The sequence below is a fragment of the Streptomyces endocoffeicus genome, assembly GCF_016741935.1.
GTDB lineage: Bacteria > Actinomycetota > Actinomycetes > Streptomycetales > Streptomycetaceae > Streptomyces > Streptomyces endocoffeicus.
The window spans coordinates 1-57,671 of sequence record NZ_JAERRG010000032.1 but is presented as its reverse complement, the minus strand read 5'-3'; the positions used below and the strand labels follow the sequence as shown (position 1 = coordinate 57,671).

At 69.3% G+C, this 57,671-nt stretch carries 51 protein-coding genes and 4 pseudogenes (1 of these 55 running past the window's edge); 41 read left to right on the top strand and 14 right to left on the bottom strand.

Annotation, left to right across the window (positions count from 1 at the left end):
* The 4 genes from JK364_RS45250 to JK364_RS45235 all read left to right on the top strand — a co-directional run.
* Positions 1–103, top strand: partial view of an ABC transporter substrate-binding protein gene (locus tag JK364_RS45250; protein WP_201857277.1) — the final stretch only. Its footprint begins 1,514 nt before the window's first position; the window shows 103 of its 1,617 coding nt (coding positions 1,515–1,617); its start codon lies beyond the left edge, outside the window; it ends in the stop codon at positions 101–103.
* Positions 100–1,053: an ABC transporter permease gene (locus tag JK364_RS45245; protein ID WP_201857276.1), complete on the top strand. Its 954-nt coding sequence runs from the start codon at positions 100–102 to the stop codon at positions 1,051–1,053. The genes JK364_RS45250 and JK364_RS45245 overlap by 4 nt, the downstream gene beginning before the upstream one ends.
* A gap of 65 nt (positions 1,054–1,118) precedes the next feature.
* Positions 1,119–1,994: an ABC transporter permease gene (locus JK364_RS45240; protein WP_201857275.1), complete on the top strand. Its 876-nt coding sequence runs from the start codon at positions 1,119–1,121 to the stop codon at positions 1,992–1,994.
* Between the two features lie 125 nt (positions 1,995–2,119).
* Positions 2,120–3,706, top strand: a complete 1,587-nt coding sequence (locus JK364_RS45235) for an ABC transporter ATP-binding protein (protein WP_201857302.1) — start codon at positions 2,120–2,122, stop codon at positions 3,704–3,706.
* Positions 3,707–4,238: 532 nt separating this feature from the next.
* Here the strand turns inward: JK364_RS45235 and JK364_RS45230 are convergent.
* A complete protein-coding gene (locus JK364_RS45230) occupies positions 4,239–5,141 on the bottom strand; it encodes a LysR family transcriptional regulator (RefSeq protein WP_201857274.1) in 903 nt (300 codons plus the stop codon).
* A gap of 107 nt (positions 5,142–5,248) precedes the next feature.
* Here JK364_RS45230 and kdgD point away from each other — a divergent pair, with 107 nt between their 5' ends.
* The 11 genes and pseudogenes from kdgD (at position 5,249) to JK364_RS45180 (ending at position 16,391) form a co-directional block, all read left to right on the top strand.
* The gene (kdgD, locus tag JK364_RS45225) at positions 5,249–6,175 is read left to right on the top strand and encodes a 5-dehydro-4-deoxyglucarate dehydratase (RefSeq protein WP_201857273.1); all 927 of its coding nucleotides are present in this window, start codon (positions 5,249–5,251) and stop codon (positions 6,173–6,175) included.
* A gap of 13 nt (positions 6,176–6,188) precedes the next feature.
* Positions 6,189–7,832 (top strand): aldehyde dehydrogenase (NADP(+)), encoded by a 1,644-nt coding sequence (locus JK364_RS45220; protein ID WP_230993489.1) that lies wholly within the window; start codon positions 6,189–6,191, stop codon positions 7,830–7,832.
* Positions 7,833–8,088: 256 nt separating this feature from the next.
* The gene (locus JK364_RS45215) at positions 8,089–8,949 is read left to right on the top strand and encodes an ABC transporter permease (protein ID WP_230993488.1); all 861 of its coding nucleotides are present in this window, start codon (positions 8,089–8,091) and stop codon (positions 8,947–8,949) included.
* Between the two features lie 21 nt (positions 8,950–8,970).
* On the top strand, positions 8,971–9,996 hold the full coding sequence (locus tag JK364_RS45210; protein WP_230993487.1) for an ABC transporter substrate-binding protein: 1,026 nt from the start codon (positions 8,971–8,973) through the stop codon (positions 9,994–9,996).
* Positions 9,997–10,015: 19 nt separating this feature from the next.
* Positions 10,016–10,795 (top strand): ABC transporter ATP-binding protein, encoded by a 780-nt coding sequence (locus JK364_RS45205; protein ID WP_201857272.1) that lies wholly within the window; start codon positions 10,016–10,018, stop codon positions 10,793–10,795.
* Positions 10,796–10,850: 55 nt separating this feature from the next.
* Entirely contained in the window at positions 10,851–12,500 is a 1,650-nt protein-coding gene (locus JK364_RS45200; protein WP_201857271.1) for a M24 family metallopeptidase, read from the top strand.
* 106 nt (positions 12,501–12,606) lie between these two features.
* Positions 12,607–13,068, top strand: coding sequence for a RidA family protein (locus JK364_RS45195; RefSeq protein WP_201857270.1), 462 nt, complete (start codon positions 12,607–12,609; stop codon positions 13,066–13,068).
* A 63-nt stretch (positions 13,069–13,131) separates the two neighbouring features.
* Positions 13,132–13,305, top strand: a pseudogene (locus JK364_RS45190) (transposase); the annotation flags it as partial.
* An 18-nt stretch (positions 13,306–13,323) separates the two neighbouring features.
* On the top strand, positions 13,324–14,052 hold the full coding sequence (locus JK364_RS57780; protein WP_307841593.1) for a helix-turn-helix domain-containing protein: 729 nt from the start codon (positions 13,324–13,326) through the stop codon (positions 14,050–14,052).
* Positions 13,952–14,230 (top strand): integrase core domain-containing protein, encoded by a 279-nt coding sequence (locus tag JK364_RS45185; protein WP_307841597.1) that lies wholly within the window; start codon positions 13,952–13,954, stop codon positions 14,228–14,230. The genes JK364_RS57780 and JK364_RS45185 overlap by 101 nt, the downstream gene beginning before the upstream one ends.
* A 10-nt stretch (positions 14,231–14,240) precedes the next feature.
* Positions 14,241–16,391 (top strand): MMPL family transporter, encoded by a 2,151-nt coding sequence (locus JK364_RS45180; RefSeq protein WP_201857268.1) that lies wholly within the window; start codon positions 14,241–14,243, stop codon positions 16,389–16,391.
* Between the two features lie 206 nt (positions 16,392–16,597).
* Here the strand turns inward: JK364_RS45180 and JK364_RS45175 are convergent, their stop codons facing one another.
* The 3 genes from JK364_RS45175 to JK364_RS56115 form a co-directional block, all read right to left on the bottom strand.
* Positions 16,598–18,001 (bottom strand): HAMP domain-containing sensor histidine kinase, encoded by a 1,404-nt coding sequence (locus tag JK364_RS45175; RefSeq protein ID WP_201857267.1) that lies wholly within the window; start codon positions 17,999–18,001, stop codon positions 16,598–16,600.
* Positions 17,998–18,690, bottom strand: coding sequence for a response regulator transcription factor (locus tag JK364_RS45170; protein WP_307841592.1), 693 nt, complete (start codon positions 18,688–18,690; stop codon positions 17,998–18,000). The genes JK364_RS45175 and JK364_RS45170 overlap by 4 nt, the downstream gene beginning before the upstream one ends.
* 259 nt (positions 18,691–18,949) lie before the next feature.
* Complete coding sequence (locus tag JK364_RS56115) at positions 18,950–19,252, bottom strand: hypothetical protein (RefSeq protein WP_230993485.1); 303 nt, start codon at positions 19,250–19,252, stop codon at positions 18,950–18,952.
* A gap of 182 nt (positions 19,253–19,434) precedes the next feature.
* On the opposite strand from JK364_RS56115, the gene JK364_RS45160 reads away from it, so the two are divergent.
* Positions 19,435–19,668 (top strand): hypothetical protein, encoded by a 234-nt coding sequence (locus tag JK364_RS45160; RefSeq protein WP_201857265.1) that lies wholly within the window; start codon positions 19,435–19,437, stop codon positions 19,666–19,668.
* Between the two features lie 50 nt (positions 19,669–19,718).
* Positions 19,719–19,910: pseudogene (locus JK364_RS45155) on the top strand (transposase); the annotation flags it as partial.
* A 144-nt stretch (positions 19,911–20,054) separates the two neighbouring features.
* Here JK364_RS45155 and JK364_RS45150 read toward each other — a convergent pair.
* Genes JK364_RS45150 through mhpA form a run of 3 tightly spaced genes read right to left on the bottom strand, consistent with a single transcriptional unit; the run spans position 20,055 to position 23,781 of the window.
* Positions 20,055–21,029, bottom strand: coding sequence for a helix-turn-helix transcriptional regulator (locus tag JK364_RS45150; protein ID WP_307841591.1), 975 nt, complete (start codon positions 21,027–21,029; stop codon positions 20,055–20,057).
* A 32-nt stretch (positions 21,030–21,061) separates the two neighbouring features.
* Positions 21,062–22,171, bottom strand: coding sequence for an alpha/beta hydrolase family protein (locus JK364_RS45145; protein WP_201857264.1), 1,110 nt, complete (start codon positions 22,169–22,171; stop codon positions 21,062–21,064).
* On the bottom strand, positions 22,168–23,781 hold the full coding sequence (gene mhpA, locus JK364_RS45140; protein WP_201857263.1) for a bifunctional 3-(3-hydroxy-phenyl)propionate/3-hydroxycinnamic acid hydroxylase MhpA: 1,614 nt from the start codon (positions 23,779–23,781) through the stop codon (positions 22,168–22,170). Before mhpA ends, JK364_RS45145 begins: the two co-directional genes overlap by 4 nt.
* A gap of 186 nt (positions 23,782–23,967) precedes the next feature.
* Here mhpA and JK364_RS45135 point away from each other — a divergent pair, with 186 nt between their 5' ends.
* From JK364_RS45135 to JK364_RS45095, 8 genes and pseudogenes are all read left to right on the top strand, one after another.
* Positions 23,968–25,092 carry an FAD-dependent monooxygenase gene (locus JK364_RS45135; protein WP_230993484.1) on the top strand — a complete coding sequence of 375 codons (1,125 nt, stop codon included), beginning with the start codon at positions 23,968–23,970 and terminating at the stop codon, positions 25,090–25,092.
* 29 nt (positions 25,093–25,121) lie between these two features.
* The gene (locus JK364_RS45130; protein ID WP_201857262.1) at positions 25,122–26,312 is read left to right on the top strand and encodes an alpha/beta hydrolase family protein; all 1,191 of its coding nucleotides are present in this window, start codon (positions 25,122–25,124) and stop codon (positions 26,310–26,312) included.
* A 1-nt stretch (position 26,313) separates the two neighbouring features.
* Positions 26,314–27,261 (top strand): VOC family protein, encoded by a 948-nt coding sequence (locus JK364_RS45125; RefSeq protein WP_201857261.1) that lies wholly within the window; start codon positions 26,314–26,316, stop codon positions 27,259–27,261.
* A 14-nt stretch (positions 27,262–27,275) separates the two neighbouring features.
* A complete protein-coding gene (locus JK364_RS45120; protein ID WP_201857260.1) occupies positions 27,276–27,740 on the top strand; it encodes a lipocalin-like domain-containing protein in 465 nt (154 codons plus the stop codon).
* Complete coding sequence (locus JK364_RS45115) at positions 27,740–28,204, top strand: cupin domain-containing protein (protein WP_201857259.1); 465 nt, start codon at positions 27,740–27,742, stop codon at positions 28,202–28,204. The genes JK364_RS45120 and JK364_RS45115 overlap by 1 nt, the downstream gene beginning before the upstream one ends.
* 90 nt (positions 28,205–28,294) lie before the next feature.
* Positions 28,295–29,137 (top strand): fumarylacetoacetate hydrolase family protein, encoded by an 843-nt coding sequence (locus JK364_RS45110; RefSeq protein ID WP_201857258.1) that lies wholly within the window; start codon positions 28,295–28,297, stop codon positions 29,135–29,137.
* A 33-nt stretch (positions 29,138–29,170) separates the two neighbouring features.
* A complete protein-coding gene (locus JK364_RS45105) occupies positions 29,171–30,097 on the top strand; it encodes a VOC family protein (protein WP_201857257.1) in 927 nt (308 codons plus the stop codon).
* A gap of 183 nt (positions 30,098–30,280) precedes the next feature.
* Positions 30,281–31,388, top strand: a pseudogene (locus JK364_RS45095) (integrase core domain-containing protein).
* 755 nt (positions 31,389–32,143) lie between these two features.
* On the opposite strand, the gene JK364_RS45090 reads toward JK364_RS45095, so the two are convergent.
* Positions 32,144–32,533: a hypothetical protein gene (locus JK364_RS45090; protein WP_201857311.1), complete on the bottom strand. Its 390-nt coding sequence runs from the start codon at positions 32,531–32,533 to the stop codon at positions 32,144–32,146.
* A 69-nt stretch (positions 32,534–32,602) separates the two neighbouring features.
* Positions 32,603–33,468: pseudogene (locus JK364_RS45085) on the bottom strand (helix-turn-helix domain-containing protein); the annotation flags it as partial.
* 343 nt (positions 33,469–33,811) lie between these two features.
* Between JK364_RS45085 and JK364_RS45080 the strand changes: the two are divergent.
* Positions 33,812–34,447: a helix-turn-helix domain-containing protein gene (locus JK364_RS45080; protein WP_230993483.1), complete on the top strand. Its 636-nt coding sequence runs from the start codon at positions 33,812–33,814 to the stop codon at positions 34,445–34,447.
* 95 nt (positions 34,448–34,542) lie between these two features.
* Positions 34,543–35,097 carry a dihydrofolate reductase family protein gene (locus tag JK364_RS45075; protein WP_201857255.1) on the top strand — a complete coding sequence of 185 codons (555 nt, stop codon included), beginning with the start codon at positions 34,543–34,545 and terminating at the stop codon, positions 35,095–35,097.
* 442 nt (positions 35,098–35,539) lie between these two features.
* On the opposite strand, the gene JK364_RS45070 is transcribed toward JK364_RS45075, so the two are convergent.
* Complete coding sequence (locus tag JK364_RS45070) at positions 35,540–37,516, bottom strand: helix-turn-helix domain-containing protein (protein WP_201857254.1); 1,977 nt, start codon at positions 37,514–37,516, stop codon at positions 35,540–35,542.
* 162 nt (positions 37,517–37,678) lie between these two features.
* Here JK364_RS45070 and JK364_RS45065 point away from each other — a divergent pair, with 162 nt between their 5' ends.
* The 7 genes from JK364_RS45065 (at position 37,679) to JK364_RS45035 (ending at position 47,100) form a co-directional block, all read left to right on the top strand.
* Positions 37,679–38,251, top strand: coding sequence for an ATP-binding protein (locus JK364_RS45065; RefSeq protein WP_201857253.1), 573 nt, complete (start codon positions 37,679–37,681; stop codon positions 38,249–38,251).
* A 119-nt stretch (positions 38,252–38,370) separates the two neighbouring features.
* Positions 38,371–39,645, top strand: coding sequence for a hydroxymethylglutaryl-CoA reductase, degradative (locus JK364_RS45060; RefSeq protein WP_201857252.1), 1,275 nt, complete (start codon positions 38,371–38,373; stop codon positions 39,643–39,645).
* Positions 39,646–39,695: 50 nt separating this feature from the next.
* Complete coding sequence (locus tag JK364_RS45055; RefSeq protein WP_201857251.1) at positions 39,696–41,756, top strand: hydantoinase/oxoprolinase family protein; 2,061 nt, start codon at positions 39,696–39,698, stop codon at positions 41,754–41,756.
* A 28-nt stretch (positions 41,757–41,784) separates the two neighbouring features.
* Entirely contained in the window at positions 41,785–43,941 is a 2,157-nt protein-coding gene (locus JK364_RS45050) for a hydantoinase B/oxoprolinase family protein (protein ID WP_201857250.1), read from the top strand.
* Between the two features lie 36 nt (positions 43,942–43,977).
* Positions 43,978–45,240, top strand: coding sequence for a CaiB/BaiF CoA transferase family protein (locus JK364_RS45045; protein ID WP_201857249.1), 1,263 nt, complete (start codon positions 43,978–43,980; stop codon positions 45,238–45,240).
* 1 nt (position 45,241) lies between these two features.
* Positions 45,242–46,039 carry an enoyl-CoA hydratase/isomerase family protein gene (locus tag JK364_RS45040; RefSeq protein WP_201857248.1) on the top strand — a complete coding sequence of 266 codons (798 nt, stop codon included), beginning with the start codon at positions 45,242–45,244 and terminating at the stop codon, positions 46,037–46,039.
* A 110-nt stretch (positions 46,040–46,149) separates the two neighbouring features.
* On the top strand, positions 46,150–47,100 hold the full coding sequence (locus JK364_RS45035; RefSeq protein WP_201857247.1) for a hydroxymethylglutaryl-CoA lyase: 951 nt from the start codon (positions 46,150–46,152) through the stop codon (positions 47,098–47,100).
* 243 nt (positions 47,101–47,343) lie between these two features.
* Here JK364_RS45035 and JK364_RS45030 read toward each other — a convergent pair whose 3' ends face one another.
* Positions 47,344–47,778, bottom strand: a complete 435-nt coding sequence (locus tag JK364_RS45030; protein ID WP_201857246.1) for an integrase core domain-containing protein — start codon at positions 47,776–47,778, stop codon at positions 47,344–47,346.
* A 386-nt stretch (positions 47,779–48,164) separates the two neighbouring features.
* A complete protein-coding gene (locus tag JK364_RS45025) occupies positions 48,165–48,719 on the bottom strand; it encodes an NAD(P)-binding protein (RefSeq protein ID WP_230993482.1) in 555 nt (184 codons plus the stop codon).
* Between the two features lie 48 nt (positions 48,720–48,767).
* Here JK364_RS45025 and JK364_RS45020 point away from each other — a divergent pair, with 48 nt between their 5' ends.
* From JK364_RS45020 to JK364_RS45000, 5 genes are all read left to right on the top strand, one after another.
* Positions 48,768–49,850, top strand: a complete 1,083-nt coding sequence (locus JK364_RS45020; protein WP_307841590.1) for an integrase core domain-containing protein — start codon at positions 48,768–48,770, stop codon at positions 49,848–49,850.
* A gap of 845 nt (positions 49,851–50,695) precedes the next feature.
* On the top strand, positions 50,696–50,896 hold the full coding sequence (locus JK364_RS45015; RefSeq protein ID WP_230993481.1) for a hypothetical protein: 201 nt from the start codon (positions 50,696–50,698) through the stop codon (positions 50,894–50,896).
* A complete protein-coding gene (locus tag JK364_RS45010) occupies positions 50,893–51,315 on the top strand; it encodes a PIN domain nuclease (protein ID WP_078640465.1) in 423 nt (140 codons plus the stop codon). Before JK364_RS45015 ends, JK364_RS45010 begins: the two co-directional genes overlap by 4 nt.
* 17 nt (positions 51,316–51,332) lie before the next feature.
* Positions 51,333–51,641 (top strand): helix-turn-helix domain-containing protein, encoded by a 309-nt coding sequence (locus JK364_RS45005; RefSeq protein ID WP_201857244.1) that lies wholly within the window; start codon positions 51,333–51,335, stop codon positions 51,639–51,641.
* Between the two features lie 287 nt (positions 51,642–51,928).
* A complete protein-coding gene (locus JK364_RS45000) occupies positions 51,929–52,900 on the top strand; it encodes an integrase core domain-containing protein (protein ID WP_307841589.1) in 972 nt (323 codons plus the stop codon).
* An 84-nt stretch (positions 52,901–52,984) separates the two neighbouring features.
* Here JK364_RS45000 and JK364_RS44995 read toward each other — a convergent pair whose 3' ends face one another.
* Positions 52,985–54,322, bottom strand: a complete 1,338-nt coding sequence (locus tag JK364_RS44995) for an NADH-quinone oxidoreductase subunit D (protein WP_201857243.1) — start codon at positions 54,320–54,322, stop codon at positions 52,985–52,987.
* A gap of 286 nt (positions 54,323–54,608) precedes the next feature.
* Between JK364_RS44995 and JK364_RS44990 the strand changes: the two genes are divergently transcribed.
* Both JK364_RS44990 and JK364_RS44985 read left to right on the top strand, forming a co-directional pair.
* Complete coding sequence (locus JK364_RS44990) at positions 54,609–54,932, top strand: hypothetical protein (protein ID WP_201857242.1); 324 nt, start codon at positions 54,609–54,611, stop codon at positions 54,930–54,932.
* A gap of 81 nt (positions 54,933–55,013) precedes the next feature.
* Positions 55,014–56,249 (top strand): integrase core domain-containing protein, encoded by a 1,236-nt coding sequence (locus tag JK364_RS44985; protein WP_307841588.1) that lies wholly within the window; start codon positions 55,014–55,016, stop codon positions 56,247–56,249.
* Positions 56,250–56,311: 62 nt separating this feature from the next.
* On the opposite strand, the gene JK364_RS44980 is transcribed toward JK364_RS44985, so the two are convergent.
* Positions 56,312–57,307, bottom strand: a complete 996-nt coding sequence (locus JK364_RS44980; protein WP_201857241.1) for a hypothetical protein — start codon at positions 57,305–57,307, stop codon at positions 56,312–56,314.
* Between the last annotated feature and the right edge of the window lie 364 nt (positions 57,308–57,671).

Below are 57,671 nucleotides of genomic sequence, written 5' to 3'. Positions count from 1 at the left end.
CGACTGGATCCTCGCAACCGCGCGCAAGGTCAGGGGAGTTGAGTCCAAGGCACCCGCCAACACCCTCGACTGGGCACGCTTCGACAAGGTGTGGCTCGCGTGAGCGGACTGCGCTCCTTCGTCGCCCGGCGGCTGCTGCTCGGCGTCGCGCAGACCGTGGCCGTGGTGCTGCTGGTCTTCGCGCTCACCGAGGCGCTGCCGGGCGATGCCGCGGTCGCCCTGGCCGGCGACCAGCCCGACCCCGCGCGCATCGCGGCCATCCGGGAGGCCCTCCACCTGGACCGGCCCGCCCACGAGCGGCTGGCCGACTGGGCCGTGGGCCTGCTCCACGGCGACCTCGGGACCTCGCTCACCTCCGGCCGCCCGGTCAGTACGTACCTCGCCGACGGCTTCGGGCCGACCCTGCTGCTGGCCGCGCTCACCATGGCACTGCTCGTCCCGGCCGGCTTCGGCCTCGGGGTGCTGGCCGCACGGTACGAAGGCCGCCTGGTCGACCGCCTGGTCAGCTCCGTGACGCTCGCCGTGTACGCGGTACCCGAGTTCGCCCTCGGAATGCTGCTGGTGACCGTCCTCGCGCTCCGTCTTGACTGGCTGCCGCCGACCGCCGTCGGCTACGGCACCGACCTGCTCGGCCACCCGGCCGCGCTCGTGCTGCCCGTGCTCGTCCTGCTGTCCCGGCCTGTGTGCTCGCTGTCCCGGCTGGTGCGCGCCGGCATGGTCGACGCGCTCGCCTCCCCGTACGTGGCGCAGGCCCGGCGCTACGGCGTCTCCGGGGCCAAGGTCCGTTACACCCACGCGCTGCCGGCCGCTCTCGCCCCCGCCGCCCAGCAGTTGGCCCGCACGATCGACTGGCTGCTGTGCGGCGTTGTCGTCGTGGAGGCCCTGTATGTGATCCCGGGCCTCGGGACCGTCCTGCTCAACGCCGTCGCCGAGCGGGACGTCCCCGTCGTCCAGGGCCTCGCCGTCGTCTTCGGCGTCCTGACCGTCGTCCTCAACCTGGGCGCGGACCTGGTGACCCACCGGCTGGCGCCCCGGGCGGGGGTGGTCGCATGAACGTCCCTCCCGTCGCGGGTCCCCCGCAGGGGCCGTCGCGTACCCCGGGCGCAAGTGTCCGCCCGATGCCGCTGCCCACTCATGCGACGAAAGGGCGCACGCGCCGCTTCGCGCTCGGCGCCGCCGTCATCTCCGTACCCCTCGTGCTCGCCCTTCTCGGGCCGGTGTTCGCGGGCGCCCCGGGCCCGCGGACCGCGTCCTTCACCCTCGGAGGCGGCCACTGGCTCGGCACCGACTTCGTGGGGCGGGACGTGTGGCGGCAGGTGCTGCACGGCGGGCGTCCGGTCGTGCTGACCGCGCTCGCCGCCACCGCGCTGTCCTATCTCGTCGCCCTCCCGCTGGGGCTGGTCTGCGCGCTCACCCACCGCCGCTGGCTGGAGGAGCTGCTGATCAGGCCCCTGGACGTCCTGCTCGCGGTGCCCTCGCTGCTGCTGATCCTGCTCGTCGCCTCGGTGTTCTCCCCCGGCGCCGTCGGCCTCGCCCTGCTGGTCGCACTGGTCAACGTGCCCGACGCGGTCCGCATCGTGCGGGCCACCGCCGCCGAGGCCGCCGCCCGCCCGGCGGTCGAGGCGCTGCGCATGCAGGGCGAGACCTGGTGGCGCATGGCCGTCGGCTACGTCGGGCGCTCCATCCTGCGCACCCTGGCCGCCGACGCCGGAACCCGGCTGACCGGCGTGCTGTACCTGGTCGCCACGGCCGCGTTCCTCGGCGTCGGGGTCGCGCCGGACGCCGCCGACTGGGCGGTCATGGTCGACCGCAACCGCACCGGTCTGTTCGTCCAGCCATGGGCCGTGGTCGTCCCCGCCGTCCTGATCGTCGCCCTGACGATGGGCACCAACCTCCTCTTCGACGCCGCGCTCGCGGGCAGCCGACGGCACACACGGGGCCGGGGCACGAGGAGCGGGATCAACCGGAACCGGGCAGGAGAGCCACGTCCGTGAACCACGAGAAGCACACCACAGACCCTGCCGGGCCCCTCGGTCTCGAAGGCCCTGCCGCGGATCTCGGCTCCGGCGCCGCGTCCCTCGGCCCCGACAGTGGGACACTCGACCTCGACGCCGGGGCCGTGGGCCCCGGCACCGGGGCCGTAAGCCACGACGCCGCGCCCGTCGCCGAGATCCGCGACCTTCGCGTGGAGATCGACGGCAGGGCGATCGTCGACGGCGTGAACCTCAAGGCCCTGCCGGGCAAGGTCACCGCCCTGGTGGGCGCTTCCGGCAGCGGCAAGACCACCACCGGCCTCGCCCTGCTCGGTGAGTACCCGCCCGGCGCGCGGATCGGCGGTGACGTCCGCCTGGCCTCCGAGGGTCTGGTCGGCTATATCCCCCAGCACCCGGCGGCCGTCCTCAACCCCGCCCGCCGCGTCTCCGCCCTCCTGACCGACATCGCCCGCTCGCAGGTACGCCACCTTCCCCGCGGCCGGCGCCGGGCAGCGGCCCGCGAACGCGTCCTCCGCGCCCTGTCGGAAGCCCAGCTCCCGGACGGCGAGGCCCTGCTGCGGCGTTACCCGCACCAGCTCTCCGGTGGCCAGCAGCAGCGCGTCGTCCTCGCCCAGGCGCTCCTGCTCGGCGCCCGCGTCATCGTCGCCGACGAGCCCACCACCGGCCAGGACGCCCTGACCAAGAGCCGCATCGTCGACCAACTGGCAGCCGTCGCCGCACGGGGCATCGCCGTCGTGCTGCTCAGCCACGACCTCGACGTGGTCCGCGCCCTCGCCGACGACGTCCTGGTCATGCGCGCCGGAAGAATCGTGGAATCGGGCCCCGCCGAACGCCTACGCCACACACCCCGCCATCCGTGGACCCGCGAACTGCTGTCCACCCAGCGGGAGTTCACACCTCTCGGGGTCTCAGCCGGAACCGGGGAGCCGGTCCTGCGGATACACGACCTCACCGCCCGCCACCGCGACGGAGGCGCCCACGGCCGCCCGACCACGGTGCTGCGCGTCCCCGAACTCGCCCTGTACCCCGGCACATGCCTGGCCGTCATCGGCCGCTCGGGCAGCGGCAAGACCACGCTCGCCCGCTGCCTGGCCGGACTCCACCGGGACCACGAAGGGGAGATCCTCCTCGACGGCACCGCTCTGCCCCGCACGCTGCGCACCCGCGACCGCGCCCAACTGGCGGCCGTGCAGTACGTCTTCCAGGACTCGCGCGCAGCCTTCGACGAGCACCGTCCCGTCCTGCACCAGGTCGCCCGCACCGCGGTACGCCTGCGCGGCACCGACAAGGACACGGCACGGCAGGAGGCCCTCACCACCCTGACCCGCCTCGGCCTACCCGGGGAACTGGCCGCCAGGCGCCCCGATCAACTCTCCGGCGGCGAACTCCAGCGCGCCGCACTCGCCCGCGCCCTCCTCGCCCGACCGCGCGTCCTCATCTGCGACGAGATCACCTCCGGCCTCGACACCATCAACCGCCGTAGCCTCCTGGGACTTCTCGCCCAGCTGCTCCGTGACCGCGACGACCTTTCGCTGGTCCTCATCACCCATGATCTGGACATCGCGGCCCTCGCCCGCCACATCGCGGTCCTCGACGCCGGAGAACTCGTCGAGCAGGGGACGACCCCCCGCGTACTGACCACACCGGAGCACCCCTTCACCGTCTCCCTCATGGAGACCACGGCACGCCTGGGAGCGGGAACGAAGCCGTGACCGGTTCCCGAAGGGCGTTCGGGACGGGAGAGACGACCAGGGATACCGCCGCCCCGGCAGCGGTCAAGAAGCTCGTCCTGCGGTTGGCCAGGGAGAATCCGCGATGGGGACACCGGCGGATCCAAGAGGAGCCGACCCAGCTCGGGCATCGGATCGCAGCCTCGACGGTCCGGGAGATCCTCAACGTGGCCGGCATCGACCCCGCACCACGTCGCTCAGGCCCCACCTGGCGCGAGTTCCTGACCACGCAAGCCGAGGGCATCACAGACCCTGCGCTTCCTGCTGCGCGACCGCGATGGCAAGTACGGCGAGGCGTTCGATGCCGACCCCCAACCCGTCCCCACAGGTTGACGAAACCCATAGGGGCACCCCCCCCGGGACCGATAGCCCGCCGCGACCGACGCCTACCTCCGCGTCCTCCAGGTCGGGCTCACGCCCAGCCCCGCCCGTAGACGCCACCGATTTCCGGCCCTCGATCAGAGCCCGGTATGCCTCACCACCGGCGTCGATCGCTGCCCAGCGAACGCAGCTGTCAGGAGAAGCCTCGGCCGGCCAGGTCGATCACCAGATCCCGGACGGCGTGCAGGGCTGGGCTGTCGTCGTTCGCCCGCCAGGCGGCGACGAGTTCGACTGGCTCGCCCTCGACCCCGGTTACCGGGCGCAGCACGACGCCGTCCAGCCCGAGTGTCTCGGCTGCCCGGGGGACTAGCGCGAGCCCCAACCCGGCCCGCACCAGCGCCAGGATCGCGTGCACCTGGCTGAGGTGGTGTACGTACCAGGGCGCGATCCCGGCACCGCGGAAGACGCCGACCAGCACCTCGTAGAAGTAGCGGGCCTCGGCCGGTGAGTACATGACGAACGGCTCGCCGTCGAAGTCGCGCACGTGCGGCACCCGGTCCGGCGCGGCCAGCGGGTGCCCGGCCGGGATCGCGGCCAGCAATGCCTCCCGGTGCAGCGGGCGGTGCTCGAGCCCGGTGCCGGGGACCGGGGGACGGACGAGGCCCAGGTCCAGTTCCCCGGAGCGCAGCTCCTCCATCTGTGTTGCGGACACCCGTTCGCGCAGCACCAGATCGACGCTCGGCAGTCGGGTGTGAATGCGGCCGACGATGGCCTCGAGCACCGAGTGCGCCGACGACGCGGTGAAACCCAGCGCCACTGTCCCAATCTCGCCTGCGGGCACCCGGCGCACCGACAGCGCCGCCTGCTCGGACAGCCCGACAATGCGCCGGGCGTCGCTCAGGAACGCCCGTCCGGCCGCGGTGAGCCGGACGGAGCGACCGACCCGGTCGAACAGCTCGACGTCCAGCTCGCGCTCCAGTAGCTGGATCCGCCGGGACAGAGGGGGCTGAGTCATCGACAGCCGTTCCGCCGCGCGGCCGTAGTGCAGTGTCTCGGCGACCGCGACGAAGCTTTCAAGCTGGCTCAACGTAAACATCGATCCATTATAGGTATCGGTTGATCCCAAAGAAGTGTTGGACGTGCATCGATTTGGTTCCTATGGTTCTCGCAGTCGCTGTCCTGCACCCCCGAGAGGAAACGTTAATGCCCGCCTTTACCCCGACCGAGCTTGCCGAGCGCCTCGGCTCCGGGCTGCTGTCGTTTCCCGTCACCCACTTCTCCCGTGACCTGGCGTTCGACGAGCCCGCCTACCGGGAGAACATCGGCCGCCTGGGCCAGTACGAGATCGCCGGTCTGTTCGCCGCCGGGGGGACGGGGGAGTTCTTCTCCCTGACCCCGCAGGAAGTCGGCGCCGTGGTCCGAGCCGCTGTCGGCAGCGCGCCCAAGGGCACCCCGATCCTCGCCCCGGCCGGACACGGCACCGCGCAAGCGGTCGAGCTGGCCCGCGATGCCGAGGCGGCGGGCGCCGACGGCCTGCTGCTGTTCCCGCCCTACCTCACCGAGGCCTCCCCGGACGGCCTCACCGCTCATGTGCGCGCGGTCTGCGAGTCCACTTCGCTGGGCGTGGTGCTTTACAGCCGTGCGAATGCCGTGTACACAGCCGACACAGTGGCCACGCTTGCTGACACCTGCCCGAATCTGATCGGTTTCAAGGACGGTGTCGGTGATCTGGAGGCGATCACCCGGATCCACTCGCATCTCGGCGACCGCTTGGTCTACATCGGCGGGCTGCCGACGGCGGAGACGTTCGCGCTGCCGTACTTGGAGTTGGGTGTCACGACCTACAGTTCGGCGATCTTCAACTTCCTGCCCGAGTTCGCCCTGACTTTCTACAGCGCGGTGCGAGCAGAGGACCGGACGAAGGTGCGCCGGCTGCTCGACGACGTCGTGCTGCCCTACACCACGATTCGTGACCGTAAGGCTGGCTACGCGGTGAGCATCGTCAAGGCCGGCATGGATCTGGCTGGACATCCGGCCGGTCCGGTGCGGCCGCCGCTGACCGATCTGGACGATCCCGAGCGTGAACTGCTGGCCGATGTCATCGAGGCGTCGCGCACTGCCATCGCCTGACGCCACCGACCCGATGAAGCGCAAGGAGCCACTCGTGTCCGCTCTCCCTCAGACCAGCCCTGCCGGCGTCATGGTCATCGGAGCCGAACCCGTCATCGGCACGGGTGAGGAGATCCGGTCCGTCGATCCCCGTACAGGCGCGGTTCTCGGTCCTGGCTACCGCGCGGCGTCGGTCGACCATGTTGAGCGGGCTTGCGCTCTGGCAAAGCGGGCTTTTCCGGCTTTTCGGGCGACCACTGCCGAGCGGCGTGCCGAGTTCCTCGAGCGCGTCGCCGATCTGCTCGACGAGCGTCGGGATGCGCTGGTCGAGTGCGCCCACACCGAGACCGCGCTGCCTCGTCCGCGACTCACCGGCGAAGTCGGCCGTACCAGCGGTCAGCTGCGCCTGTTCGCCGCGGAGCTGCGGGCCGGCACCTGGCAAGGTGCTCGCATCGATCCGGCACGGCTCGACCGCGAACCGCTCCCACGCGCCGATATCCGGCAGCGCCGGATCGCGCTCGGTCCGGTCGCGGTGTTCGGCGCGAGCAACTTCCCCCTGGCCTTCTCCACCGCCGGGGGCGACACGGCATCGGCGCTGGCCGCCGGGTGCCCGGTGGTTGTCAAGGCGCATCAGGCGCATCTGGGTACCGCGGAGCTGGTGGCGCGGACGATCGCCGAAGCGGCGGCTGACACGGGTATGCCCGAGGGGGTGTTTTCCCAGCTCGTCGGCGGTGGGACCGAGGTAGGCGCCCGACTCGTCAGAGATCCGAGGATTCGTGCCGTGGGTTTCACCGGGTCCCGCGAAGGCGGGCTGGCGATCGCGGCCATGGCGGCGGCTCGGCCGGTGCCGATCCCGGTGTACGCGGAGATGAGCAGCATCAATCCAGTGCTGCTGCTACCCGCGGTGCTCGAATCCCGCGGCGCCGAGCTGGGCGCCGCGTTCGCCGGATCGCTGACGCTCGGCGCCGGGCAGTTCTGCACCAACCCCGGTCTGGTGCTCGCCGTCGAAGGACCGGGCCTCGACGCGTTCACGAGGGCCGCGGCCGACGCCGTCGCCGCTGACGCCGGAGCCACCATGCTCACCACGGGCATCGCCGGCCACTACGCCGCCGCCGGTGACGCCCTCGCGGCCCGGGACGGCGTCGATGAGTTCGCACGCGGCAGCCGGCCCGACAGTGCGGCTTGTGGCCGCGCCCGGCTGCTGACCGTCGACGGTGCTCGGTTCGCCGCCGATCCGGCGCTACAGGCCGAGGTCTTCGGCGCGACATCGCTGCTCGTCCGATGCGCGGACACCGCCGAGCTGACCGCGGCGGTGGAGACGTTGGAAGGTCAGCTCACCGCGACCGTGCACGCCGATGAGGCCGATCATCTACTCGCCGCGAAGTTGCTGCCGCTCTTGGAGGAGCGAGCGGGCCGCATCCTGTTCGACGGCTGGCCCACCGGAGTGGAGGTCGGACACGCGATGGTGCACGGTGGGCCGTTCCCGGCCACGACAGATCCTCGAAGTACTTCCGTCGGAACGCTCGCGATCGAGCGTTTCCTGCGGCCCGTAGCCTATCAGGACGTGCCGACCGCGCTGTTGCCTGCTGAGGTTCGTGACGAAAATCCGCTTGGTGTGTGGCGCCGACTCGACGGTGAACCCAGTCGAGACGCGCTCGCCGTCGACAGCGCCGATTGACCAGTCGGCCGGGTGAGGCGATATCCACCTGGCCAAGGTCCGGCCCCGCCGGCCATGCCCGCGACTGCCCAGTGGCAACCCTTCCAATGTTGTGAGGACGTAATGACACCGCGATGGCTCTCGCCGCCCCCCTCGCCGCGCCGGATACCGGCCGCGTCGCCGCTCCCCGCCACAGGCTCCTGTTGGCGCCCATGCCCCCACCCGGCGGCCGCGGCCCTGCCCGCGCACGACGCGCCCTTCGATGGGGGGGTCCGCCATGGCCTCTCCTGAAGTCAGTGAGGTCGGCTCGGACGGCCTGCGTCAGTCCCCGCCCGGGGCAGCGCTCGGTGGACCGGCGAGATCCAAGCCGAAAATGTTCAGTCGTGACTCGATCGCGGTTGGTGCGAAGGCGGTCGCGGGGATCGTCGGTCTCTTCGTCGTGTGGCAGCTGTTGGTGATCATCTTCAGCCCGCCGGAATACCTGGCCGTCGGGCCGATCTCGGCCTTCGCCGAGCTGATCGAACGGCCCGACTACTTCGCGAGCAACACCTTGGTCACGCTGCAGGAGGCGCTTGCCGGGTTCGCGCTCGGCACCGCGCTCGGGATTCTGTGCGGTGCGGTGCTGCATTACTCGCCGACCGTGCGCAGCTTCCTCTACCCCGCGCTCATCGCGATCGACACCATCCCCAAGGTGGCGCTCGCGCCGCTGTTCATCGTGTGGTTCGGGTTCGGCTTCGAGTCGAAGGCGTTCGTCGCGATGGCCATCGCGTTCTTCCCCCTGGTGATCAACACCTATGACGGCCTGAGCTCAGTACCCCACGAACTGCAAGAACTCGCACGGATCAACAAGGCGTCGCCGTGGAAGAAGATGACGAAGATCGACTTCATCTACGCGATCCCATCGATCTTCTCCGGAGCGAAGATCTCCATCTCGCTCGCTGTGGGCGGGGCGGTCGTCGGTGAGTTCATCGCCGGCTCCAAGGGGCTGGGATATGTCATCCTCCTCGCCAACAGCCAGGTCGACCTCCCATCGATGTTCGCGGCCTTCATCGTGCTCGCCGCCATCGCCCTGGCGTTGTTCTTCATCGTCGACTTCGCGGGACGAAAGCTGGTCCCGTGGAAGAACCACGCAAAGTGACCGCGGGGATCGGAGACTCGAATGCGTAACTCGATCCGCAGGATCGCCGCGATCGTCGGGGCGGTGCTCCTCATGTCCGTGTCGGGCTGCGCGAGCAACGGCGGGAAGAATTCGATGACCCTCATGCTCGACGTGGGGTACCTGCCGAAGCACGCTCTGTTCATCTCGGCTGTCGAGCGGGGCTTCTTCAAGGCGGAAGGTCTCGACCTCACGGTCATGCCGGGGTCCGGATCGACCAACACGGTCACCTCCGTCGTCACCGGCAAGGTCGACGCCGGCTGGGCGGACTTCGGCGCCACGGTCACCGCCCAGGGCCGGGGCGCCAAGGTCAAGCAGGTCAACCTCCTCCAGGCCAGGTCCGCCTACGCGGTCGTCGGGCTCGCGGGCACCGGAATCAAGGGATGGTCCGACCTCCGGGGCAAGACGGTCGCCACCGAGGGCGGTGGTGCGATGGCCGCGATGTGGCCGTTCGCGATGCACAAGCTGGGGCTCAAGGAGGGCGATGTCAACGTCGTCTCCGCCGCGAGCGCATCGAAGATCCCCGGCCTGCTGGCCGGTCAGTGGGACGCCAACCTCGCCCTGTACGTCTCCGACCAGCCGGCCATTGACGCACTCGGCCGGAAGGCATTCGTGCTGAAGTGGTCCGATCTGGGCATCGACCTCTACGGCAACGGGATCGTCGTCTCCGACGAGAAGCTCAAAAACGATCCCGAGCAGGTCCGGCGGTTCAACCGGGCGATGCAGAAGGGCTACCTGTGGGCGTGCCGGCACCCGGCCGACGCCGCGAAGGATTTCCAGAAAGAGGTCTCGGGCTACGAGGCCAAGACCATCACCCTCGCGATCAGCGCGCAGTGCGGACTCAACTGGGGCGCCGGTAAGTCGGCGCACCGGTTCGGCGTCATGGACGACGCAGGCGCCCAGAAAACCATCGACGTCGCCCGCCGGTTCCTCGGCCTGAACCCGGGGAGCAACCTCACGCCCAAGGACGTGTACAGCAACTCCTACCTCGAGCCGCTGCACTCCAACGAGACCATCAAGGCGCCGTGACGGCCGGACGGAGAGTCACATGAACAACGAGTACGCCATCTCGGTCAACAACGTGGGAAAGACCTACCGATCCCGGGACGGCCAAGGCAACACGGTGCTCAAGGGGCTGGACTTCCACGTGAAGCCGGGACAGTTCGTCTCGATCGTCGGACAGTCCGGCAGCGGGAAAACCACGCTGCTCAAGACGATCTCCGGCCTCCAGGAGCCCACCGAGGGCGAAATCCTGGTCAAGGGGCGGCCGATCCGCGACGGGATCGAGGACATCGCGATGGTGTTCCAGAGCCCCGTACTCCTGCCGTGGCGCAACAACATCGACAACGTGCTCCTGCCCCTGGAATTCCGCGGCACCCGCACCGACGACTCCCGCCGCTACGCCCAGGAACTGCTCGAGATGGTGGGGCTGGGCAGCAAGGCCAAGCACTACTCCTACGAGCTCAGCGGCGGGATGCAGCAACGGGTGGCCATCTGCCGCGCGCTGGTCTCCCGCCCCGAACTGCTACTCATGGACGAGCCCTTCGGCGCGCTCGACGCCATGACCCGCGATTCGATGAACTTCGAGATCCAGCGCATCTGGCAGACCACGGGGTGCAGCGTCCTGTTCGTGACCCACAGCATCTCCGAGGCGGTCTGGCTCGGCGACCGGGTGGTCGTCGTCGGCGACCGCCCCGGCCGGATCGTCGCCGACATCGCGATCGACTTCCCGCGGCCGAGGGGCAAGGAGCACCGGTTCTCCCCGGCCTTCTCCGACTACACAACGGAAATCGAATCCCACATCGGAGTCGTGACCGGAATCAGCTGACCGCCGCCGGCCCGGACGCCGACACCGAAATCGACATCATAGGAGCACCGCACCAATGCTGAGCCTCACCGCAGACGCCTCACAGGTCGAAGCAACCTACGGACTCAACGCACGCAAGAGCCTCCTGTTCTCCGCGATCCGCCTCGATTCCTACCCGCTCGTCGCACCGTTGATCGCACAGACCGACAAGGGCCGGTACCTGCTCGTGCGCCAACAGGAGCAGGGCAACGCCCTCTCCGCCGGGGTCCCGAAGGACCAGATCAAGTTCTACGCTCCCTGGGTCACGATCGACCCCCGAGTCGTCGCCGACACTCCCGCCTCGGCGTCCCTGACGAGCCTGGTACAGGAACTCGCCGACGGCGCTCCGGTGAGCCTCGCCGCCGACATCGTCTACAGCCACTACCGCGCGCTGTCCGGCTCCGTCGAACTCGTCGTCGCCGACCAGGACCCCACCCCCGTCACCGCTTACGAGCTCGACATCGAGGAGGTCTTGACGAGGTTCGCGGCGTGGCGCGAGACGGGCGTCCGCACCGCGCGACGGCTCATCGAGAACGTCGAACACCTCTCCGGCCTGGCGGAGGAGTTCACCGCCGGCGAGGACAGCCGGTTCTCGGCGCTGAAAACGCTCGCCGGGGACCGCTCTCTCGACGCGCTGCTCCTCGCCGCGCCCCCCAACTTCACCGAGGCGACCGGGTTCGCGCAGCCGGATGGCGCGGTCGGCCTGTGGCTGGCCGGTTCGGACAAGCTGATCGTGCTGGCGCCCGATGGAACCCCCGGCGTCTCCGGGGCGGCCGTCGGCCAGTTCCCGTCCATCGGCGCCGCCGTCCGGGCTCTGGCCGGCGGCGTACGGACCGGGGTCGAGGACGAGTGGATCAGCGTCGGCCTGGCCCGCGAGCTCGAGCGCGAGGGAGCGGAACTGGTTCCGGTCTCGGCGGACCTCGGCCACTGGCGGGACATCCGCGACCACGAGGACCTCGCCTTCCAGGTCGTCGCCGCCCGGGCGAGCGTGTTCGCCATCGAGGAGGCGCTGGCCTGGGCGGAGGCGGGCCTCGCCGCCGGCCGCTCGTTCACCGAACTCGACATCAACGCGGTGTACCTCAAGAAGATCGTCGAGTTCCGCACGGTGAACGAGATCCCCTTCGGCATCGAGCCGTACTTCACCAACCTCCACTCGTCGAACCGGATGCTCTTCCCCGGCCCGCCGGTCGACTACCCGATCAACGACGAGACGACGTGCATCCAGCTCGACGCCGGAGTGCGCATCGTGTTCGACGGGGTCAACGTCGCCACCTCCGACATGGCCCGCTCGCTGCCCCGCACCGCGGCCGCGAAGGAGGCGTACAGCTTCTTCTTCGACGTGGTGCGTGAGGGCATCATCGGGCAGCTCAAGCCCGGCGTGGTGTGCGAGGACGTACATGAGGGGACCTTGCGCTACCTGGCGCCGCACCTGGACCGGATGGTCCAGATCGGAATGCTCGGGACGGACGTCGACTTCAACACGGAGTACCGCAAGCGCAACGTCGGCCACCTCATGGGTAAGCAGGAGTCATTCGCCAACGAGCTCCGGCCCGGCTACAAGCACGTCCTCGAGGTCGGTTCGTACGGCGCCGCCGAGATCCCCTGGCGCTATGAGAACGCGGCGATCGGCACCGAGGATCTCTGGTACATCGGACGCGACCGTACCTACATCCTGAGCAAGCGATGACGGCTGAACTGCCCAAGAGCCACATCGTTCGCAGGGAGCCGCTCCAGCGTGCTGCACAGAACGCGCGATCGTGTCGCTCGTCCGACTTGTTGAACTGGGATGCAACATGACTGACGTGCAGGAGCGCCTCAAGGCGCTGTCCATCGAGCTTCCGGTGCTCGGTGCGCCCCGCTACGCGTACGAGGCGACCGTTCGATGGGGCGATCTGCTTTACGTGTCCGGCCAAATCTCACGGACCGCCTCAGGCGAGACCCTACAGGGCTGCTTGGGAGACAATGCCACCTTGGCCGACGGAGTGACCGCAGCGAGAACCGCTGCGCTCAACCTCCTGGCGCGCATAAACGACGCGGTCGGCCTCGACAATGTGCAGCAGATACTGAAGCTCAATGCCTGGGCCACGAGTTCAGCCACCTTCGTGGACCAGCCGTCGGTGATCGATGGGGCTTCACAGCTGTTGCTCGACGTCCTGGGCGACGCGGGTCGTCACGCTCGAACCGCCTTGCCGGCCCATGTACTGCCGCAAGGCGCGCTGGTGGAACTCGACGCCACGATCGCCATCCGCAGCTAGGGCGTTTCTGATGGCTCTTGGTGGACTGGGTGGATCTCGTGGTTGGTCGGGCAGGACACCCGTATGGTGCGGCGACACGAGCTCACGGACGCGCAGTGGCAGAAGATCGAACCCCTGCTGCCCGGCAACGGCAAGCCGGGCGGGCAGTGGGCGGATCACCGCAGAGTGATCAACGGGGTGCTTTTCCGGTCCCGGACCGGGGTGCCCTGGCCGGATCTGCCGAAACGGTACGGTCCCTGACAGACCTGAAGCGCCGTGAACGACGCCGAGATCCTTGTCCTTCGGCATGAGGTCGCTGTGCTGCGCCGACAGGTCGAGCGGCCGCGGCTTTCATGGGCTGACCGTGCCGTGCTCTCCGCTCTCGCCAAGCACCTGCCACCCGTCTTACGTCGCCATCGGCTGGTTACCCCGGGCACGCTGCTGATCTGGCACCGCCGTCTCGTGCGCTGGAAGTGGCGCCAGACGGCGGTCAGATCCGGTCGGCCACCGTTACCGGAAGAGACAGTCGCGCTCATCCAGCGCCTGGCGAGAGAGAACCCCACCTGGGGATACGTCAGAATCCAAGACGAACTACGACGGCTTGGCCATCGGGTCGCCGCCGCGACGATCCGGCGCGTTCTGCGCCGCCTGCCGCCCGCACCGCAACGCGCATCCCAGCAGACCTGGCGCTCCTTCCTTCACTCCCAGGCCCACACGCTGCTGGCCTGCGACTTCATGCACGTGAAAACTGTCTTCCTCAAGCGTCTCTACGTGTTCTTCGTCATGGAGATTGCCACCCGGCGCGTCCATGTCCTGGGCGTCACCGCCCACCCGACCGGCGCATGGGTCACCCAAGTTCACCGCCACATTCAACGCCATCTTCGCCGGAAACGGCACAACCGTCATCCCGACTCCGCCACAAAGCCCACGGTCCAACGCGTTCGCCGAACGTTGGATACGCACAGCCCGCGCCGAATGCACCGACCGACTCCTCATCACGGGTGAACGACACCTGCGGACGGTCCTCGACCAGTACGCCGAGCACTACAACGCCGGACGAGCCCACCGCGGCCTGGACCTACGTGCCCCATCGGCCAATCGGCCTGAGCGCCGTATTAACAGTCGCCTCAGGTTCGCTCGGTACGAAGTAGGCATCCAGATAAGCGATGTAACCCGTATGTAGGAGGCTAGTGATGGCAGTCAACACAGCACCGTCCGGCGAAGCGCCGGCCGGTCGGTTGGCAGGCCGGTGGGTGCCGTGGTTGGTGATTGGCTTGTGGTTGGTGCTGGCGGCGGGCATGGTGCCGCTGAGTGGAAAGTTGAGCTCGGTCACCACCGACAGCGCCGTGGACACCCTGCCGGCCAGTGCCGAGTCCACCAAGGTGGCGGTGCTGGAGGACAGTCTCCCCGACGGCGACAACAACACGTTCGTCTTCGTGTACCACCGCGCCGGCGGCATGACCGACGCCGACCGCGCGACGGTCGAGCGCCACTACAACACCCTTGCCAAGCGGTACCCCCCGAAGGCGACGGCGGCGGCCGGCGAGGACGATGAGGGCTCACCGACGAAACGCTCCACCGACGGCAAGGCGATGATGTTCACCCTCGAGGTGAGCACGATCTACGGCGAACCGGAGGCCATCGTCGGCCCGTTGCGTGACGCCGCGAAGGACCGCCCCGCCGGCCTGGAACTCGACGTGACCGGCCCGGGCGCGATCGACGGCGACATGGACGCCGTCTTCGACGGCATCGACGTGCAGGTCCTCCTTACCACCGTCGTCGTCGTCACGCTCCTGCTCATCCTCACCTACCGCAGCCCGGTGTTGTGGTTCATTCCGCTGGTGGCCGTTGGCGCGGCCGCACTGACCGCGATGGCGACCGTCTACCTGCTCGTCAAGGGCTTCGGCATCGTGGTCAACGACCAGAACTCGGCGCTGCTGACGATCCTGGTATTCGGCGTCGGCACGGACTACGCGCTGTTGCTCATCGCTCGATATCGGGAGGCACTGCACCACCATGAGAACGTCCGGGTCGCGATGGTCCACGCGTTACGCGGCGCGGCGCCGGCCATCATCGCGTCCGCGGCCACCGTGGTCGCCGGCCTGCTCTGCCTGCTCGTCGCGGACCTGAACAGCACCAGCGGGTTGGGCCCGATCGGTGCGGCCGGCATCCTGTGCGCGCTGGTGGCCATGCTGACGCTGTTCCCGGCGGTGCTCGTGGTGCTCGGCAGGCGGATCTTCTGGCCGGCCATCCCGCGGTTCAGCACGGCCGTGGAGGAGAAGCCGGGGCTGTGGGGACGGCTCGGCACCGCCATCAGCCGCCGCCGGTGGGTGGCGACACTCGGCTCGCTCGGAGTCCTCGGCGTGCTCGCCATCGGGCTGGCGGGCAACACCGGCGCCCTGCGGGAGCAGGACCAGTTCCTGTCCGCGCCGGAGTCGGTCACCGGCTTCACCGTTCTCCGCCAGCACTTCCCGGAGCTCGGCGGCCAGCCGATGACGATCTTCACTCGGCCGGCGCACCAGGAGCGGGTGCTCGACATCGTCAAGGACACTCGCGGTGTGGCCCTGGCCATCCCGGAGCAGACCAGCCGTGGCTGGGCCAACATCTCCGTGTTCCCGACGGACGCGCCGGACACCGTCGCGGAGTACGACACGATCAAGCGGGTGCGCACCGCCGTGCACGCGGTGAGCGGGGCGGAGGCGATCGTCGGCGGGCCGAGTGCGGAGAACCTCGACACCGAGGTGACCACCAGCCGCGACGAGAAGCTGGTGATCCCGCTGGTGCTCGCCGTCGTCCTGATCGTCCTCGGGCTGCTGCTGCGCGCGATCGTGGCCCCGCTGGTCCTGATGTCCACCGTGATCGTCTCATTCGCCGCAGCCTTCGGCGGCAGCGTCTTCGTCTTCGACACGATCCTCGGGTTCAAGGGCATCGACTATTCGGCGCCGGTGCTGGCATTCCTGTTCCTGGTGGCGCTCGGCGTCGACTACAACATCTTCCTGGCCAGCCGGGCCCGGGAGGAGACCGTGCGTCTCGGCACCAGGGAAGGCATGCTCAAAGCCCTCTCGGCCACCGGTGGCGTCATCACCTCGGCAGGCCTGGTCCTGGCGGCCACGTTCGCGGTCCTCGCCACACTTCCGCTGGTGATGCTGATCGAGGTCGGGTTCCTGGTCGCCTTCGGCGTGCTGCTCGACGCCCTGCTGGTGCGGTCGGTCCTGGTGCCCGCCCTCACGCTGCTGATCGGCCGGCGGATCTGGTGGCCGAGCCGGCTGTCCCGTCCAGCGGCGGAGCTGCCGGACGGTCAACAGTCGCTCGGCGACGACGAGGAGCCCGCGCTGCAACGGTGAGCGCGGCGGCACGGACGAGATCCGGGACGGGGACCCAGGCCCGTCCCGGATTTTTCTCATGGGCCCGACGGCCGCCGCCCTTTGGTCCTGCGCCACGCGCTGGGGCTGGGGTCGGCGCACCGCGGTGTCCTGCCCCGGCGGTGAGCCGCGCGGAGCCATGCCCGAGGGCCGCCGTCCCTTGTCCTGCGCCGCGCCGCCGGGGCGGGTCAGCGCACCGCGGCCGGAAGGTCGACCCGAAGCAGCGCGCCACCGCGTGCGGAGCGGGCGACGGTGGCCCGGCCGCCGTGGGCGTCGACGACCCGCTGCACGATCGACAGCCCCAGACCGGATCCCGGCAACGCCCGGGCGCTGTCGGCACGGTAGAACCGGTCGAACACCCGCGGTACGTCGGCGGCGTCGATGCCCGGCCCGGCGTCGTCGACCTCGAGCACCGCCGACGCGCCCTCGGCACGGAGCCGGACCTGGACCGGCTGGTCCGCGGGGGACCACTTGCCGGCGTTGTCGATGAGGTTGAGCACCGCCCGCTGGAGCGCAGCGGGACGCCCGCTCACCCACACGGAGGTCACGTCGAGCGCGACCTCGATGTCGGGCACGTGAGAACGCGCCCGGGTCGCGGCGGCCACCACCACGTCGACGAGGTCGAGCAGCTCGGTGCTCTCGTCGCTGACGTCACCGCGCGCCAGGTCGGTCAGCTCGGCGGCAAGGGTGCTCAACTCGGCCACCTGGGCGCCGAGATCGTTGAGCAGCCGGGTCCGGCTCTCCGCCGGCAGTGCGCTGTCCAGGGTGCCGCGCCGATCGAGCCGGATCAGCAGCTCGACGTTGAGGCGCAGGCTGGTGAGCGGGGTCTTGAGCTCGTGGGCGGCGTCCTCGGCGAGCAGCCGCTGGGCCCGCCGGGAGTCCCGGAGCGCGGCGAGCATGTCGTTGATCGACTGGATCAGCCGCCGGATCTCCCCACCGCCCTCATCCGGGATGTCGGCGTCGAGATCCCGGGTGTGCGCGACACGTACCGCTGCGGCGGTCAGCCGGTCGATCGGTGCCAGCCCGGTCCGCGCCACGGTCCGCCCGACAAGGGCGCCGCCGACCACGCAGAGCAGCCCGATCAGCAGCATGCCCAACCCGAACCGGTTGATCGGGCTGTCGTCCGCGACGCGGGCCACCTGGACCGCGCCGTCGCCCGCCCGCAGAGTGTAGATGCGGTAGCCGTCGTCGTCGCCGTCCTTCGACTCCATCAGGTCGGCCGACGCGCCCTGCGCCACGCGCCCGGCGTGCTCGCTGACCGGGGGCAGCGCGGGTTGGCCGGCCGGCGTCCGGGTCGAGCCGTCGGGCAGGATGACCCGCACCAGCCGACCGGATCCGGGATACGGCGGTAGCTGGACCTGCGCCAGACCGGCGCGCTCCGCGTTCGTCGCCAGGACGCGGGAGTCGGCGCGCAGCTGATTCTCGGCGGTGTCCTGCAGCTCCCAGTCCAGCAGCTCGCTGGCCACCTGGAAGGCCACGAACACGCTGACCGCGATGGCCGTCGCCGCGATCACCGTCAGCCTGGTCCGCAGGGACCGCCGGCGCCACCATCGGGTCAGCCGGCGCGGTTCCCGGCCGACGGGCCTGCTCACGGAGGAGTCTCCCGCAACGTGTATCCCAGGCCGCGCAGCGTGTAGATCAATCGCGGCTCACCCTCGGCCTCCATCTTGCGACGCAGGTAGCTCACGTATACCTGGAGGTTGTTGGCGGTGGAGCTCATGCCGAAGCCCCAGATCGCCTCGAACAGCGCGTCGCGGGTCAAGACCCGGGTCGCGTTGCACACGAGGACCTCCAGGAGGGAGAACTCGGTCCGGGTCAGGTGCAGCGGCCGCCCGCCCCGCCACGCCTCGAACCTGTCGGGATCGAGCCGGACGTCGGCGAACGACAGGATCTGCGACTCCCCGTCGGTCGGCGTGCGCCGGCGCAGCAGGGCCCGCACCCGGGCCAGCAACTCCTCGGTGGCGAACGGCTTGGGCAGGTAGTCGTCGGCGCCCGCGTCCAGCCCCGTGACCCGGTCGGAGACCTGGTCACGGGCGGTCAGCATCAGCACCGGCAGATCCCGACCCGCGGCCCGTAACCGCCGGCAGGTCTCCAACCCGCCGAGGCGGGGCATCATCACGTCGAGGAGCAGCAGATCCAGCGTGTCACCGCCGGCCCCACCGACCCCGTCGAGCACGGCGAGACCGTTGGCGACGGTGCTGGTGTCGTAACCCTCGACCTGGAGCACCCGCTCCAGCGACTCACGGATGGCCACGTCATCATCCGCGATCATGATCCGCACGCCGGCCCGCCCTCTTCCAGTCGATGCTTTTGCCGCTCATTGTCCCCGATCAACCTGAGACCAGGATTAGAGCGTTGCTGGGGACCTGAAGGGTGTCAATATTCCGATCAGGCTGCTGAGCTGGGCGTTTCCTGGGGATGGTGAGACGGTCGGGGTGGCGTGGTGTGGTACTCGTTGAGCAGTCCGCCGAGTACCTGCTGGCGCCTACTCGTCCGGAGTTGTAGTGCTCGGTGTACCTGGTGAGGACCGTACTCAGGTGTCATTCGCCGGTGATGAGGAATCTGTCGGTGCATTCGGCGCGGGCTGTGCGTATCCATCGTTCGGCGAACGCGTTGGACCGTGGGCTTTGCGGCGGAGTCGGGATGACGGCAGTGCCATTGCCGGCGAAGACGGCGTCGAATGCGGCGGTGAACTTGCTGTCCCGGTCCCGGATGAGGAACCGGAAGCGCCCAGCTTTGTCTTCGAAGTCCATGAGCAGGTTGCGGGCGAGTTGGGTGACCCATGCGCCGGTGGGGTGGGCGGTGACGCCCAGGGCGTGGACGCGCCGGGTGGCGATCTCCATGACGAAGAAGACGTAGAGACGTTTGCGGAAGACGGTCTCGGGTTCTCGCTCGCCAGGCGCTGGATGAGCGCAACTGTCCCTTCCGGCAATGGTGGACGACCCGATCTGACCGCCGTCTGGCGCCACTTCCAGCGCACCAAACGCCGGTGCCAGGTCAGCAGCGTGCCCGGGGTGACCAGCCGATGGCGACGCAAGACGGCGACGCCTGGCACGCCGAACACAACCAGCACGCCCGCAACACCATCCGGAACTTCCTGCTGTGGTGTTCGGCCAGCAAGCTCACCCGGCCTTTCCGGCTTCCTCCAGTGCACATCAGCCGGGCCGCACCGATGCCGCAGACCGAGCGCCTGGAGCTGATACGCCTCTGGGGGCCACTGGCGGTCACCACCAGGCTGGACCCCTCGGAGAACTGGTGACAGTTGAATACGCGAACCCACCAGTATCACACCCGATCTACCCGAGGGCCGGGTGGAAGCAGATCTGGTCGAGCAATCCCCAAGAGCGCCTGGACAAAGAGATCCGTCGCCGCACCGACGTCGTGGGCATCTTCCCCGACCGCGCTGCGCTCACCCGCCTGGTCACCGCTGTACTGGCCGAGCAGACCGGCGAATGGACCGGGCAGCGCCGCTACATCGGCCCGGCCATCCTCGCTGAATGCCACGCCGCCTGCACCCCTGAGCAGGACACCGACAGCACACCCCACAACTGGACGAATAGCCTCAAACAGGGGCTACTGCGACGGGAGTCGCCGTCCTATCGAAACACCACTTCAGAGGACGTGACCCCTGCGACGGTGTGGAAGCTATCTTCGGGCGGCGGTAGCCGACGGAAGCTCACCGAATCGCGAACGGTACTCGCTCGCGAATCTGCCGAGATGGGTGACGCCCCAGCGATACGCGATGTCTCCGATTGGGTCATCGGTCGTCAGGATGTCGTGGCGTATGCGGTCCAGGCGGAGGCCGCGAACGTAACTCATGGGCGACGTGTCGAGCTCTTCCCGGAACATGCCGCTGAGCGTCCGTGCGCTGCACCCGGCCGCCTCCGCGATCCGGCCCAGGGAGAGCGGCTCCGGCAGGTTGTCCTCGACGAAGGCAAGGGCCGACCGCAGCGCCTTGGGGTGCGGTGTGGCGGGGGCGGCGTGCAATGTGACGGTGTGGGTGTGCGGCTGGGCCAGCAGTAGAGCGGTCACGATGCAGCGCAGCTGGCTCTGCTGCAGCTCCTGCCGCTGGAACAGCGGGTCACCGGAGTCGAGCTGCTCGATCAGGGACTCGATCAGCAGCTTCACCGCCCTGCCCCGCGGTTGGGACAGGTCGAGCGGCAGGTCGAAGCGGACGGCGGGGGCATCCGGGCGCCCGGTGAGCGCCGCGAGCTCGCGCCGGACGAGCCCGGCGTCGATCCGCAGGCCGAGGAAGCGCGTCCCGTGCCGGTTCTGGCGGAGTTCCTGGGCGTCGCCGGGGTTGTAGACCCCGGCCCTGGCCTGGCCGAGGACGGCCTGCCGGTCGCCGCGGCGCGCGGCGATCTCGCCGGCCAGGCCCAGGTTGACGAAGTACGAGTCTCTGCCGGGGGCCGCGCCGACCTGCACCGACAGCGAGGAGGCGAAGTAGCCGACGGCGAAGCCCGGGGCCGCGACGCCGCGCAGCTCGTGGTCGCCCTCGTGGAGCGGACCGAGGGGGCTGAGGGTGACCGCCCCGCCGAAGAGCCGGGCCGCGGAGTTGAGCAGGGTCACCGGGTTCCGGGACTTCGTGAGGATGTAGTCACGCAGAGGACTCGACAACACCGTTCACCTCCTGGGTCGAGGATGCCACTGTCTCACCGGCCGCTCTCCCGGGCCAAGGAGTCGCGGAGCCGGTCGGCGAACCAGTCCGTGACGAGCACGTGCTTCTCGTGCGAATGGTTGTAGAGGCAGTGGTCGCCGTCGGGCCACTCGGCCCAGCGCTTGTCGGGCGAGGCCGCGGAGTCGTACAGGGCGCGGGCGTTGCCGGCCAGGAATACCCGGTCGGGGCTGCCGTGCAGGACGAGCAGCGGGACCCGCAGCCGGGCCAGCCGCTCCGGGGTGAGACGGTAGCGCTCCATCGCTGCATGGGCCTGCCCGGGGTCGTCGATCCCGAGCAGCGGCCGTACCTTCGCGATGAACCTCGGGTAGCGGTCCAGGATTTCGGCGGGGCGGACGGTGCCGCCGTTGATGCAACAGGCTGCGTACCCCTGTCCTGCGCTGGCGGCCAGCGCGGCGAGGTATCCGCCCATGCTGTTCCCCCAGATCCCGACCCGATCGTCGAGCCTGCCGTCCGCCCGCAGGGCCGTTGCGACCGCCCCGAAAGCCTTCTCCACGCCCAGGGTCATGTGGCTGCCGTGGAACAGCCTGCTTTCTCCCTGCCCGGGAAAGTCGGCGAGGAAGGCGGCGACTCCTCGCTCGAGCAGATATGTGGCGCCGGCGTGGTACTCCTCCCGCCAGCCGTCGAACCCGCCGACGATCACCACGACCGGCGGCCTGGTGACCCCGGCAGGGCGCAGCAGCCAGCCCGACACGATCCCGGCGGGGGTGTCCAGGTCCAGGTGTTCGGCGGCGGGCTCGGTCAGCGCGCCCGCCGCGCCGAAGGCGTCGATCAGCCTGCGGTACAGCTCCCGCTTGCGCGGCTCGGCGTCGGCGAGCGGGACCTGCCCGGCCCGGAAGCAGGCCGAGGCGAACAGGTACCAGCCGTGTGCCGTCGCAGTGTGCCCTGCGGCGAGCGCGGCGCTTGCGCGGGCCAGGTTCCGCTCCCCCAGCTCCTCGGCGGCCTCGTCCCACGGCCGTCCGCCGTCGGCGAGCCGGTGGAGCTCGTGGGCGTCGGCGGGGTCCATGCCGTTGCCGACGAGCCGCTGCATCGGCATCGCCCGCTTGTGCGCCTTTGCCGCGGCCCGCCACTCCTGAGCGTCCGTCACGGAACCACCGCCGTTCCCGCCAGCGCCCGGCCCAGAGCCTCGACGGCCCGGCCCGCCGCTGCGGCGTCCTCGGCGGCGCCGAAGACGTAGAAGTCCGGGCGGTAAAGGATCGCCGCGAGGCCGGTGCGGGCGAAGTAGTCGGCGTAGTAGCCGTCGACGTCGGCGGGGTCCTCGCCGAGGGCAACCACCCGGGCACCGATCCGGTCGAGCACGGCCACCTGGGGCGCGGTGAGTTCGCGGGCAGCGACGGGGGCGAACAACAAGGTCCAGCCGTGGCCGACCACGTCGTCGAACCGCCCGGTGCGGCCTGCGGACCGCACCCTGCCCTGTGGGGCGAGCCTGCCGACGACCTCGGCCGCCTTTCCTTCGGCTGCAGTGTCGAGGAACCCGCCGTGCAGGTGGGGGAAGACGGGCAGGGGTGGTACCTGGCCGCGGCGGAAGGCCTCGTCCCTGGCCGCGGCGATCTCCGGGTCGAAAGTGCAGGACACCCGGCCCGCCTCGACGGAGAGCCGGATCAGCGTCTCGACGTGGGGCGCCCGCTCGGCCTGGTAGCCGTCGAGCAGGGTGTCGGCGGCGAGGCCACGCAGTACCAGGTCCAGTCGCCAGGCGAGGGCCTTGGCGTCACGGATCCCCGAGCACATCCCCTGCCCCATGAACGGCGGCATGACATGCGCGGCGTCGCCCGCCAGCAGGGTCCGGCCGCTGCGCCACTGTTCGGCGAGCCCGGCCTCGAAGGTGTAGACCGCGTGCCGGACGAGGTCGGCCCGGTCCGGGGTGATGCCATAGGGCTCGAGCAGCTCCCAGGCCGCCCACGGGTCGTCGAACCGGCCCGGGTCCTCACCGGGCAGCAGCGCGAACTCGAACCGGCGGTGCCGGGTGCCGAGCTGGAAGAGGCAGTGCGGGCGGGCCGGGTCGCACACCTGCCCATTGTCGAACCCCAGGTGCAGCGGAATCTTCGGCTCGAGGTCGCAGACGAACCAGGTCTCCTTAAAGCCGACGTCGCTCCGGGCAGTGCCGAGCCGGGCGCGGACGAAGCTGTTCGCGCCGTCGACGCCCACCAGGTACCGGCCCCGGAACGTCCGGGTCCGCGCGCCGGGAAGACTGTTCCCGGCGCGGGAGCCGGCGCTCTCCCGCACGGTGACCTCGACGTGGTCCCCGTGCTGGGTGAGCTCGGTGGCCTCCCAGCCCTGGTGTACCGAGACATTGGGCAGCGCCCGCACCGCCGCGTCGAGCGCGTCCTCGACCGACGGCTGGTACATGAAGTAGTCGGAGGGCCAGCCGGAGATGCCCTCGGCGTCCCAGTCGAAGGTCAGCAGGGTCTCGCCCGCCGCGTTACGGAACTCGTACTTGGTGGCGCGAAACATGTCCCGCGCGACCCGCTCGGCCACGCCGAGAGACTGGAAGATTCGCATGATCTCGTGGTCGACGTGCCCGGCGCGCGCCCTGCCGTACAGCCGGGGCCAGCGTTCGAGGACCGCGACGCGGTGGCCAGCCTGCCCGAGCAGCGCCGCCAGGGTCTGGCCGACCGGGCCGTACCCGATCAGCACGACGTCGTACGGGGCGTCGGTGTCACCCGGCGGCGCAGTCGGATCGATGGTCGTCCCGTGCATCGTCCCCTCCCTTGGTTGTGCCGCACACGCTAGGCAGTCGGCCGCGGACTCCCTGTCCGGTTCCGGCGTCCGGTATCCGATCCCGGACCCGTTGCCGGAACCGGACAAGACCCGCCCGAACCGGACTTGGTTCCCGCCGTCGCGTACCTACCTTGGCCGGGCAATTCGCCAAGGAGGACTGGACCCATGGAGAACACAGACGACGTCCGGTCGGCGCTGATCGTCGGCGCCGGCATCGCGGGACTGACGGCGGCGAGCGCCCTGGCCCGGCGGGGATGGCTCGTCGAGGTCGCCGAGACGAGCGCCGAGGGAGCCACCGTCGGCTGGGGGCTGAGCCTGACCGGCCCCTCGCTCCGCGCACTCGACCAGCTCGGGCTGGCCGACCAGTGCCTCACCGCCGGATACGGCATGCGCACGATCACCAACACCGACGCACATGGAGCGGTGGCCCCGGTCGCGCTCCCCTGCCTGCTCGGCGAGGACCGCCCCGCCATGGCGGGGATCGCGCGCCCGGAGCTGCACCGCATCCTGCACACGGCGGCGCTGCGGCTCGGGGTGCGGATCCGCTACGGGCTCAGCGTCTCCCGACTGGCACAGCAGGCCGGACAGGTGCATGCCGAGCTGACCGACGGCACGACGCGCACCGTCGACCTGCTGGTGGGTGCCGACGGTATCCGCTCGACTGTCCGCGACCTCACCGGTTGCACCGCCCCGGTCGACTACCACGGCCAGATGGTGTGGCGGGCGCTCGTGCCGCGCCCCGACTGGGCCACCGGGATCCACACCTACGCGAGCACCGGCCACCAGACGGGACTCGTGCCGATCTCCGCGACCCAGGCCTACGTCTTCCTCACCGAGAACGGGGTGCGGCCCGACGTGCTGCCGGATTCCGAACTCGCGGAGCGGATGGCCGAACTTCTGGCGTCGTTCGCCGGACGGGTGGCCGAGTTCCGGCCGCTGGTCGCACGCTCCGGTTCGGTGGTCCGGCGGCCGGTGCAGACCGTGATCGTCGATGCGCCGTGGTCCCACGGCAGCAGCGTCGTGATCGGCGACGCCGCGCACGCGCCCTCGCCCCAGATGACCAGTGGCGCCGCCCTCGCCATCGAAGACGGCCTGATCCTCGCCGAGGAGCTGGACCGGCAGCAGGACGTGCCGAAGGCCCTCGAGTCGTTCACCGACCGCCGCTGGGAGCGGTGCTCGGTCCTGGTGAAGACCTCAGTGGCGATCTCCCGCCTTGAGCAGGAACAGCGGCACCGCGACTCGCACCAGCTCATCGACGCCTGCCATCGGCAGATGGCGCAGCCGGCGTGACACGAGCCGGTATGACACAGGAGGTTGAGTTGTCCCCAACAGACGCACAACACGACGTCACGCAGCACGACGTCGCAGCAGACTCCCCACAGGACGCTCCGTCCCTGCCCGAGGCGAAGGCGTGGCTGCGCACGCATCTCGCGGAGCGGCGCAACCCGTTCAACGCCATCGGCGAGGCTGCGGCCGCCCAATACATTGAGACGCTGCCCGGCCTCGACCCGGTCCGGTGGGCCAAGCACTGGCTCGGCGGCGCGACGGAGTTCGCGGCTGCCGCCGAGCGTGCCGAGGCCGACGGCGACCGGCGCGCCGCGCTGGAGAACTGGTGGCAGGCCTACCAGTTCGCGTTCCTCGGCCGGTACCCCTCCCCCCTCCATCCTGCCAAGCTGGCCGCGTACGAGCAGGCCCGAACCTACTTCGCCCGGGTCTGCGAGCTGGAGGACACCCCGGTCGAGCGGGTGAGCGTCCCGTTCGAAGGGCGCGAGGGCGAGGGCGACTCCGTCACGTTCCTGGTTGCCCGGCCGCCCGGCGGCTCGGCCAGGCCGCCGGTGGTGTTGATGTGGGGCGGCATCGACGTGTGGAAGGAGGAGAGCTACGCCCGTGGCCGGCTGCTGCGTGAGCGCGGCTTCGCCACGGTGCACCTCGATAAGCCGGGCGTCGGCCAGTCCCCCGTGCTGGCAGGGCCGGATGCGGAACGCCAGTGGGACCCCGTCTTCGACTGGCTGCAGGGCAGGGACGACCTCGACGGTGACCGGGTCGCAGCCCTCGGCCTGTCCTTCGGCGGCTACTGGGCGATGAAGCTGGCACACACGCACCGCGAACGCCTCGCCGCCGCGGTCAACTGGGGCGGCGGAGTGCACCTGACGTTTCAGCCCGAGTGGCAGGAGAAGTCCCGGCACGCCTCGTCCTACCTGATGGACCTCATGCCGGCCCGCGCCCGCATCTTCGGCGGCAGCACCTTCGCCGACTACGTCGTGCGCTGCCCCGAGCTCTCCCTGCTCGACCAGGGGGTCCTGGACCGCGAGTCCTGCCCGCTGCTGCTGGTCAACGGCAAGGACGACCAGCAGAACGCCGCCGCCGACATCCACCTCGCCCTCGAGCACGGCGACCCGAAGACCGCCCGGCTCTTCCCCGGCGGACACATGGGCTCCGGCCCGGTCCTGCCCACCATCGCCGACTGGCTGGCCGACCGGCTCGGCCCGACAGCGAAAGAAGGAAACTGACATGACCACCAACACCGTCGCCCCCCTGATCACCCACCTGCGGCACGTCGACATCGCGATGCCGAACTTCGCCGAACAGCGCGCGTTCTACCAGGAGACCTGGGGGCTGACAGAGACGGCCCACGACTCGGGAGTCTCCTTCCTCGCCGCTGAGGGCTCGCCCGAGCAGTACGTCGTCCGCCTCCGCCAGGACGGCCAGAAGCGCACCGACCTCATCGCGTTCGGCGCCCCCAGCCCCGCCGACGTGGACACCCTCGCCGAGCGGCTGATCGCCCAGGGCGTGCGGCTGATACACGAGCCCCGCGTGATGGACACTCCGGGCGGCGGCTACGGCGTCCGGTTCTTCGACAACGAGGGACGTGTCGTCGAAGTCTCCGCGGACGTCGCGGTGCGCAGGCACCGGAAGATCGAGGCGCGCGAGCCCGTCCCGGTGAAACTCTCGCACGTGCTGATGAACACGCCGACGCCGGAGGCAACCGTCCGCTGGTACACCGACCACCTCGGATTCCGGCTGACCGACACGATGTGCATCGGCGACCGCGAGATCATGTGGTTCCTGCGGTGCAACACCTTCCACCACAGCTTCGGCTTCGTTCGCGGCCCGCACGCCGCCTTCCACCACGCCTCGTTCGAGATGCGCGGCATCGACGAGTTCATGCGCGGCACCGGCCGCCTGCACCGCCTGGGCTACGAGCGGCTCTGGGGCCCTGGGCGGCACCTCGCCGGGGACAACTCGTTCAGCTACTTCCTCGACAAGGCGGGAAACACCGTCGAGTACACCACCGAGGTCGAGACGATCGACGAGGACACCTGGCACCCGCACCTCTACGACGTGCGCGATCCCGCCAACTCCGACGTGTGGGGCACCGCGAACAACATGAACGAGTTCGTCGCAGCCCGCTCGCAGAACGACGTCGACCGCGGCCTGTTCGTCGCACCCCCGATGTGAGCGGAGGGGACGACATGACGACCTCGGTGCGTACCCGGCTCTCCGGCAGCTGGCGGATGACCGACTGGAAGGTCTTCTGCGGCGAGGAGGAGCTCGACCCGCCCCTCGGCCCGGCGGCCGACTGCGCCGGACTGCTCATCTACACCGACGAGGGGACGATGAGCGCCAACCTGACGCTCCTCGAGCGGCCCCCCTTCGCCGACGGCTCGCTCGACGGCGGCACGCAGCAGGAGCGGGCCGACGCGTACCGCTCGGTCATCGCGTACGCCGGCACCTACGACGTCGACGAGCTGACCGAGGCGGTCGTCCACCACGTGGAGATCGCGACGTTCCCGAACTTCGTCGGCACCGACCTCACCAGGACGTGCATCTTCGAGGACGAGAACACCCTGAAGCTCGACACACCTCCGATGAAGATGGGCGGCGAGTGGCTCGGCAGCTACATCCGCTGGCAGCGCACAGGGACGGAGGGCCGGTGATGCGCGAGATCCGAAGGATCGTCACCGGCCGCGACGGCGAAGGACGGTCCACCGTCGTCGAGGACCGCGTGTGCCCGCACGTCGAGACCACCGCCGACGCCACCGTGACGAATCTCTGGCTGCACGAGGGACGCCCCGGCAACGCGACCGACTACCGCGACCCGGTCGGCCCCGGGGTGCCGCTGCCGCCCCCGGCCCGGGGCAGCGTGCTGCGGGTGGTCGAGTTCCCGCCGCGCGAGCCGGGCGGGTCCGCGTTCGTCCACCGCACGGATTCCCTCGACTACGCCTACGTCATCGACGGCGAGGTCTACAGCGTCCTCGACGACGGCGAGACCCTCCTGCGCGCCGGCGACGTGCTGGTCCAGCGCGGCACCAGCCACGCCTGGGACAACCGCTCCGGCCGGCCCTGCACCGTCCTGTTCGCCCTGCTGGATGCCGAGCCGCTCCGTCCCGCCGAGGGCTGAGCACCAACGGGGCCGGCGCCTCGGACCGTAACCGTGCCGAGCCGCCGGCCCCCTTCCTCTTTCAGTACACCCAGTTACAGGAGTCACACCATGCGGATTGTCAACCTCGCCGGCCGTCTGGCCCTGCTCCGCGACGGCCGCGCCGTCGACGTGCGGCGGGCAGGCGCGGGCCGGTTCGCGGCCGACCCTCAGGCCGTCTACGAACGCTGGGAGGAGTTCCGGGCCTGGGCCGACACCGCGGATCTCCCCGAGGGGGAGCCCTTCGCTGCGACCGACCTCGGCCCGCCCACACCACTGCCCCGGCAGACCTTCGCTATCGGGCTGAACTACCGCGACCACGCCGCCGAGTCGGGATTCGACGTGCCCGAGGGGCTGCCACTGGTCTTCACCACGTACGCCACCGCCATATCCGGGCCCGTCAGCCAGGTGCGGCTCCCCGAGGGCGGCCACACCGACTGGGAGGTCGAGCTGGTCGCCGTGATCGGCCGCCGCACCGAATCGGTATCCGAAGCGGACGCCTGGGATCACGTGGCCGGGCTGACAGCCGGGCAGGACATCTCTGAACGGCTGCTGCAGCAGTCCGGCCCGGCACCGCAGTTCAGCGTGGGCAAGTCCTGCCCCGGCTTCGCTCCCCTCGGACCGTGCCTGGTCACCCCCGACGAGTTCAACAACCCCGACGACCTCGAGCTGAGCTGCACCGTCAACGGCGAGGAGGTCCAGAAGGACCGTACCCGCGAACTGATCTTCCCCGTTCCCACCCTGATCGCCCGCCTCTCCGCGGTCCTCCCGCTGCTCCCCGGCGACGTCATCTTCACCGGCACCCCCGCCGGCGTCGGCTTCGGACGCGGCCCCCAGCGCTGGCCGGCCCCCGGGGACGAGCTCGTCAGCTTCGTCGAGGGCGTCGGCGAGCTGCGTCAGACCTTCGTGGCGTAACCCCGGGCCGCAGCACGGACAAAGGAGTCCAACATGGCACTGCACCGTCTGACCTCCCTCACGATGGGAGTCCCCAACGCAGCCGAGACAGCCGCGTACTACACGGAGTTCGGCCTCACACCGGCCGACAACGGCTGGTTCGCGAGCCGGGACGGCGGCCGCCAGCTGCGCATCGTCCCGACCCCGACCCGCCGCCTGGTCGAGATACGCATCGGCGCCGACACCCCCGACGACCTGGCCGCGGCCGCCTCGCGCCTGCACCGTCTCGGCATCGACAGCCGCTCCGAGCAGAACCGGCTGACGGCCCATGACAGGGCTACCGGCGTCCGCGCGGTGCTGGAGGTGGCCCCGCGGCTCGCCCAGGCCCCGGTCCCGGGCACCGCCTATAACGGGCCCGGCCGCCACGACCGAACCGGCGCCCGCGCGCCGGGCGTCCTGCGCACCGACCCCGTACGGCCCCGCAAGCTCGGCCACGTCGTCCTCGGCACCCTGGACTTCGACGCCACCACCGTCTTCTTCCGCGACGGCCTTGGCTTCAAGGCGTCCGACTACATCAAGGACCAGGGCGCCTTCCTACGCTGCTCCACCGACCACCACAACGTCCTCGTACTGGCCGCCCCGATCGCCTTCCTGCACCACACCTCATGGCAGGTCGACGACATCGACGACGTCGGCCGGGGCGCCGCCGCCATGCTCGAAGACCATCCGGAGCGGCACGTCTGGGGCCTCGGCCGCCACCACGCCGGATCCAACTTCTTCTGGTACCTCAAGGACCCAGCCGGCAACTTCTCGGAGTACTACTCCGACATGGACTGCATCGTTGACGACCAGCTGTGGACCCCGGAGGTCCTGGAGGGCGCCAAGGGCCTGTTCAGCTGGGGCCCGCCGCCACCGCCCTCCTTCCTGTCCCCCGACGACCTCGCCGGGCTGATGACCGACGCTCACGGTACGCCCAGGTAACTCTCACGACGCCGCCCGCGTGGGCGTCATCTGCCCGCCCTTCCCACTGTGGACCGTGCTCTTGCCGAAAACCTCATCCGCCCTGGTGGGAGGAGGTGCGCGCCGTGTTCGGGGTCGACCGGAGAAGTCGCCTGAACGGGCGCTCCCGCGAGGCTGGTGCTCGCCGCGGCAAGATGATCGACCGTGCTGCTGCGACTGGCCTTACCTGGGCGTGACGAATGCGTTCGCTATGCTGCGCCTGCTACCGATGGGCGATCGAGACAAAGCTGTTGAGATACTCGCCTTGCGGCACCAGATCACGGTGCTGGAACGCCAACTCGGCAAGGACCGGGTACGGTTCACTCCGGGCGACCGGGCATTTCTGGCGGCGCTGCTGCACCGGTTCCCCATGGACGTGCTCCGCGGAGTGCGGCTGCTGGTGCGTCCGGACACGGTGCTCCGCCGGCACCGCGACCTTCTCCCCGCCGCCATGCTGCCGCCTCCCGGCCCAAGCGTTCCGGACGGCCTCGGACCGTGCACTCCGTGCGGGCCCTGGTGCTGCGCCTGACACGGGAGAACCCCGGCTGGGGATATCGCCGCCTGCACGGCGAACTGCTCGTCCTGGGCGTGAAAGTGGCCGCTTCAACCGTCTGGGAGATCCTGCAAGAGGCCGGTATCGATCCAGCATCCGAGCGGTGAGCCAGCACCTGGGCGAACTTCCTGCGCTCCCAGGCCTACGCCCTGCTGGCCTGTGACTTCTTCGAAACGGTCACCCTGTCCGGGGCTCGGATGTACGTGCTCGCCCTCATCGAGCATGCCAGCCGACGGATCCGGGTCCTGGGTGCCACCGCGCACCCAACCTCTTCATGAGTGGCGCAGACCGCGAAGAACCTCGAAGAACCTCGCCATGGATCTTGAGGACGCGGGCTGCCGAGCGCGTTACATGATCAGGGACCGGGACGGAAAGTTCCCCGCCCTGTTCGATGCCATCCTGGCGAATGCGGGGATCGAGGTCGTCCTCAGCGGCGTTCAGATGCCGAGAATGAACTCGATCATGGAACGGTGGGTACAGACCTGCAGACGGGAACTCCTGGACCGCACCCTGGTTTGGAACCATCGGCACCTGCTTCACATCTTGCGCGAGTTCGAGCAGTTCCACAACGCACACCGGCCGCACCAGGGCATCGCGAACGCCGGACCGCTGCACGCCCTACCCACGCCGATCGACGATCCTGAGCAAATCAGCCGTCTCGACATACGACGAAGCGATCGACTCGGCGGGATCCTTCACGAGTACCGACATGCTGCGTGACCTGCATGGATGACATTTCTCGGCAAGGGCAACCTCTGCGGACTGTCTCGCTGCGGCGCCATAGGGCCGGATACGGCGCTCACACTCTGGGAGTGCCCTATCTGCCGGCAGACGCCAAGGGGCTTTACCACCGCTTGGCGCAGGCCACCCACGACAACCAGGTTGCCCGCACACGGCCTGCCTGCGGAAACCAGCCAGCGAGACCGCCGGTAGCTCCAGTTCCCCCTGTCGCATGGGGAGCGCGCCTCCGTGCTCCCACCTCGAAAGCGGGTCGGGAGCCGACAAGGGTCCTTATGCCTCTCGATGCACAGAGCATCCCAATCGATGGGGTGACCTCGCGGGCCCACGGTTGACGACGGCACACAGCGACCTGCGAAAACGCTGGTCGGGACGACAGGATTTGAACCTACGCCCCCTTGACCCCCAGTCGCGTCGAGCCTGAGCGGCGTGCTCCGGTCCGTTCTCCCAGGTCACATTGACGCACAATCAGCCGGGCAAAGGAGTCCACCCTTTTCGGCCCCTGCGTCCCGAGTTGCCTGGAAGCTGGCATCGTGACCGAGTGTCGCATATGTACAGTATGCAAGCGATCGGCGCCCTGGGTCGCGCCTTCAGCCCGACCGACAACGATCCCGATGATCCCGACATACCACCCGCCGCAGCAGTCTTCCGCTGACGTTGCCTCACCATTACCGTCAAGCGCCTGGAGTCCGGAATCCCCTCCGCCCCGGCCTCCAGACTTTTGCGTGAGCAGATTGCTAAGCATTCCCCATTCGGCTGATCCATCGCTGGCACAGGTCCACATTGATCGGCTCGAACAGTTCAGGACTCGACGCCTCGAAGAGGAATTGACTGAGCATCTCAACGTCCGCTTCATCGATCTCGACACGATCCAGCATGTGAACCGCTCCAGCCCATCGCGGCAATTCGAGAACGTCTAGCTCTCCGGAAATACACCGCTGCAGAACATCTCTTACGGCATCACGATCCAGACGTACACAAGGTCCCTCGCGCAGATCGCATCGGTTGGCAGCGTCGATCAGGCCATCCAGCGATGATTTCCAGCGAATCAGGCTGCTCAGTGCCTCGCAAGCATCCGATTCCATCGGATCATCCTCACTTGAACTTGATGTGCGCAATGCTGCCATCGGGGAGAAACGTCGTCCTGTAAGCCAACTCAGTGACCCCTTCAGCGTCTACCCGCTTCCGATAAACCTCTGCACCCACCTTCCCATGATTGAGTTCATTCTCGGCATCTGGATTCCGGCGAGGACAATTTCGATCCCCGTGTCCTTGAGGACGGCGTCGAACAGGGCGGGGAACTTCCCGTCCCTGTCCCGGATCATGAATCGTGCCCGGCAGCCGACGTCTTCGAGATCCATGACCAGGTTCTTCGCCGCTTGGGTTACCCAGGATGTGGTCGGGTGTGCGGTGGCGCCCAGGAACCGGATACGGCGACTGCTGTGCTCGATCACCGCGAGTACGTACATCCGCGCGCCGGACAGGGTGACCGCCTCAACGAAGTCACAGGCCAGGAGGGCGTCGGCTTGGGAACGCAGGAAGCCAGCCCACGTGCTGGAGCTCCGGCCGGGCGCCGGATCGACGCCGGCATCCTTCAGGATCTTCCAGACAGTCGACGCGGCCACCCTCACTCCCAGCACGAGCAGCTCGCCATGAAGGCGCCTGTAGCCCCAGCTTGGATTCTCCCTCGCCAGCCGCAGCACCAGAATCCGGATGGAGCGCTCGGTACGAGGGCGACCGGGTCGCTTGGGCCGCGATAGGGCGGCATGACGGCGCCTGGCGAGGTCGCGATGCCAGCGCAGCACCGTGTCAGGACGCACGAGCAGCCGCACCCGCCGCAGAGCCGGCAACGGCAGCCGGTGCAGCAGCGCCGCCAGGAACGCCCGGTCGCCCGGTCGCCCGGGGTGAACCGTACTCGGGCACCACCGAGTTGGCGTTCGAGCACTGTGATCTGATGGCGGAGGGCCAGGATCTCCGCATCCTTGTCCCGGTCGCTCATCGGCAACAGACGCAGCAACGCGAACGCGTTGGTCACTCCCAGGTAGGCCAGTCGCAGCAGCACGGTCGATCATCATGACGCGTCGACTACCGGCTGCGCGAGAGCACCGACTCGAGCGACGAGGCCGACGGCCGCCAGTCCAGGTGCAGGCCTCCGATCAGGGCGGATGGCATTCTCGGCAAGCGCAGCCCTGGGGCATCGGGCCGCTGGCCGCGTTCGGGCCGAGTCGCGCGGGTCCTCCCGCGCATCTCGCACGAGCTTTGGCCGTCCGTGCGACGTGACACACTGGCGGCGCAGGCGGCGGCGAACGGGGGCGATCCGGTTGGGTCTGGAGATCGAGAGTCGGCCGTCGGAGTTGCCGTCCATCGAGAGGGTATGGCGCAGCCGCAGCATCGCGGTTGGCCGGATGACGTCGATCGCGGCGTCGCATTGGGAGCTTGTCTTCTGGGAACACGACGGCCAGGTGCAGGCGGCCGTGCTGGGCCCGGAGCCCAGGGCCTGTCTGGCCCCCGTTCCCAAGGACGCCACGTTCTTCGGTATCAGCTTCGCTCTCGGCACCTCGATGCCTCACGTGCCGATCAGCCGGCTTGTGGGTGGCAGCGCGGAGATCCCCGACGTGACGCGGCGCTCCGTGTGGCTGAAGGGTTCCGCCTGGCACGTGCCCGATTACGACAATGCGGAGGCGTTCGTGCGGCGCATGGTGCGTGAGGGCATCGTGGACTGCGACCCGATCGTGCCCGCGGTGCTCGGCGGCGCGGCCCCCGATGTCTCCGAGCGGACCCTCCAGCGGCGTTTCGTCGCGGCGACGGGCCTCACCCGGGGTGCCATCCGGCAGATCCACCGTGCCCGCGAGGCGGCGGTTCTGATCCAGGAGGGGGTGCAGGCGCAGGACGTCGTGCACCATCTGGGCTATTTCGACCAGCCGCACCTGGCGCGGTCCCTGACCCGGTTCATCGGCCGGACCGCCGCTCGGCTGAGTGCTCCGGGCCGGGCGGAGCCGCTGTCGCTTCTGTACAAGCCCTCCTCCCCGGTGCCCGCATAGTCTTCCTGACGTGGCCGACGGGGTCGGCCCGCCCCGGCCGGAGCGCTATTCGGCCGGGACCGGGCAGACGATTCCGAACTCATCACGGAGGAATCATGCGCAAGGTTGTTTCGGGTCTGTTCGTCTCGCTCGATGGTGTCGCCCAGTCGCCGAACGAGTGGCAGTTCGATTTCGACGAGGAGATGGGCGCGGCGCTGGGAAAGACGCTGGAGACGGCCGACACGATTCTGCTGGGCCGGGCGACCTTCACCGAGTGGGCCGGGTACTGGCCGACGGTAACCGACGGCGAGGACGCCGGCTTCGCCAAGTGGATCAATGATTCGCCCAAGTACGTCGTCTCCTCCACGCTGGACAGCGTGGAGGACTGGGCGAACAGCACGCTTATCAACGGCGATCTGCCGGCCGCGATCGAGGAGCTCAAGTCGGGCGAGGGGAAGGACATCACCGTCGCGGGCAGCCCCACGCTGGTGCGTTCGCTTCTGGAGCAGGACCTGTTGGACGAACTGGTACTGCTGATCCACCCGGTGGTGGCCGGCGAGGGCCGCAAGAAGCTGTTCGCCGACGACGCCACCCTGAAGAAGCTGGAGCTGGTCAGCGCTCAGCCGACCAGCAGCGGAGTGATCATCGCGACCTACCGTCCGACGCGCTGAGCACTGCTCGACGAGGGCCGGGTACAGGGACGGGCAGGAGATCGAGCCGCTTGTCCATGTCGTGGCGGAACGTTGCGGGTGCCGAAGGGGTCTGAAGGGTGCGGGCTGTGCGTATCCATCGTTCGGTCTCCACGTGCATGGAATCGCAGGCGAGCAGCGTGTGAGCCTGGGAGCGCGGGAAGGAACGCCAGGTCTGCTGGGAGCCACGCTGCGGTGCGGGCGGTGGACCGCAGCGGCGCAGAACGCGCCGGATCGTGGCAGCGGCAACCCTACGACCGAGCCGGCGCGGCTCGCCCTGGATCCTGACGTACCCCCAGGCCGGGATCTCACGCGCCAGGCGCTGGATGAGCGCCGCAATCTCCTCCGACAGCGGTGGCCGGCCGGGTCCGACCGTTGGACACCCTTCAGGGGTCTGGCAGACTGCCCGCCGGGTCCGCTCCTGTCAGGGACGCCGGAGTGGGTGTGAGGAGCTCCGAAGGGCTTCCGACAGGGTGTGCAGGCGGACCGCCACCGAGACGCGGAAGAACGACTCCGGGTCCCGCCATGTGTCGCCGAGCAGTTGGGTGATCCTGTCGAGCCGCTGAAGCACGGTGTTGCTGTGCACGCCCATCAGTCGCGCGGTGCGGGCGGGGCTGGCGTTGCAGTCCACGAAGCGGTGGAGGGTGGCGAGCAGATCGGTCCCCCGTTCGGCATCCCAGCGCCGGACGGGGCCGATGGTGCGATCGATGAACTGCCGCACGCTGGTGGGGTCGTGGGCGAACAGCGTCGTGTACGGCAGGTAGGCGTCGGCCGCGACCGCGGCCGCCTCGATGCCGAGGGCGGTCAGCACCCGGCCGCAATCCCGGGCCGTCGTGAAACGCGCGCTCAGTTCGTCGAGGCTCTCCGCAGGGGGCGCGGCCACGGTCAGCACCGCGCCGACCTCCGTCGCGGCGCACAGGCGGTCGCGGACGGCGGTCGCCGCGCGCTGCGGATCGCTCTCCGGCACGACGAGTGTGACGACGCCGTCCACTTCGCCCGCCAGGCCGGACGGCGCGGCCACGGTCTGGGTGGCCCGCAGCGCGGCGCGGCGCTGTTCGGGTGCCACCACGGTGATGACGACGGTCCGCAGGTCCTCCGGGCGCAGTCTGCGGGCGCGCAGCCGGGCGGGCAGGCTCGCGCGCCGCCGGGCGTCGGGACTGACGAGGTCACCGAGAAGCTCACCGCGCACATGGTCCTCGGCGTGGAGGACCGCGTCCTGTTTCAGAGTGAGGAGCGCGGTGATCTGTGCGGCGCGCTCGATGGTCCGCTGCTCCACCGCGCCGAGTTCGACCGTGCCGTCGCCGATGAGCAGGCCGCCGAGCATCATCTCCCCGGCGAGCACGGCGACCGCGGTGTGAAACTCGCCGGTCGGCGGGTCCAGCGGAGTGCAGCGCCCGGAGCGCAGGCTGTCGGTGATGGCCGCCCGGACTGCGGGCGGGTCGATCACCGAGGCGGTGCTCCGATCGTCCGATGCGGCGAGCACGGCGTAGGTCTCGTCGAGGATGACCACGGGCCGCTCCAGTGCCGCTTCCAGAGTCCGCGCGACGTCCGCGGCACCGCCTCCGCGCAGAACCGCGGCGGTCAGCTCCTCGTGCACCCGGCTGGCGCGCTCCATCGCCTCGACGTGGTCGGCCAGCGCGTCATAGGCGCGCTGCGTCTCGGCGGCCGCGTCCCGGGCCTGGGTGAGCAGACGGGCCGATTGCAGTACGACGGCGACGTTGTCGGCGAAGGCCGACAACAGTGAGACCTCTTCCGGGGAGAAGGTGTGCTCGGCGCGATTGGCGGCGAACAGCACTCCCAGGACCCTGCCGCCGGCGATCAGCGGGACGCCGGCGATGGAGACGAGGCCCTCGGCGCGGACGGCGTTGTCGATGCTGTCGTCATGGGGCACGTCGCGCAGATGTTCGTAGCGTGAGGTCCACTGCGGGGCGCGGGACTCGACGATCTTGCTGGCCAGACCGATATGGGGCGGCACCCTCAGCTTCTGGAAGGACGGGGCGACCGCTCCCGCGGTGGAGCGGACCCTCAGCTCATGGGTGGTCTCGTCGAACTCGGACAGATAGGTGACATCGGTCCCGGCCAGGTCATGGGCGCGCCGTACCAGCCGGGTGATCAGCAGATCCACATCGTGCAGTTCGGCGAGTTCCCGTGCGCTGGAGAACAGAGCGGCCAGTTCCTGTCCGCGCCGGTGCGACCGGGCCATCGCGCCCTGGAACTCGCGAACCCGGCGGCCCACCTGGGTGGCCGTGGCGGTGTCGAGATGCTCGGTGAGCAGCAGGTCGGTCACGGCGTCGGGCTCGTCCGGGGGTCCTTTCGCGGCGAGATCGAGCAGGGTCAGGACAGCGGTCACCGGGATGTCGGCCCGTGGTGCCGCCCGCTCGGTGTCCCGGGGCGCTCCCATGTCCACCGTCCTGTCCGCCCTGTGTGAATCACCCATTAAAAACTTCGCACCGTGTACTGATGGTACATGGGCGCTGTTACACCGCGTATCTAAAGTCTGAGGTGTGACAGCGGCGTCATCCACTGAAGATCCGCTGGTCACAGTGGTGCAACTCAGGGCCCGATGCCCACCTCGACCGTAGTGCGACTCTCCGGCGTGACGACGGACTCCTCACCGCAGGACATGATCGTGATCGATGAACAGCTAATCCAGCCCACCCACCGCCGCCGATGCGGCGGGGCCGCGTCCCGGCAGCGGTCCGCCATGTGCTCCATGGGCGTGGAGCCCCGGGCGGTTCCCGCTCTGCGGGCCTTCACCCGCGACGTGGCGACACGGTGGGGGGCGCCCGAGGAGACCGTCGACGCACTGCGCGTGATCGCCACGGAACTGGTCACCAACAGCGTGCTGCACAGCGGAAGCCCCGAGGTGAGCCTGCTGCTGACGGTCGACGACTCCGCGGTCTCCGTCGAAGTCAGGGACACCGGCACCTGGCGGGAACGGTGCCCTGGCACGGGGACACCCGACCAGATGGTGGACGGGCGGGGGCTGGGCCTGGTCCACGCCTACGCCACAACGTGTCGGGTCCAGCGGGACTCGCAGGGCACGGCCGTCCGTGCCGAGCTGCTGATTCCGCTTCCCGCTCAGCGAGGACAGCCGCGGGAGCTGCCCGGCCGCCGGTCGCCGACCGGGTGTTGAAACGGACGGCTTGCGGCGCCCGGCGGCGTCCTGGCCGTCATGCCCCGGGAGCCACGTCGCCGCTCGCCCGCCGCGGGGCCTGTCTCCCCTTGAGCTCGTCACCGAAAGCAGGAGGATCCATGGCAGTCAACAGCAGGCTTTCCGGCGTGAAGGACCTGTCGGTCGGTGAGCGCCGCGCCCGTATCGCGCGCGGTGCCGCGGTCGAGCCGGAGAGCCTGGAGGTTCTCGATCCCGAGCGCGGCCTCACCCTCGAGCAGGCCGACCACATGGTCGAGAACGCCATAGGTGTCCTCGGCGTCCCGCTGGGTGTGGCCACCAATTTCACCGTCAACGGCCGCGACTATCTGATCCCCATGGCCACCGAGGAGCCGTCGGTGATCGCCGCGGCCAGTAACGCCGCCCGTATCGCCCGCGTCACCGGCGGATTCACCACCTCGACCACCGAACCGCTCATGCGGGCGCAGCTCCAGGTCCTCGATGTCGCCGATCCGCACACCGCCCGGCTACGGCTGCTCGAAGCGCGCGAGGAGCTCATCGCGCTGGCCGACGCACAGGACCCTCAGCTCCTCCGGTTCGGCGGCGGCGTCCGGGACGTGGACGTACATCTGGTCGACGCTCCCGGGGGCACCTATGTGGTGCTGCACCTGATCGTGGACGTACGCGACGCGATGGGCGCCAACGCCGTCAACACCATGGCCGAGGCGATCGCCGGGCGGGTCGGGGAGATCGCCCGGGGACGCACGCTGCTGCGGATTCTCAGCAACAAGGCCGACCTGCGGCTGTGCCGGGCGCGTGCCGTGTTCGACGCCGAGGCGCTCGGAGGGCCTGAGGTGGTCGACGACATCGTGCACGCCGCGGCCCTGGCCGAGGCGGACCCGTACCGCGCCGCCACCCACAACAAGGGGATCATGAACGGCGTCATCGCGGTCGTGCTGGCCACCGGCAATGACACCCGCGCCGTCGAAGCCGGCGCCCACTCGCATGCGACCGGCCGGTACCGTGGGTACACGTCCCTGTCGCACTTCGAGAAGGACTCCGACGGCAACCTGGTCGGCGCGCTGGAGCTGCCGATGGCGGTCGGCCTGGTCGGCGGGGCCACCAAGGTGCACCCGGTCGCACAGGCCGCCGTGGCCCTGCTCGGCGTCACGACGGCCCGCGAGCTGGGCGAAGTCATCACCGCCGTCGGCCTGGCGCAGAATCTCGCCGCGGTCCGGGCCCTGGCGACCGAGGGCATCCAGCGCGGCCACATGTCGCTGCACGCCCGCAACGTCGCCGTCACCGCCGGTGCCACCCCCGAGGAACTGCCGCTCGTGGTCGCCCGGCTGATCACCGACCGGGCCGTGCGCGCCGACCATGCCGAAAAAGTCCTCGCCGAGCTGCGCGGCGAGGGCTGATGCCTCGCCTCACCGCCCGCACGTATCCGAGCCAAGGGAGACGCTGAGACATGGCACTACAGGTTGGTATCGACGTCGGTGGCACATTCACCGACGCGGTCGCGGTCCTCGACGGCCGCGCGGTCCGCGGGAAGGCGTTCTCGACGAAGGATGTCACCACCGGCATCCTGGGCGCGCTGGCCGTGCTCCAGGAGCGCGCCGGCATGTCCGAGGAGGAGTTCTACCCGGCCGTCGACCGGTTCGTGCTCGGCAACACGATCGTCACCAACGCGGTCGACGAGCAGAAGTACGCCACGGTGGCGCTCCTCACGACGCAGGGGTTCCGCGACACGATGCGGATCGCCCGGTCGGCGCGGACCGACGAGCGCGACCCGCACAAGATGCTGCCACCGCCCGGCATCGTCGAGCGCGGCCGCGTCATCGAGGTCGCCGAACGCGTCGATGCCCACGGCGAGGTCCTTGTGCCGCTGCGGCAGGAGGCCATCGCCGCCGCGGTGGACTCCGCGCTCGCCACGGGCGTGGAGGCCATCGCCGTATGCCTGCTGTGGTCGTTCCGCAACCCCGCCCATGAGCAGGCCATCGGCCGGTATCTGCGGGAGAACCACCCGGACGTCCCGTTCACCCTCTCCAGCGGCCTGACACCGGTCTACCGTGAGTACGAGCGCATGGTCACCACGGCGCTCGACGCCGCGGTCAAACCGCTCGTCGCCTCCCACTTCGACCACCTCGCCGAGGAGCTGCGCGCCCGCGGCCTGCGTACTCGTGTGCAGATCATGCAGGTCCACGGCGGGTTCCTGTCGGTCGAGGAAACCAGCAAGGCGCCGATCTCCATGTTCAACTCCGGGCCGGTCGGCGGCGTCACCGGCGCCCGCCTGCTCGGGCAGCAGTTGGGCAGGCGCCGGGTGCTGACCGCCGACATGGGTGGCACCAGCCTGGATGCCGCCGCGATCATGGATGGTGAGTTCCGGCTGCTCCCGCGGGCCGAGATCGGCGGTCTGCCGACGAGTTTGACCGTCGTCGACATCGAGACGATCGGCGCCGGCGGCGGCAGCGCCGCCTGGGTGGACGGCCGCGGTCTGCTCCGCGTCGGTCCGCACAGCACGGGCTCCACTCCCGGCCCCGCCTGCTACGGCAAGGGCGGAACCCGCCCGGCCGTCACCGACGCCGCGCTGGTGCTCGGCCTGATCAACCCCGGCTACTACCTCGGCGGGACCGTCGAGCTGTACGAGGACCTGGCCCGTGAGGCGCTGCGCGCACATGTCGCGGAGCCCCTCGGAGTGGCCGAGGACGCCGCGGCCGAGGGCGTGTACCGCCTCGCCACCTCCCAGATGGCGAACGCGCTGCGTAAGATCACCGTCAACCGCGGCCACGACCCGCGGGAGTTCACCCTCGTCGGGTTCGGCGGCGCCTGCGGCCTGTTCGCCGCGAGCATCGCCGCCGAGATCGGCGTGAGCGAACTCGTCATCCCCCGAAACGCCGCGGTGTTCTCGGCCTACGGGCTCATGCACGCCGATTCCGTCTTCTCCGCCGTGCGGACCAGCCCCTGGACGATGCGGCAGCCGGCCGCCGACCTGGACCGCGAGTTCCAGGCCCTGGAGCGGCGCGCGCGGGCGTGGTTCGACGGCGAGGGCATCCCCGAGGACCGGCGGGAGCTCCACCGCGAGGCCGATATGAAGTTCGTCGGCCAGATCTTCGAGGTCACCACACGGCTGAAGGGCGGGACCTTCACCGAGGCGGACAAGGACGAACTGCGCGCGCGGTTCATCGCCGACTACGAGACCGAGTTCGGGGCCGGGACGGCCTGGACCGAGACCGACATCCTCCTGGTCAACTCCCGGGTGCGCGCGGTCGGCCGCAGTGACGTCCAGCAGGTCCGGCAGATCGTGGAGACCGACGGGGAGTGCCATACCCTGCTGCGCCGCACCATCCTCGAACCGGTGACCGGGGCTCGGACCGAGGTGGATGTGCACCGCGGCTTCGCCGCGCTGGCGCGGGCGAAGGGGCCGTGCCTGCTGGAGGAGCCCGACACCACCGTCTATGTGCCCACCGGAGCCACGGTGGAGCTGACCGACGCCGGCCACTTCCTCATCCGGCTCCAGCCGTCCGTCTGAACGCCACGGCCCGATCCAGGAGACCCACATGACCGAATCCGCCACCGGCCGCCTTCCCGCCGGGTTCGACCCCGTCACGCTCGAGGTCATCCGTATGCGTCTGGACTCCATCGTCGAGGAGATGGGCATCGCGATGATCCGCTCGTCCGGCTCGCCGGTGATCACCGAGGCCGGCGACTTCAACACCGCGCTGTTCGACCCGACCGGCCGCATCTACGCCTACTCCGACTACGTCCAGTTCCACATCGGCTCCGGCAGCGTCGCCGTCCAGAATCTGGTCCGGGAGATCGCCGGTGAGCCACTCGCCCCCGGCGACGCCTTCATCTGCAACGATCCGCACACCGCCGGTGCGAGCCACCCGCCGGACACCAATGTGATCTCGCCGATCTTCCACGGTGACGAGCTGATCGGGTGGGCGCAGTCGCAGGCCCACCTCGTCGACGTCGGCGGTATGACACCGGGCGGCTTCGCCCCCGGGGCCTATGACTGCTACAGCGAGGCGCTCCGGCTCCCGCCGGGAGTGAAGATCTTCGACAAGGGCGAGCCCGTCGAATGGGTGCGACGCATCCTGCTCAACAACGTCCGGGTGCCCGCGCTGTTCTGGAACGATGTGCGCTCCCTGGTGGCCAGCAACAACACCGGGATCCAGCGGCTGCTCGCCACGATCGGGGAATTCGGGCTCGACGACTTCCGCGAGTACACGCGGCTCAGCTTCGAGCTGGCGGAGCAGGTGGTCCGGGACCGTGTCGCGAAGATCCCCGACGGAACGTACACGGCCGAGGAGTGGACCGAGCACAACGGCCATGCCGACGAGCTGTACCGCGTCGCCTGCGCCATGACCAAGCGGGGCGAGCAGATCACGTTCGACTTCACCGGATCCAGCGAGCAAACCGACGGCTTCGTCAACTGTAGCTACGGAGCCCTCGTCGGAAGCGTCGCCACGGCGGTGGTGCCCATCCTCGCCTGGGACGTGCCGTTCAACGAGGGCGTCATGACCGCCTTCGAGGTCATCGCCGAGCCGGGCTCCATCGTCAACCCCACTCCCCCGGCCCCGATCAGCAACGGACACCTGACGACCGGCGCCCGCGTCAGCCGGCTGGTCACCAAGCTGATGAACGACGCCTGCCGGGGCAGCGCGGACGAGACCGTCCGTGGCCGCACCCAGGGTGTGTGGGCCGACTCGTGGACCGGCGGCATCTCGGCCGGCACCTCGGACGACGGCGAGTACTTCGTGCTGTTCAACATGGATGGCGGTGGAATGGGGGCGGGAGCCCAGCCGGACACCGACGGTCTGGACTGCGCCGGGATGATGACGCAGGTCAACAACATGCTCCCGGACGTCGAGATGAACGAGATGCTCTATCCCGTCCTCTACTTGTGGAAGCGGCTCAACATCGCCAGCGCCGGGCACGGGGCCCACCGCGGCGGTCTGGGACTGGAGTTCGCCTGGGCCCTGCACGGTGCGCCCTCCGCCACGCAGACCGTGTTCGCCCCCAGCGCCCAGGTGGTCGCCGACGGATACGGTGGCGGGCTTCCCGGCGGGGGCAGCGGGCACGAGATCCTGCGCCGGTCCAATGTCGCCGGCCTGCTCGCCGCGGGCACGGTGCCCACCGACGACAGCCTCGACTGCGACACGCGGGACCTACTGGCCATCAACCAGTCCTCGGTGCGGGTCTCGGCCGGCGATGTCTTCGTCCAGTGGATCGCCGGTGGCGGCGGGTACGGAGACCCGCTCCTGCGTGACCCGCGGCGCGTCGCCGAGGACGTCCGGGACGCGTACATCACCGACCACACGGCATCCGCCGTCTACGGGGTGGTGCTCGCCGACGGTGCCGTGGACGCCGCCGCGACCGCGCGCACACGCGAGGCGATGCGTGCCGCCCGGATCGGCGGGGAGCCGACCGCGCCAGTCGCCGCCGACGCCGCCGCCGGGGCATCCGCGCCCCGCCGTGCCGCGGACGGCTGGTACTGCCCGGCCAGCGGCGCCCTGATCAGCACCAAGGACGACTGGCGGCAGGACGCCATCGTCACCACGCGGGTGGCCGCCGACCGGCTGGGCGAGTACGGCGTCCGGGTACGCCCCCGGGGCGACGGGCAGCGGGTGCTCCTCGATGAGTTCTACAGCCCGCGCTGCGGCACCCTGCTCGACGCACGCATCCGGGTCGAAGCCGCCACCACCCGCTGATTCCACAGCGGTATTCGAAGAAGGAGGTGTGGTCGCGTGACGGAGTTCAACACCGGGTTCGACCTCGCTGCCGTCCTGCCGGGCGGTCCCGCACACGGGGCGCTGCGCGGGGTCGTGGTCCTCGACATCACTCGGGTGGTCGCCGGGCCGTTCTGCTCGATGATGCTCGCGGATCTCGGAGCGACGGTCATCAAGATCGAGAATCCGAAGGACCCGGACTATGCGCGCGAGTTTCCCCCCCTGCTGACATCGCCCGAGGGCGAGGCGTTCAGCGCGTTCTTCGCCCAGTACAACCGGAACAAGCTCGGCATGACCCTGGACCTGTCCCGGCCCGAGGGCAAGGACCTGCTGCGCACGCTCGTCAGCCGCGCGGACGTCCTGGTCGAGAACTTCCGTGGCGGGACCATGGACAAGCTGGGGGTCGGCTACCGCGAGCTGCGGAAGGTCAATCCGCGGCTGATCTACACCGCGATCTCCGGCTACGGCCAGACCGGCCCGTACCGGCGCAAGCCCGCGTACGACAACAGCGCGCAGGCCACGGGCGGTCTGTGGTCGATGAACGGCTTCCCCGACCGCCCTCCGGTCCGGGTCGGCACCATCATCGGCGACCTGTCTGCCACGCTCTACGCCGTGATCGGCACGCTCGCCGCGCTGCGGCACGCCGAGCGCACCGGTGAAGGACAGTTGGTGGACATCTCCCAGCAGGACTCGGTGCTCAGCCTGACCGAGAACGCGGTCGTGTCGCACACCGTCGAGGGCAAGGTGCCGGCTCCGCTCGGCAATGAGCATCCGTTCGTCAAACCCTATGAGCTCTATCCGTGCAGGGACGGCTTCGTCTTCTTCGGTGGCTACACCGACAAGTTCTGGCGGTTGACGTGCGAGATGTTCGGCGAACCCGAACTGGCGGCCGACCCGGAGATCGACACGATGGCCAAGCGGTTCACCCCGGAGGTCTACGAGCGCCGGGTGCGGCCGCTGCTGCACAGGTGGTTCGCCGATCGCGCCAAGCTCGAACTGGAGGAACTCGCCGGCGACCTCGTGCCGCTGAGCGCCGTCAAGGACATCGGGGAGGTCATCGCGGATCCCCAGATCCAGGCCCGGGACATGGTCGTCGACGTCGAGTACCCGGACTTCGGTCCACTGCGCATGGTCGGCACACCGGTCAAACTCGACGTGACCCCGGCCCGGCCCCGGGGACTGGCTCCCCGGGTCGGCGAACACACCGACCAGATGCTGCGCGCCTTCGCGGACCTCTCCGAGGAACACATCCGCGCCCTGCGCGAGTCGGGGGTGGTCTGAGATGAGCGGCATCACCCTCGACCGTGACGGACCGGTAGCGCTGATCCGGTTCGACCGGCCGGAGAAACTGAACTCACTGACCCTGGCGATGTACGAGGAGCTGGGAGCGGCCTTCGAAGAGGTCCGCGACGACGAGTCGATCGGCGTCGCGGTCCTCACGGGCGCGGGGCACCGTGCCTTCTGCGTCGGCGCCGATCTCACCGAATCGATCCCCGCGCTCGCCGAGGGGCGGTTCGACATCTCCCGATGGGACGGTGCCCACCAGAAACACACCACCTTGTTCAAGCCGGTCATCGCGGCGGTCAACGGGCTCTGCCTCGGTGGCGGATTCGAGATCATGCTCTCCACGGACCTGCGGATCGCCGCCGAAACGGCCGAGTTCGGGCTCCCCGAGAGCGGTGTCGGAGTCGTCCCGGCCGGCGGCACCCTGACGCGGCTGACCCGGCAGATCCCCTACGTCTGGGCCATGGAGCTGATGCTGCTCGGAGACCGGATCACCGCGGCCACCGCCCTGCGGTACGGCCTGCTCAACGCCGTGGTGCCGGCCGACCAGTTGCTCGAGGCGGCGATGGACCGGGCGCACCGGCTCACCGCCCGCAGCGGCACCGCCCTGGAGACGATCAAGGAGTCGGTGCTGCGCCTCGGGGACCTCCCGCAGGACCAGGCATTCCACTGTGAGGCGCGGTACGGGCAGCGGGCGTTCACCTCCCCGGACGCCCATGAGGGACTGGCCGCGTTCGCCGAACGCCGTCCGCCCGACTTTCCCTCCCGCCGGAGTGTCGGCAAGCCCCCCGTATGACGGATCCACACAGGAACATCGCCCTCCGGTCCGCCGTTGCCAGACGCCCGGCGCCGCGCCGTTCCGCGTGACCGCACCCTTCGCCCTTCCCACTGCCTGACGAGGACGCCATGACATCCGAGACCACCTCGTCCACCGAAGCACTGCCCCGCGTCGCCCCCCGGCAGGGCATGCCCGAACAGGTCCGCGTCTACGAGGTCGGCCCCCGCGACGGCCTCCAGGCCGAAACCGTACGCGTCCCCACCCCCGTCAAGGCCGAGTTCGTCCGGCGGCTCGTCGAGGCGGGTCTGACCACCATCGAGGTCACCAGCTTCGTCTCCCCCCGGTGGATACCCCAACTCGACGACGCACACGAGGTGCTCACCGCCGTGGGCCCCCTCGATGGCATCCGCCTCCCGGTGCTCGTTCCCAACGACCGGGGTCTGGAGAGGGCACTGGCCGCCGGTGCCCGGGAGATCGCCGTCTTCGCCAGCGCGACGGAGTCCTTCGCGGAGAACAACCTGGCCCGGGACATGAAGGGGGTACTGGCGATGTTCGAACCCGTCGTGTCCCGGGCCCGCTCCGCGGGTCTGCCGGTGCGCGGCTATGTGTCGATGTGCTTCGGCGACCCCTGGGAGGGCGATGTGGAGCCCCGTGAGGTCGCCTCGGTCGCCCGCAGGCTCCTCGACATGGGCTGCACGTCCCTGTCGCTGGGAGACACGATCGGTACCGGCACCCCCGGCCACGTCCTGGAACTCCTCGACACCGTACGGGGGGCGGACATCCCCCTGGACCGGACCGCCCTTCACTTCCACGACACCTACGGCCAGGCCCTCGCCAATGTGCATGCCGCGCTGACGGCGGGTGTCACCGAGTTCGACAGCTCGGCCGGCGGCATCGGAGGCTGCCCCTACGCCCGCAGCGCCACCGGCAACCTCGCCACCGAGGACCTGGTGTGGATGTTGCGCGGACTCGGCATCCACACCGGGGTCGACCTGAACGCGCTGGCGGCCACCAGCCGATGGATGGCCCATCACCTCGGCCGCCCGAGCCCCTCCCGCGTCGTCACCGCACTCGCCTGACACCCCCACTCCCGCCGGCCTGCTCAAGACATGATCGCCTCGGCGGCATCCTCCGTGAATTCTTCCAGCGAGACACCTCTGCGGACTGTCTCGCTGCGGCGCTACAGAGCCGGATACGGCGCTCACACTCTGGGAGTGCCCTATCTGCCGCCAGACACCGAGGGGCTTTACCGCCCCTTGGCGCAGGTCGCCCACGGCGACCAGGTTGCCCGCACACGGCCCTGAGGGGTGTCAATATTCCGATCAGGCTGCTGAGCTGGGCTTTTCCTGTGGATGGTGAGGCAGTCGGAGTGGCGTGGTGTGGTATTCGTTGAGCAGTCCGCCAAGTACCTGTCGGCGCCTGTCCGCAGCAGCGGGCAGGGGAATGACGTTCAGGTCGTCGTCAGGTGCTCGCAGGCCGGGGCTGCAGTGGGCTCGTCCGGCGTTGTAGTGCTCGGCGTATGCAGTAAGGACCGTCCGCAGGTGTCGTTCACCGGTGATGAGGAGCCGGTCGGTGCATTCGGCGCGGGCTGTGCGTATCCATCGTTCGGCGAACGCGTTGGACCGGGGGCTTTGCGGCGGCGTCGGGATGACGGCTGTGCCATTGCCGGCGAAGACAGTGTCGAACGCGCCGGTGAACTTGCTGTCCCGGTCCCGGATGAGGAACCGGAAGCACCCAGCCCTCTCCTCGAGGTCCATGAGCAGACTGCGGGCGAGTTGGGCGACCCATGCACCGGTCGGGTGGGCGGTAACGCCCAGGACATGGACGCGCCGGGTGGCACGAAAACCGCGGCCGCCCGATCTGCCGGCGAAGCACAGCGACCTCATGCCGAAGGGCAAGTATCTTGGCGTTGTTCGCGGTGGCCGACCGGCCCAACAACAGGCCGCGCCACCGTCCGTCTCGCACTGATGAAGAACGGCGCTCGGCCCGCCCCGCCGGGGCCCATCCGGGCTGTCCCAGAAGGAAATGAGCAGGGTCTCGGAAGCAACTACAGCCGGACATTTCGACTCGGCCCTACCAGAACACCGCCAGACCCGGCTGCTCTCAGCCAGGACTCTCACGGTCGGTTTCCCCGAGCGTCGCGTCACACACGGTGTTCAAGGTCAGCGGGATGAGGTGATGTCCACGTGGGAGCATCCCTGACGTGCCGCGAGTGGCCAGGGAGTGAAGCTGTCGGCGGGCAGTTCCACGAGGTGCGGTGCTGGTGTGTAATGACGCCGGTGGCCGGGGTGTCCAGCAGCCGGGCCAGTATGTAGGCGGCGGACAGGCTGGTGACGTCGCGGATGGTGCCCAGCGGTAGCAGCGAGCGGGTTTCGGCGATCGCTTCGTGTTCGCCGGCGCGCAGCACGACGCGGGTGCCGGGTGAGACTCCCTGTGCGGCGATGGCCACGGCGATGTTGTCGAGATCGTCAGAGCCGACAGCAGCCAGAGCACGGGCCTGGTGGAGGTGCAGCTTTTCGAGGATGGCGCGGTCACCGCCGTGGCCGGCGAGCACAGGGATACCCAGAGACCGCGCAAGGCGGACGTTGGGGGCGTTGGGATCTCGCTCCACGCCTACGACAGGTACGCCCAGTTGGCGGAGTTCACCGCACAGTCGCAGTCCGACCTGGCCGATACCGTGCGCCGCTCGAAAAGTCATCGCCGCAGGTGAGCGGAGTGCAGTCAGTTCGCTGGGATGATGCCTTCCGTGATCGTGTCCTTGCTGTACAAGGTGACCCGGAAGCTGCTCACTGTTCCGTCGGTACTCCTCCTTCGCGGGACGGCGAAGGACGCGGAACTGCTGGTGCTGCGGCACGAGAATGCTGTCCTGCGCCGCCAGTTGGCCGGGCCGGTCCGCTACGAGCCTGCCGACCGGTTCTGGTTCACCGCCCTGTCCGGGCTGATACCCCGGCGCCACTGGCGCGAGTTCTTCCCTGTCACCCCCGGCACCCTGCTTGCCTGGCACCGCAGGTTGATCGCCGAGAAGTGGGACTACACCGTGCGCCGGCACACCGGCCGCCCGCCCACCCCGGCAGCGGTCAAGAAGCTCGTCCTGCGGTTGGCCAGGGAGAATCCGCGATGGGGACACCGGCGGATCCAAGGGGAGCTGACCCAGCTCGGGCATCGGATCGCAGCCTCGACGGTCCGGGAGATCCTCAACGTGGCCGGCATCGACCCCACGCCACGTCGCTCAGGCCCCACCTGGCGCGAGTTCCTGACCACGCAAGCCGAGGGCATCATCGCGGCAGACTTCTTCCACATCGACACCGCCCTCGGCAGGCGGTTGTATGCACTGGTGTTCCTCGAGCACGCCACCCGGCGACTGCACATCACCGGGGTCACCGCCCACCCGACCCGGGACTGGGCGGTGCAGCAGGCGCGGAATCTTACCGCCGACCTGGGCATACGCGGACAGACCCTGCGCTTCCTGCTGCGCGACCGCGATGGCAAGTACGGCGAGGCGTTCGATGCCGTCTTTCGGGCCGAGGAGATGAAGATCACCAACAGTGCGCCACAGGCTCCCCGTATGAACGCGCACTGCGAACGCATCATCGGCAGCATCCGACGCGAAGCCCTCGACCACGTTCTCATCATGAACGAGGCCCACGCCCGCCACGTCCTCGCGGCCTACGAGCAGCACTACAACGAGCACCGACCCCACCGAGCGCGCATTCAGTTACCACCCGACGCCCCTGAACAACCTGCCGTGGCGCATGACCTCAACACTCACAAAGTCCTGCGTACCCGGATCCTCGGCGGTCTCCTCAATGAGTACCGGTATGCCGCCTGATCAGCCGCGATGACTTTTCGAGCGGTACAGCACGCGTGCGACACGCCCCTTGGCGCAGGTCGCCCGAGGCGACCAGGGTGCCCGCACACGGCCTGCCCGCGGAAACCACCCAGGAGAGATCACCGACAGCCTCCACTCCCCTGTCGCATGGGGAGCGCGACGCCGTGCTCCCACCTCGAAAGGGGGTCGGGAGCCGACAAGGGTCCTTATGCCTCTCGATGCACAGAGCACCAGAATCGATGGGGTGACCTCGCGAGCCCGCGGTTGACGACGGCGCATAGGGGCGCGGTACGGCGCCGCAGGTCTACCGGATCGGGTGACGGACGAATCGGGCACCGTTGACACGTCTGCGAGTTGGGAGCACGAGGGCTCCCAGAGGGCTCCCCATTGCTCCCATCCGGGAAACGGTTAAGGCCGCTTCCGCTACCCGCGGAAACGGCCTTCGACCTGCGAAAACGCTGGTCGGGACGACAGGATTTGAACCTGCGACCCCTTGACCCCCAGCCGCGCGGCAACTCTCCGCAACCATCCGTACCACTCTGTAGCAGTCCGTTCAGGGCCATACGCCGCCGCACGAAGCCCGAGAAGTACGCACCCCTCACACTACGCGCCAGCCGGCGTCGCCCGGGGCGCAGTCGGGCGACGCGTCTCTCCTTCAAATGACGCGGACCACGGTCCGGCGACTTCGACCGCGTGGGCCCGAGCCCCCTCCCCCGCCCATGGGAGCCGACGCGGGGCATCCCAGCCGAGGCGCCTTGACGTCGACCGCGCGACACCTGCGCCAGCACCACCGATAAGGGATTTGTTATCCTTGGTAAGGTGCCCAGGCATTCAGGGAGGACATGATGGCCAAGATCACCATTGAGATCGACGAGGAGCGCCTCGCCGAGGCCAAGCAACTCCTGCACACCGAGGATGACACCGAGGTCGTGGCCAAGGCGGTGGATATTGCGGTTGGTGCGATCTACCAGCGTCGCGCGGCCCGGCAGCGGCTGAGCGAGCTCGCGGGTGAGGGCGGCGCCTTCGGCGAGGCCCGCCCGGCGTGAGCGAGTCTTATCTGATCGACACCAGCGCCTGCAACCGCCTGTTCCGCAGCCCCGCCGTGGAACGACACTGGGCGGGCATCCTGGACGAGGGCCGAGTGGCCGTGTGCGAGATCACCGAACTCGAACTGGTCCGCGCCACCGGCGGCCGCGATGAGCGGGCCGTACTGGAGCGCTACCTCCACGACGCCTTCGGCTGGACCCCCGTACCCGACCGTGCACTCACCCGGGCCCGGCAGGTGCAAGATCTCCTCGTCGCCACAAGCTGGCACCAGGGACCAGGAGCAGTCGACCTGATGACCGCCGCCACCGCAGAACTATGCGGACTGACCTTGCTGCACTACGACGCGGACTTCGAAACCATCGCCAAAGTGACCGGACAACCCCACCAGTGGATCGCCCCACGCGGCAGCGTCGACTGACAAGGACAACGGCCACCATGGACTACACCACACACCCGGCCAAGCACACCGACACGGCACCGCCCGACAAAACCACCGCCCACACCTGGGGGGCATTCCTGAAAAGAGCCCGGCGCAGCCGCGGGATGAGCCAGCGCGCGCTGGCTCGGGAACTGGGCGTCAGCCAGGCCCGGATCGCACAGATCGAAAACGGAGCCAGCACCCCGCAGATCGACACCATGGCCGCTTACATCACCGCCCTCGGCGGCGAGCTGACCCTGCGAGCCGACTTCCACGACCACGTCACCCAGACCACATGGCCCGAACAACACCCCGCAGAAAGCTGACACGCACACAGGCAGGCTTCTTCACGGGACGGTGGCACTCTCCACGCTGACGGCCCTCGCACCCTGCCCTTGCCGGAAACCTCGTCCTGTCCCGCTCGGAAACACGATTCTGGACGTGACCTGCAAGCTTTTCCGCCAGAACCCGCACAGCAGCTGGGACGATCCTTTGATGGTGCTGTCGATTGTCACCGCGCTGGCCAGAAACCTGGTCATGGTGCCCGCTGCCGTGCTGCGCAGCCGCGTGGCCAAGGACGCGGAGGTGTTGGCTGCTCCGGCACGAGAACTCAGTGCTGCGTCGTCAGATCGCGCGGGTCCGCTACGAGCCGGCCGATCGGATCTGGCTGGCCGCGCTGTCGCGGTTGGTGCCTCGCGGGCGATGGTGGGAGGTCTTCGCAGTCACGCCGACCACGCTGCTGCGATGGCACCGGGAGCTCCTCACGCGCAAATGGACGTTCACCCAGCACCGCCGGCGCCCCGGTCGCCCCTCCACTGCGCCGACCGTCAAGCAGCTCATCTTGCGCCTGGCCCGCGAGAACAGCAGCTGGGGCCACCGCCGAATACAGGGCGAACTCGCCCGCCTCGGCTACTCGATCGCCCCATCCACGGTCTGGGAGATCCTGCATGCGGCTGGCATCGACCCGGCCCCGCAGCGCTCCGGTCCGACCTGGCGCCAGTTCCTCTCTGCCCAGGCTCGCGGCATCATCGCCGCCGACTTCCTGCACCTCGATACCGTCTCGCTCAAGCATCTGTACGCTCTGGTCTTCATCGAGCACGGCACCCGGCGCGTTCACCTCGCCGGCGTCACCGCCCACCCCACCGCCGAGTGGACCACGCAGCAGGCGAGGAACCTCGCCATGACGTTGGGGTGCCGGATGGACTCACTGCGCTTCCTGCTCCGGGACCGGGACTCGAAGTACACCAGGTCCTTCGACGCCATCTTCGACGCAGACGACATGCAGGTCCCACTCAGCCCACCCCAGGCACCGAGAGCGAACGCGATCTGCGAGAGAGTCGTCGGCACCCTACGCCGCGAGATCCTCGACCTGATCCTCATCTACAACGCGACTCACGCCCACGCAGTACTCACCGCTTACATCAGGCACTACAACCAACACCGCCCCCATCAATCTCGGCAGCAACTACCTCCAGACAGCACCGAACCGCCCGTCCCGGCCACTGTTGCCGACCTCCAAGCCCATCGAATCCAGCGACAACCTGTCCTCGACGGTCTGATAAACGAATACCGTCACGCTGCCTGACCGCACCGCATCGCCGCAGCTCACAGAGCTGAATCGTATTTTCGAGCGGCACAGGACGAGTCAACCACGGTCACGCGATGGCTCTCACCGGTCCACGCCTCCCATCACCGGGTCGATGCCGGCCACGGCGACGATGACGTCCGCGACCTGCCCGCCCTCGCACATCGCGGCCATCGTCTGCAGGTTGGTGAAGCTCGGGTCGCGGAAGTGCACCCGGTAGGGGCGCGTGCCGCCGTCGGAGACTACGTGCACGCCCAGCTCGCCCCTGGGGGACTCGACCGCCGTGTAGGTCTGCCCCGGCGGGACGCGGAAGCCCTCCGTCACCAGCTTGAAGTGGTAGATCAGCGCCTCCATGGACTCGCCCATGATCTTGCGAATGTGGTCCAGCGAGTTGCCGAGCCCGTCCGCGCCGAGCGCCAGCTGGGCCGGCCACGCGATCTTCTTGTCCGCGACCATTACCTCGCCGCCGCCGGCCGTGAGCTGTTCCAGGCACTGCTCGACGATCCGCAGCGACTGCTCCATCTCGTGCAGCCGGATCAGGAACCGCCCGTAGGAGTCGCAGGTGTCGGCGGTCTCGACCTCGAAGTCGTAGCCCTCGTAGCCACAGTACGGCTGCGACTTGCGCAGGTCGTGCGGCAGGCCGGTGGCCCGCAGGATCGGGCCGGTCGCGCCCAGCGCCATGCAGCCCGCCAGGTTCAGATAGCCGACGTCCATCAGCCGGGCCTTGAAGACCGGGTTGTTGGTGGCGAGCTTGTCGTACTCGGGCAGCCGCGAGCGCAGCAGCCTCACGCCCTCACGGATATCGTCCAGCGCGCCGGGCGGCAGGTCCTGCGCCAGCCCGCCGGGCCGCACGTAGCCGTGGTTCATGCGCAGGCCGGTGACCAGCTCGAAGATGTCGAGGATGACCTCGCGGTCACGGAAGCCGTAGACCATCAGCGTGGTGGAGCCGATCTCCATCCCGCCTGCGGCCACGGCGACCAGATGGGAGGAGATCCGGTTGAGCTCCATCATCATCACGCGGATGACGCTCGCCCGCTCCGGGATGTGGTCGGTGATGCCCAGCAGCTTCTCCACCGCCAGGCAGTAGGCCGTCTCGTTGAACAGCGGCATCAGGTAGTCCATGCGGGTCACGAACGTCGTGCCCTGGACCCAGTTGCGGAACTCCATGTTCTTCTCGATGCCGGTGTGCAGGTAGCCGATGCCGCAGCGGGCCTCCTTCACCGTCTCGCCGTCGATCTCCAGGATCAGCCGCAGCACACCGTGCGTGGACGGGTGCTGCGGACCCATGTTGACGATGATCCGCTCGTCGTCCGCCTTCTCCGCCGCGGAGAAGATCTCGTCCCAGTCGCCGCCGGTGATCGTGTAGGTGTGACCCTCGGTGGTGTCGCGGGCGCCTGCCGGTTCATGCTCGGGGCTGCTCATCGGCTGTAGAACCTCCGGTGTGGTCGCCGATCGCGTCCGCGTGTGCGGGCTGCGCGCGACCAGACACATCATCCAGAATTGCGCATCTTCGGGAGGAATGCCCACCCGTCCTGGACCTGGCCCACAACGCCGCCCCCGGCACCCTGTACGCGATCTTCCAGCTCCTCACCGCGCTGCTGCTGCTCTCGGCCGCGTCCTCCTCTTTCCAGGTCGGACCCGGCCTGCTGAAAGCACCGGCCCGCCACCACGGCCATGGCGGCACCGATGCCGGAATCCTGCCCGCCGTGTGGGGACGTACCAACTGCACCACGCCCCGTACTGGGGCGTGCTGCTCTTCCTGGCCGTCTCCGCGGTCGTGATCATCGCGGCCGGCGGTGACGACCAGCGGCTGGTCCTGTTGCGCGAACGCCGCTTCGGACACGCGGCGGTCAACCTCGTGGGCGCGGTCGCCGTCGCCTTCGTGCTGGTGGTCAACCTCTCCCGGGGCGAGCCGATCGCCTCCCTGGTCGCCGCGGTCGCGATCGCCGCGGTCCTGTACCGGATGTGGGTCAAGGCCGGACGCCCGCGCGGCATCCGCGACGTCACGGCCGAGGCCGAAGCCCGCCACTGAGCCCTGAAGGGTGTCTTTATTGCCCTACGGTGGTTGACCTGGGGCTTTACGATCGCCCGAGTATGGGCATGATCAGTGATCGTGGGTCTGCGACTGCTCTACCTGATCTTCTGCCGTCTGCTGGGCTGCTTCCTTTTGCTGGGCCGCTCGACCGCCGCGAACAACGCCGAGATCCTCGCGCTTCGCCATGAGGTCGACGTGCTTCGCCGACAGATCGAGCGCCCGCGGCTCCCATGGGCCGATCGTGCAGTGCTCTCCGCTCTCGCACGGCACCTGCCACCCGCCTTACGCCGCCATCGACTGGTCACCCCGGGCACCCTGCTGAACTGGCACCGCCATCTGGTGCGCTGGAAATGGCGCCAAGCACCGGTCAGACCCGGTCGTCCGCCGTTGCCAGAAGAAACAGTCGCGCTCATCCAGCGCCTCGCGCGAGAGAACCCGACCTGGGGGTACGTCAGAATCCAAGGGGAGCTCCGACGACTCGGTCATAGAGTTGCTGCCGCCACGATCCGGCGCGTTCTACGCCGCTCCGGTCTGCCGCCCGCACCGCAGCGCGCAAGCCAGCAGACCTGGCGTACCTTCCTCCGCACTCAGGCCCACACGCTGCTCGCCTGCGATTTCATGCACGTGGACACCGTCTTCCTCAGACGTCTCTACGTGTTCTTCGTCATGAAGATCGCCACCCGGCGCGTGAACGTCCTGGGCGTCACCGCCCGTCCCACCGGTACATGGGTCACCCAGCTCGCCCGCAACCTGCTCATGGACCTGGAGGAGAGGGCTGGGTGCTTCCGGTTCCTCATCCGCGACCGGGACAGCAAGTTCACCGCCGCGTTCGACGCCGTCTTCGCCGGCAACGGCACAGCCGTCATCCCGACCCCGCCACAAAGCCCCCGGTCAAACGCGTTCGCCGAACGATGGATACGCACAGCCCGCGCCGAATGCACCGACCGACTACTCATCACCGGCGAACGACACCTGCACACCGTCCTCACCACGTACGCCGAGCACTACAACACCGGACGAGCCCACCGCAGCCTGGACCTTCGTGCCCCCGACGCACCAAAGCGTCCTGGCCTGCCCGTCAAACAGTCCTGTAGCCGTCTCGACCGCGTCAGGTGCGGTCGGCCGCTGGGCTCACGGTCGGGCTGGCGGCACGAGCGGAAGCTTCTGGACACGCGGGGGTTCGTCGGACGGTGGGAATCCGCAGATTTCTGGAGTGCAGGCCGACTCGTGGTCTCGGCTCCAGAGGTAGATATCCCGCTCGGTGAGCCGGGCGGTGAGGGCGAGGCGGCGTTGCCGGAGGCGAGGCACGGTTGAGGTCAAGGCGATGAACGTTTCGGGGAGCACGGCGAGGCTGCTATCGACCTGTTCGCCGTCGATCATGCGCACCAGGACACGACACTCCCACCAGTGGCGTCCCGCGTCCGGATCGGGCCAGTAGCAGGAAGCTGGATCCGGGAAGACATAGTGGGTGGCGTCGGGATCGAGGTGCGCGTACAGCCAGAGACTCGCCTTCCCCAGCCCCAGGCGCAACTGCCCCGCCTCCTGGTAGAGAGCGAAGATTCCATCGCGGTCGAGGGCTTCACCAGCTCATCCTGCGCCGCCGGCACCTCCACCCCCACCGGGGCCAGCTTCCCCGACTCACCCGCGGCCGGCTCTTCCCCATCGTCAGCTTCGGATACATCAGCGGCCTTTGCCCGTGCACCAACGGTCTCCTGCGCGCCTGGACCGGGGCTGGAATCCCACATCACCGGCTGAGGCGCCTCGAACACCGCGCCGCCCGCGCCCTTGTCGTTCGCCGCGACCCCGCCGGTGCCGGTCTCCTGGACGTCCAGGCCACCCGCGTCCAGCTTCAGCCGTAACTCCGCCAATTCCTTACTGGCCGCGGCCTCGGCCGACTTCACCACCAACAACTGCGTGAAACCATCCTCCTGGGCTCCCATCCGCAGGTCCACACCCGGCAGGACATCCGGATAGGTGGCCGTGTCCCCCTGTAATCGCGGGGCCGGCAGATCCGTCGGCCAGGACAGAGCCAGCTCACGCCCCGCCTTCGTCATCCGCACCAACGGCACGCTCCCGCCACCGGAAAACGCCAAGTCCACCGTCGTCGCCTTCGGCGCAACCATCCCGTCGCCGGTCTTCACCAGCGCGGTGTCGATGGCCTTCCACTCACCATCCACGCGCGCTCGAACGGGACGCAGATACTCTCTGGCCTCCAGCTTCCCGTCGGGAGTGGCGAACACCTCGCTGCTCTCACCCCGCAGCGAGGCGACCTCCACCGACTTGCCCTCACGCTCAGCAGCCGCCCGCGCCAGCTCCTCACTCACCGCGCTCTTCACACCGCGCGCATCCTTGGCCACCGGCGGGGTGCGCACGTCGGCCCCCTGTGCACCAGCATGCGGGAGCGCTCCCAAGATGACCGAGGCAACCAACGCCACCCCGGACACGCGCGCACACCGCCGAATGCCCAAAGGCATAGCAGACTCCCCCCACAAGGCCTCCCCAGACCCTGCTCAGTTATGAACAACTCGCGATGGAATCGTGAACGCGAGAGTAGACATCGTCTCGCACACCAGTCCAGGTGGCCAGAAAAGGGCATGGCTCAACATTTGGAGCAATAGCCACACCTTCGCCTGGTGACTTGCGCCACATCTGACACCGATAGGGAACCGCTGCCTCAAGCCGACTCGACACGCCAACCACCGACCACACCCCAAAGGGGTCGGCACCGGTCAGCAT

What these genes read in the sequence shown, in the direction of transcription:
- JK364_RS45240 (WP_201857275.1), top strand. Translation starts at nt 1,119, where the DNA reads ATGCCGCTGCCCACTCATGCGACGAAAGGGCGCACGCGCCGCTTCGCG.
- JK364_RS45230 (WP_201857274.1), bottom strand. Translation starts at nt 5,141, where the DNA reads ATGTTTACGTTGAGCCAGCTTGAAAGCTTCGTCGCGGTCGCCGAGACA.
- kdgD (WP_201857273.1), top strand. Translation starts at nt 5,249, where the DNA reads ATGCCCGCCTTTACCCCGACCGAGCTTGCCGAGCGCCTCGGCTCCGGG.
- JK364_RS45220 (WP_230993489.1), top strand. Translation starts at nt 6,189, where the DNA reads ATGAAGCGCAAGGAGCCACTCGTGTCCGCTCTCCCTCAGACCAGCCCT.
- JK364_RS45215 (WP_230993488.1), top strand. Translation starts at nt 8,089, where the DNA reads ATGGCCTCTCCTGAAGTCAGTGAGGTCGGCTCGGACGGCCTGCGTCAG.
- JK364_RS45210 (WP_230993487.1), top strand. Translation starts at nt 8,971, where the DNA reads ATGCGTAACTCGATCCGCAGGATCGCCGCGATCGTCGGGGCGGTGCTC.
- JK364_RS45205 (WP_201857272.1), top strand. Translation starts at nt 10,016, where the DNA reads ATGAACAACGAGTACGCCATCTCGGTCAACAACGTGGGAAAGACCTAC.
- JK364_RS45200 (WP_201857271.1), top strand. Translation starts at nt 10,851, where the DNA reads ATGCTGAGCCTCACCGCAGACGCCTCACAGGTCGAAGCAACCTACGGA.
- JK364_RS45195 (WP_201857270.1), top strand. Translation starts at nt 12,607, where the DNA reads ATGACTGACGTGCAGGAGCGCCTCAAGGCGCTGTCCATCGAGCTTCCG.
- JK364_RS45180 (WP_201857268.1), top strand. Translation starts at nt 14,241, where the DNA reads ATGGCAGTCAACACAGCACCGTCCGGCGAAGCGCCGGCCGGTCGGTTG.
- JK364_RS56115 (WP_230993485.1), bottom strand. Translation starts at nt 19,252, where the DNA reads ATGGAGATCGCCACCCGGCGCGTCCACGCCCTGGGCGTCACCGCCCAC.
- JK364_RS45160 (WP_201857265.1), top strand. Translation starts at nt 19,435, where the DNA reads ATGGCGACGCAAGACGGCGACGCCTGGCACGCCGAACACAACCAGCAC.
- mhpA (WP_201857263.1), bottom strand. Translation starts at nt 23,781, where the DNA reads ATGCACGGGACGACCATCGATCCGACTGCGCCGCCGGGTGACACCGAC.
- JK364_RS45135 (WP_230993484.1), top strand. Translation starts at nt 23,968, where the DNA reads ATGGAGAACACAGACGACGTCCGGTCGGCGCTGATCGTCGGCGCCGGC.
- JK364_RS45125 (WP_201857261.1), top strand. Translation starts at nt 26,314, where the DNA reads ATGACCACCAACACCGTCGCCCCCCTGATCACCCACCTGCGGCACGTC.
- JK364_RS45120 (WP_201857260.1), top strand. Translation starts at nt 27,276, where the DNA reads ATGACGACCTCGGTGCGTACCCGGCTCTCCGGCAGCTGGCGGATGACC.
- JK364_RS45115 (WP_201857259.1), top strand. Translation starts at nt 27,740, where the DNA reads ATGCGCGAGATCCGAAGGATCGTCACCGGCCGCGACGGCGAAGGACGG.
- JK364_RS45110 (WP_201857258.1), top strand. Translation starts at nt 28,295, where the DNA reads ATGCGGATTGTCAACCTCGCCGGCCGTCTGGCCCTGCTCCGCGACGGC.
- JK364_RS45105 (WP_201857257.1), top strand. Translation starts at nt 29,171, where the DNA reads ATGGCACTGCACCGTCTGACCTCCCTCACGATGGGAGTCCCCAACGCA.
- JK364_RS45090 (WP_201857311.1), bottom strand. Translation starts at nt 32,533, where the DNA reads ATGGCAGCATTGCGCACATCAAGTTCAAGTGAGGATGATCCGATGGAA.
- JK364_RS45080 (WP_230993483.1), top strand. Translation starts at nt 33,812, where the DNA reads ATGACGTCGATCGCGGCGTCGCATTGGGAGCTTGTCTTCTGGGAACAC.
- JK364_RS45075 (WP_201857255.1), top strand. Translation starts at nt 34,543, where the DNA reads ATGCGCAAGGTTGTTTCGGGTCTGTTCGTCTCGCTCGATGGTGTCGCC.
- JK364_RS45070 (WP_201857254.1), bottom strand. Translation starts at nt 37,516, where the DNA reads ATGGGAGCGCCCCGGGACACCGAGCGGGCGGCACCACGGGCCGACATC.
- JK364_RS45065 (WP_201857253.1), top strand. Translation starts at nt 37,679, where the DNA reads ATGCCCACCTCGACCGTAGTGCGACTCTCCGGCGTGACGACGGACTCC.
- JK364_RS45060 (WP_201857252.1), top strand. Translation starts at nt 38,371, where the DNA reads ATGGCAGTCAACAGCAGGCTTTCCGGCGTGAAGGACCTGTCGGTCGGT.
- JK364_RS45055 (WP_201857251.1), top strand. Translation starts at nt 39,696, where the DNA reads ATGGCACTACAGGTTGGTATCGACGTCGGTGGCACATTCACCGACGCG.
- JK364_RS45050 (WP_201857250.1), top strand. Translation starts at nt 41,785, where the DNA reads ATGACCGAATCCGCCACCGGCCGCCTTCCCGCCGGGTTCGACCCCGTC.
- JK364_RS45040 (WP_201857248.1), top strand. Translation starts at nt 45,242, where the DNA reads ATGAGCGGCATCACCCTCGACCGTGACGGACCGGTAGCGCTGATCCGG.
- JK364_RS45035 (WP_201857247.1), top strand. Translation starts at nt 46,150, where the DNA reads ATGACATCCGAGACCACCTCGTCCACCGAAGCACTGCCCCGCGTCGCC.
- JK364_RS45030 (WP_201857246.1), bottom strand. Translation starts at nt 47,778, where the DNA reads ATGGACCTCGAGGAGAGGGCTGGGTGCTTCCGGTTCCTCATCCGGGAC.
- JK364_RS45025 (WP_230993482.1), bottom strand. Translation starts at nt 48,719, where the DNA reads ATGACTTTTCGAGCGGCGCACGGTATCGGCCAGGTCGGACTGCGACTG.
- JK364_RS45015 (WP_230993481.1), top strand. Translation starts at nt 50,696, where the DNA reads ATGGCCAAGATCACCATTGAGATCGACGAGGAGCGCCTCGCCGAGGCC.
- JK364_RS45005 (WP_201857244.1), top strand. Translation starts at nt 51,333, where the DNA reads ATGGACTACACCACACACCCGGCCAAGCACACCGACACGGCACCGCCC.
- JK364_RS44995 (WP_201857243.1), bottom strand. Translation starts at nt 54,322, where the DNA reads ATGAGCAGCCCCGAGCATGAACCGGCAGGCGCCCGCGACACCACCGAG.